This is a genomic window from Elioraea sp., from assembly GCF_022842375.1.
In the GTDB taxonomy this organism is placed as follows: domain Bacteria; phylum Pseudomonadota; class Alphaproteobacteria; order Acetobacterales; family Acetobacteraceae; genus Elioraea_A.
Map to the genome: position 1 here is coordinate 1 of NZ_JALHPR010000015.1, position 55,670 is coordinate 55,670.

The window sequence follows — 55,670 nt, forward strand, 5'->3', positions numbered from 1 at the left end:
CCGGGTCGCCGGCCGCCGCACGGCCCGGGATGCGCGTGGCGTCGCGCGCACCGGGCCCGTCGCAGTCCTGGGCGAGGCCGGTGCCGGACAGCCAGAGTTCGAGGCAGCCCATGCGCCCGCACCAGCAGCGCGGCCCCGGGTTCTCGTGCCGCGCCTGCCAGGGCAGCGGCGTGTGGCCCCATTCGCCGGCGATGCCGTGCGGCCCCTCGAGGATGCGGCCATCGACCACCACGCCGCCGCCGCAGCCGGTGCCGAGGATGACGCCGAACACCACGCGCCTGCCCGCCCCCGCGCCGTCCGACGCCTCCGACAGCGCGAAGCAGTTCGCATCGTTCGCCATGCGCACTGGCCGCCCGATCGCGGCTTCGATGTCACGGTCGAGCGTGGTGCCATTGAGGAAGGTGGTGTTGGAGCCCTTCACCAGCCCCGTTGCCGGCGAGAGGCAGCCAGGCATGCCGATGCCGACGCTGGCCCCCGCCCCTGTCGCCGCTTCTGCCGCCGCGACGAGGTCCGCGATCGCGTGCACGACGCCGCGATAGTCGCCCGGCGTTGGCGTCCGGGTGCGGAAGCGCTCGACGCCCTGGTCGTCGAGCGCGAGGATTTCGATCTTGGTGCCGCCGAGGTCGATGCCGATGCGCATGCGCCCATGGTGGCCGATGCGGCCCTCCTGCTCAACGGCGCCCTTGCCCAACCCGCAGGCCCCGCGCACTCTCCGCCCCATGACCGAGACCATGCTCGACCTCAAGGGATTGTCCTGCCCATTGCCCGTGCTGCGCGCCAACAAGGCGTTGCGCGGCATGGCGGGCGGGGAGCGGCTGCGCGTGCTCGCGACCGATCCTGCCGCGGTGAAGGATTTCCGGAACTACTGCGACCAGACCGGCCACGCTCTCGTCGCCTTCAGCGAGGATCGCGGCACCTACTCCTTCGTGATCCAGCGCAAGGCGGACGCGCCCGCCAAGGCGGAATGAGAGGCCGATGAGCACCCTCCTCCTCAGCCACCCGGCCTGCCTCGCGCATGACACCGGCCCCGGCCACCCGGAGCGGGCCGATCGCATCCGCGCGGTGCTGCACGCGCTGGAGGCGGAGGAGTTCGCCATGCTGCTGCGCGAGGATGCGCCCGAAGCAGACGCGGAGGTGCTCGCCCTCGCCCACCCCCGCGCCTATGTCGATGGCATCCTCTCCATCCGGCCGGAGCCTGATGAGCGGCTGATGCTCGACGGCGACACGGTGATGAGCCATGGCAGCCGCGGGGCTGCGCTGCGCGCGGCGGGTGCGGCCATCGCCGCGGTCGATGCGGTGATGGAAGGTTCCGTGCGCAACGCCTTCTGCGCCGTGCGCCCGCCTGGCCACCATGCCGAGGCCGCGCGGCCGATGGGGTTCTGCCTCTTCGCCAATGCCGCGATTGCGGCCCACCGCGCGCGGAGCCGGTGGGGGGCGGAGCGTGTGGCGGTGGTGGATTTCGACGTCCATCACGGCAACGGCACGCAGGCGATCCTGGAGAACGACCCGGCATTCTTCTATGCGTCGAGCCATGAGATGCCGCTGTTTCCCGGCACCGGCCATCCGCACGAGCATGGCGTGGCGCACAACGTGCTGAACGTCGCGCTCGACCCGATGTCGGGTGGGCCGGAGTTCCGCGCCGCGTGGGGTGACGAGATCATACCGGCGGTGGAAGCGTTCCGGCCCGACCTGCTGATCATCTCCGCCGGCTTCGACGCGCACCGGCGCGACCCGCTGGCCTCGCTGAATGTCTCGACGGCGGATTTCTCCTGGCTGAGCCAGGAGCTTGTCGCGCTCGCCGACCGTGCCTGTGGCGGGCGGGTGGTGAGCCTGCTCGAGGGCGGCTACGACCTCGAAGGGCTCGCGGCTAGTGCAGCGGTTCATGTACGGGCGCTGATGCGGGTTTAGCCGCTCCAGATTCACCATCGAGGGTCCCCTCTCCCCCGGCGGGGGAGAGGGACAGGGTGAGGGGCCGCGCCGCAAGGCTCCACGTTCCCCCCTCACAACCCCCTCCCCCAGCGGGGGATAGGGCTATCGGCGCAATGCGCTACTCCACCGCCTTCGCCACGAGCCGTGCGAACAGCGCCTCGGTGCCGGCGCGCGCCTCGGGCGGCTGGGCGATGCCGTGGCGGGCAAACACACGCGTCGCCACATCCTCGCCGGTGCTCCGCGTCACGAACACGCGGCCCTGGTCATCCTCCCACACCAGGATGCGCATTGGCAGGTCAAGTGCCAGCGTCGGGCGGGCGGCCATCGGCGGGGTGCCGGCACGCGGGTTGCCGAACACCACCACCGTGCGGGGGCGCAGCGTGAGGCCGGCCGACTGCGCCGCCGCGGCATGGTCGATCTCGGTGAACACCACCCAGCCCGCCTCGCGCACCGCGGCGCCGAACCGGTCGATCGTGGCGCGCACCGGATGCGGGCTCGGCACCGTCACGAGCCCGGCATCCCCCTGTGCAGCGGCGGGCGCGGCGGCGGCAAACACAAGCCCGGCGGCGATCAGCATGGCACGGCGGCTGGGCGTGGCGGGAACAGTCGAGGCGTCGGTCATGGTGCTGCTCTCCCTTGGGTCATATGACCCAATTCGCGCAGCGGGGCGCCGAGGTTACGCCGCGATCTGTTCAGCGCTTTGGCCGCCCGCGCCCACGCTTCTTCGGGTCGTACCCGCCACCACCCGGCCCCATGGGCTTGGGCTTCCACTCCTCCGCCTGGCGGCGCGGCATGCCGGGCGCGTCGAGGCCCAACTCCTTCGCCTCCAGCCGCTTGATCTCGTCGCGCAGCCGCGCGGCCGTCTCGAACTCGAGGTTCGCCGCCGCCTCGCGCATCTCCTTCTCGAGCGTGGCGATCGTCTTGCGCAGGTCCTTGCCGACGAACTCGGCGGGCCCGGCCCCGTCGACGGGCGCGATCGTCACATAGTCCTGCTCGAACACGGAGGCGACGATGTTGGCGATCTGCTTCTTCACCGAAGCCGGCGTGATGCCGTGCGCGGTGTTCCAGGCGATCTGCTTGTTCCGGCGCCGTTCCGTTTCATCCAGCGCGCGCCTGAGGCTTTGGGTGATCGTGTCGGCGTAGAGGATGACGCGGCCATCGACGTTGCGCGCGGCACGCCCGATCGTCTGGATCAGGCTCGTCGTCGAGCGGAGGAACCCCTCGCGATCGGCGTCGAGGATGGCAACGAGGCCGCATTCGGGAATGTCGAGGCCCTCGCGCAGCAGGTTGATGCCCACCAGCACGTCGAACGTGCCAAGCCGGAGGTCGCGGATGATCTCGATGCGCTCCAGCGTATCGATATCGGAATGGAGGTAGCGCACGCGCACCCCGGCATCGCCGAGATACTCGGCCAGGTGCTCGGCCATCTTCTTGGTGAGCACCGTGACGAGCGTCCGCATGCCCTTCGCGGCGACCTCGCGGATTTCGGCCAGCAGGTCATCGACCTGGAGCTCGACGGGGCGGATGATGGTGATGGGATCGACGAGCCCGGTAGGGCGGATCACCTGTTCGGCGAACACGCCGCCCGTGCGCTCCATCTCCCACGGCCCCGGGGTCGCGGACACGAAGGTGGTCTGCGGCCGCATCCCGTCCCACTCCTCGAACTTGAGCGGGCGGTTGTCGGTGCAGGAGGGCAGGCGGAAGCCGAACTCGGACAGCACCTGCTTGCGGTTGAAGTCGCCGCGGAACATGCCGCCCACCTGCGGCACCGTCACGTGGCTTTCGTCGACGAACAGCAGCGCGTTGGCGGGGAGGTATTCGAACAGGGTGGGCGGCGGCTCGCCCGGGTTCCGGCCGGAGAGGTAGCGGCTGTAGTTCTCGATGCCGCGGCAGGAGCCCGTGGTCTCCATCATCTCGAGGTCGAACTGGGTGCGCTGCTCCAGCCGCTCCGCTTCCAGGAGCTTGCCCTGCGCGCGGAGTTCCTCGAGCCGCCCCTTCAGCTCGGCGCGGATGCGCACGCCTGCCTGCTGCAAGGTGGGACGGGGCGTGACGTAGTGGCTGTTGGCGTAGACGGTGATGCTCTCGAGGCTGGAGGCCTTCTCGCCGGTCAGCGGGTCGAACTCGACGATGCTCTCCACCTCGTCACCGAACAGGGAGATGCGCCAGGCGCGGTCCTCGTAATGGGCGGGGAAGATCTCGATGCCGTCGCCGCGCACGCGGAAGCTGCCGCGCGCGAACGCGATGTCGTTGCGTCGGTATTGCAGCTCGACCAGCGCCTTGAGCAGCTTCTCGCGGGCGATCGTTTCGCCGACGGTGAGCTTCACCACCATCTGGCTGTAGGTCTCGACCGAGCCGATGCCGTAGATGCAGGAGACCGACGCGACGATGATCACGTCAGGCCGCTCGAGCAGGGCGCGCGTGGCGGCGTGGCGCATGCGGTCGATCTGCTCGTTGATCTGCGCGTCCTTCTCGATATAGGTGTCGGTGCGCGGCACGTAGGCTTCGGGCTGGTAGTAGTCGTAGTACGAAACGAAATATTCCACCGCGTTGTCGGGGAAGAAGCTCTTCATCTCGCTGTAGAGCTGGGCCGCGAGCGTCTTGTTCGGCGCGAGGATGAGCGCGGGCCGCCCGGTGTTGGCGATCACGTGCGCCATGGTGAAGGTTTTCCCCGAGCCGGTGACGCCGAGGAGAACCTGGTCCTGCTCGCCCGCCTCGACACCGGCTGTCAGCGTGGCGATCGCGGCCGGCTGGTCGCCGGCCGGGGCGAAGTCGGACGCGATCCGGAAGGTCGCGCGCTCGGCCAGCGGCTCGCGCTTCTCGGGGATGAAGAGGGCGCGGCTCTCGGCAACGGCGTACTCGGTCATCGGCGATCCTCCATTCCCTCTATCTGGGGGCGGTGCGGCGCTGCTGCACGTAGTCCCAGAACTGGAAGGCGTAGTCCTGCTGCGGCCGAGCCTGGAGGTGGCAGGAGAAGCATCCGTCGAGGCTGACGTTCCGGCGCTCGCCCGAGGGGGTGAAGGAGGCGTATTCCCACTCGCCGTTGCGCCGGTCGGGGCCATAGCCCTCGCCCCAGCCACGCTCCTTCTGCTGCACCGCCACCACCGTATAGTCGGGCTCGGTGATGAGCCGCCCGTCGAGGTCCTTCAGCAGGCTGCCGGCGGAGTCGAGCCTGGCGCGCTTGTCGGCCATCACGAGCACGCTGCCATAGGGCAACGGCTCGCCGGGCCTCGCCGCCTCGAACGCCTCGCGGTTGACATAGAGGAAGCGGACGATCTTGCGGTCAGGCTTGTCGACGGTGGCGTAGCGGATGAACTCACGCTCGAAATTGCCTGGGAAGGCGATGTTGTCGGGCCCCGGCGCGTAGGCGCGTGTTTGGGCGAAGAGGGCCGCGGGGGCAGCGACGAGCGCTGCGGCAACGGCGAGGCGAGCGGAGGCGCGCATGACACTCTCCCATCGATCAGAGGCCCGGCGCCGGATGATCCGCCTCGGCCGTCATCGGCGCAACTGGCGGCATTGGCGCAACCGAACGCTTTGCATACACTGCAACCCTCGCGTTCAGGAGTGGACATCATGGCCGATGGACGGCGCGCGGCAGCACCGGTGCATGAAGGTAGGTCGCCCACAGGCGCGGCCCCCGAGGTGGGAAAGCTAAGCTTCGAGGACGCGCTGGCGGAACTCGAGGGCATCGTGAAGCAGCTCGAGGGTGGGCAGGGCCGGCTCGAGGACGCGATCGCCGCCTATGAGCGTGGTGCTGCGCTGCGCAAGCACTGCGAGGACAAGCTCGCCGAAGCCGAGGCGAAGGTGCAGGCGATCGTCGCCCGCGGCGGGGCCGCAACAGGCGCCACCCCGTTTGACGCGGAGCAGGCCTGATGGCGCTCTCGGTGGTCGACAGCACGCTCGCCCCCGCTCTCGCCGAGGCGGCCGAGCGTGCCGAGGAGGCGCTCGACCGGCTGCTGCCGCAGGGCGACGAGGCGCAGAGCCGCCTCTACGAGGCGATGCGCTATGCCAGCCTCGGCGGCGGCAAGCGGCTGCGCGCCTTCCTGGTGATGCAGGCGGCCTCGCTGTTCCACGTCTCCCCCCGGGCGGCTGACAGGGTGGCGGCATCGGTCGAGATGCTGCACGCCTATTCCCTGGTCCATGACGACCTGCCCGCGATGGACGATGACGACCTTCGCCGCGGCCGCCCCTCCTGCCACAAGGCCTTCGACGAGGCGACCGCCATCCTCGCCGGTGACGCGCTCCAGGCCCGCGCCTTCGAGATTCTGGCCGAGCCCGACACGCACCCCGACCCTGCCGTCAGGTGCGAGCTGATCTGCACCCTCGGCCAGGCGGCCGGGGCGCGGGGCATGGCCGGCGGGCAGATGATCGACCTGATCGCCGAGGCCACGGCGCTGACCGAGGCAGAGGTGACGCGGCTGCAGTTGCTGAAGACCGCGAGGCTCATCACATGGTGCTGTGAGGCTGGTGCCATCCTCGGCAAGGCGCCCTCCTCGCTCCGCCACGCGCTGGCGGGATATGGGCGTGACCTGGGCCTTGCCTTCCAGATCGCCGACGACATCCTGGATGAAACGGGAACGTCGGAGGAGCTGGGCAAGACGCCGAAGAAGGACGCAGCGGCCGGAAAGGCCACGCTGGTCGCCCTTCTAGGGCTAGAGCGGGCACGGTCTCAGGCGCGGATGCTGGCTGACCAGGCGGTCGGCCATCTCGACCCGTTCGGGCCGCCCGCGGAGAAGTTGCGCGACCTCGTCGCCTTTGTCGTGACAAGACGGATGTAGTGGGGCACTGTAAACCTTCCATGACACATGAGCGTCAAGCCGCCATGACATATCAAGCCGCTCCCAAGCCCATGCTCGACCGGGTCCGCATCCCGGCCGACCTGCGCAACTTCTCGCAAGGCCAGCTCGAACAGCTCGCCTCCGAGCTCAGGCAGGAAACGATCGAGGCGGTCTCGATCACCGGGGGGCACCTCGGTGCCTCTCTCGGGGTGATCGAGCTCACCGTCGCGGTCCATGCCGTGTTCGACACGCCGGATGACCGTCTGATCTGGGACGTCGGCCACCAGGCCTATCCCCACAAGATCCTGACGGGACGGCGCGACCGCATCCGCACCCTCCGCCAGGGCGGGGGGCTCTCGGGCTTCACCCGGCGGTCGGAAAGCGAGTACGACCCGTTCGGCGCCGCGCACTCCTCCACCTCCATCTCCGCCGGCCTCGGCATGGCCGTCGGCCGTGACCTGAAGGGCGACGGCAACCACGTCATCGCCGTGATCGGCGACGGCGCGATGAGCGCGGGCATGGCCTATGAGGCCATGAACAACGCCGGGGCGATGAAGTCGAAGCTCATCGTCATCCTCAACGACAACGACATGTCGATCGCGCCCCCGGTGGGGGCGATGAGCGCCTATCTTTCGCGCCTCTTCTCCTCGCGCAGCTACGTGAACCTGCGCCAGCTCGCCGCGCAGGTGACCAAGCGCCTGCCCGCGCCGATGGAGCGCGCGGCGCGACGGGCGGAGGAGTACGCCCGCGGCCTGCTCACCGGCGGTACGCTGTTCGAGGAGCTCGGCTTCTACTACGTGGGCCCGATCGACGGGCACAACCTCGACCACCTGCTGCCCGTCATGCGCCACATCCGCGACAGCGACCGGACGGGCCCGTGGCTGCTCCACGTCGTGACCAAGAAGGGCAAGGGCTACACGCCGGCCGAGGAATCGGCCGACAAGTACCACGGCGTCTCGAAGTTCAACGTCGTCACCGGCGAGCAGACCAAGGCGCCCCCGGGCCCGCCGACCTACACGAAGGTGTTCGCCGAGAGCCTGATCGCGGAAGCGGAAGCTGACCCGCGCGTCGTTGCCGTCACCGCCGCCATGCCGGCCGGAACCGGGCTCGACGCCTTCGCCAAGCGCTTCCCGGACCGCTGCTTCGATGTCGGCATCGCCGAACAGCATGCGGTGACCTTCGCGGCCGGCCTCGCCACCGAGGGATTCAAGCCGTTCGTGGCGATCTACTCCACGTTCCTGCAGCGCGCCTATGACCAGGTGGTGCACGACGTCGCCATCCAGAACCTGCCGGTGCGGCTGGCGATGGACCGTGCCGGCCTCGTCGGCGCCGACGGGGCGACGCATGCCGGCAGCTTCGACATCGCCTATCTCGGCTGCCTGCCGAACATGGTGCTGATGGCGGCCGCCGACGAAGCCGAGCTCTCGCACATGGTGGCCACCGCCGCCGCGCATGACGGCGGGCCGATCGCGCTGCGCTACCCCCGCGGCGAGGGAACGGGCGTCGCCCGCGAGGCCAGGGGCAGCGTGCTGCCCATCGGGAAGGGCCGCGTGCTGCGCGAAGGCTCCTCGATCGCCATCCTCTCCTACGGCACACGGCTGGCCGAGGCGATGAAGGCAGCCGATGCGCTGGCCGCGCGCGGCTTCTCCACCACCGTGGCCGATGCCCGCTTCGCCAAGCCGCTCGACACCGACCTCGTGCGCAACCTCGCCCGCAACCACGCGGTGATGCTCACGATCGAGGAAGGCTCCATCGGCGGGTTCGGCAGCTTCGTGATGCACGACCTTGCCCATGCCGGGCTGCTCGATGGTGCGACGAAGTTCCGCCCCCTCACCTTGCCTGACCGGTACATCGACCACGACAAGCCGGAGAAGCAGCACGACCAGGCCGGCATGACCGCCCGCCACATGGTCGCTGCCGCCCTAGGCGCACTCGGGGTGGACGATACGGCCGAGGCCGCACAGCCCTCCCGCGCCTAAGGCCGCCCCGCATGCGGCGTGGGACCGCCATCAGGCGCGTCACGCCGCATGTGCTGATGGCCGCGCTCGACGAGCCCTTCGCCTACAGCCAGGCGTGGTACCGCACGCGCGGGGCCATGCTCGTCGAGATCGAGACCGAGGATGGCATCGTCGGCTGGGGCGAGGCCTTCGGCCCGGCAGCACTCACCGCCCCCATCGTCACCTGGTTCTCGCCCCTGCTCGTCGGCGCCGATGCGCTGGCGGGCGAGGTGATCTGGCAGCGCCTCTACAACGCGCTGCGTGATCACGGGCAGCGCGGGCTGGCCATCGAGGGCTTAAGCGCGGTCGACATCGCTCTCTGGGACATTCGCGGCCAGGTGGCCGGGCTGCCGATCCACCGGCTGATGGGCGGGCCGCTGCGCACCTCCGTCCGCGCCTACGCCACCGGCTTCTATCGCCGCGAGCGCGAGGACCACGAAACCTATCTCCGCGAGGAGGCAGACCTGCGACTCGGCGAGGGGTTCGGCGCGATCAAACTGAAGACCGGGTGGGGACTGGCCGAGGACATCGCACTCACCCGCGCGATGCGCCGCCACCTCGGCCCCGGCATCCTCATGCCGGTCGACTGCAACCACGCCTATGACGCGGCGGCCGCCATCCGCTACGGCAACGCGGTGGCCGACCAGGACATCCTGTGGTTCGAGGAGCCGGTGCCGCCAGAGGACATCGACGGGTATTGCGAGGTGAAGCTGCGCCAGCCCATCGCTGTGGCGGGCGGCGAGGCCTCGTTCACCCGCTGGGGCTTCCGCGAGATGATCACCCGCCGCGCGGCCGATATCCTGCAGCCTGACGTTGCTGCCTGCGGCGGGCTGTCGGAGGCCAAGAAGATCGCCGACATGGCCACCGCCTTCGGGCTTCGCACCAACCCGCATGTGTGGGGCACCGGCATCGCGCTCGCCGCCTCGTTGCACCTGATCGCGGTGATCCCCGACAATCCGCCAGGCCTGTTCCCGCAGGCCCCGATGCTGGAGCTCGACCGCTCTCCCCACCCGGTGCGCGACGCGCTCACCCCGCCCGTGGCGCTTGTGGATGGCGCGGTCACGATTCCGGAAGCCCCCGGCCTCGGTGTGGCGCCTGACCGTGCGGCGCTGGCACGCTACGTGGCGTGAAACGCCGCCTCGACCAGCTGCTCCTCGATCGCGGCCTCGTCGAAAGCCGGGCGAAGGCGCAGGCACTCGTCATGGCCGGCAAGGTGTTCTCGGGCGAGCGGCGGCTCGACAAGCCGGGCCAGCCGATGCCTGAGGACGCCGCCCTCGAGGTGCGCGGGCAGGACCACCCGTGGGTGAGCCGCGGCGGCGTGAAGCTCGCCCACGCTCTCGACCATTTCGGGCTCTCGCCGCAGGGGCTCGTCTGTCTCGACATTGGGGCGAGCACGGGCGGGTTCACCGACGTGCTGCTGACGCACGGGGCCGCGCGGGTGCATGCGGTGGATGTCGGCCACGGGCAGCTCGCGTGGAAGCTGCGGTCGGACGCGCGCGTGGTGGTGCATGAGAAGACCAATGCGCGGTTCCTGGCGGCGGAGCAGATCGGCGAACCGGCCGCCGCGCTCGTGTGCGATGCCTCGTTCATCGGGCTCGCCACCATCCTCCCCGCCCCGCTGGCGCTGCTGAGCCCCGGCGCCTGGGCCGTGGCACTGATCAAGCCGCAATTCGAGGTGGGGCCAGGGGCCGTGGGCAAGGGCGGTGTGGTGCGCGAGCCTGCACAGCACCGCGCCGTGGTAGCGCGCGTGAGCGCCTGGTTCGCCGATCAACCTGGCTGGACGGTGCTCGGCACGACGGAAAGCCCGATCACCGGCCCCGAGGGCAACCGCGAGTTCCTGATCGCCGCGCGGAAGGGGCCCTAAGCGCTACTCGGCGGGCGGCGGCACGTCGTGCGCCGTGAGGGTGGCCAGCAGGTCCCACACCCGCTCGGGGTCGAAGCTCGCCTCGGCGTCGTTCAGCAGGCGGTCAAGCTCTGCCTGGGCTGCTTCGTAGCTCTGGTCGCTGGTCGCGGCGGCATCGTCCATCGTCCGGCTCCATGACAGGTCAATGACCGAGTGTGCACCGGCAAAGATGACCGGAAAGCGACCACGCGGTGGAGGGATGGGGGCGCGCGCAAAGGCATGCAGAACTCTCGTCTTTTATATGAATGATTGCTCTGTTATATAATACGAATGTCACCTCCTCGCCGCCTCCCCGGCCGTCCGGTCGACCCGGTCGCACGCGCCGAACGCTCCCGCGCCATCCTCGCCGCCGCCCGCGCCTGCGTCGCGCGGAAGGGGTTCCACGGCGCATCGGTCGCTGACATCAGCGCCGCGGCGGGGATCAGCATCGCGAGCCTCTACCAGTCCTTCCCCTCCAAGGACGCGCTCATCCTCGCCATCGCCGAGGATGAGACGCGGGCAAGCATCGCCCTGGTCGGCCGCCTCGCTGGGCCAGGCCCCTTTGCCGAACGACTGCGCGACGTGCTCGACGCCATCGCGGAGGAGGCGCGGCGCGCCGATGCGCTGGCGCTCCACCTCGAGATCGCCGCCGAGGCGCTGCGCAGCCCACGCCTTGCCGCGATGCTGCGGCAGGCGCAGGAGGCGTTGCTCGGCGCACTCGCCGACACGCTCGCCGCCGCCCAGGCGCGGGGCGAGCTTGACCCGTCACTGGACCCGGCAGGTCTTGCCCGACTGCTCGACATCGTCGCGGATGGGCTGTTCGCACACGTGGCCCTTGGCATCGGCGACGGCGCGGCGGCGACCGCGCAACTGCTGCGACTCCTCCGCCTCTGAAGGCTCGCGGAATGATGACCGTGGCTCATCGCGCTGCCATGCCGGCCCGGCCCGGCGTCCAGCCGCAGCGGGAGAACGGCCTGGACGCGCTGCGCGGCTTCGCCCTGCTCGGCATCGTCGTCGTCAACGCGCCGTTCTTCGCATCACCGCTCGGCGGCGCCACCATCGGCCCAGGGGTTGCCGATGCGCTGGCGGAATGGATCGTGATCGCCTTCGGGGCCGGCAAGTTCTTCCTGATCTTCTCGCTGCTCTTCGGCTACGGCATCGCTGAACTTGCCGCCCGGGCGAAGGAGCAGGAGCGATCGACGGCCGCCCTCCGACGCCGCCTGGCCGCGCTTTTCATCATCGGCGTGGTGCACGGCGTGTTCCTGTTCTACGGCGACATCCTGATGCTCTACGCCGTGATCGGCGCTGCGCTGCTGCCGCTGTCACGCGCCTCGCCGCCCGCGCTCCGGACGGTCACGATCACGGCGCTGATTCTCGGCGTCGCGAGCCAGAACGTCGTGTTCACCCTTGGCGCGACCCTCGTCCCGGAAGGGGCGGACCTCGTGCCGAAAACCGGCTATCTCGGGTCTTTCCTCGATGCGGCAGCGGCGCGGGCGGCCGATCTGCCGATCGCGCAGATCGGCGTGCTGATGTTCAACGCCGTAAGTGCCCTCGCCATGGCGGTGCTTGGCCTGCTCTGGCACAGGGGCGGCGGAGTCGACACGGTGATCGGGCTGGCGTCACGGCACAGCCGGGCGATGCGCCGCGCTGCCATCGCGGCCGCGCTCGTCTCCGCGGTCGCTGGCCTCGTGATCGTTCTCGCGATGCGTGACCCGGGCAGCATCGGCCTTGGCGTGAGCATCGCTTCTGCTGCCGCGGTCAGCCTGGCCGCGCCGATCCTGTCGGCAGCGCTGGTGCTGGCCTGCCTGAGGCGTACCACGCAGGACCCCGACGCCGCGTCCGTCGCCGCCCTCGCCGCTCTCGGCCGGACCTCGCTGAGCGGCTACCTGCTCCACTCCGTCCTGCTGTCGGCGGTGTTCAACGGCTGGGGCCTGGGCCTGCTCGGGACCGTGGGGTCAGCGCGCGTCCTGCTGTTGTCGTTCGCCGTCTATGCGGCGATGCTCTGCTTCGCCGTGGCGTGGCAGCAGTGGTTCCGGCTTGGCCCGGCTGAGTGGGTGCTGCGCAGCGTCGCGGCGCTGCGCCCGATTCCGCTCATGCGCTGAGCGGGCGGGCGCCTAGCCTACCCCTCGCTGAGCACCGCCGGGGCCAGGGCCGCATCCTTCGCGCGCGGGTGGGCTGGGTTGCGGAAGCGGAGCTCGCCGCCCTCCGCCCCATCGGGCGCGGGGCTGTCGAGCAGCTCGAACCGGCTCGCACACGTCACGGCCACCACGGGGCGGGCCTCGGGGGCGGTGAGGAAGTTGCGCGTCGCACCCTCGAGCTCCAGCCGCTCGCGCAGGCCGCGCCACTCGGTACGGTCGGTGTCCTCGATGAACACGGCGAGGATGCCGGGGCGCCCGCCGGAGAGGCGGGCGGGAAGCTCCGAGAGGCGGCGGCCAAGCACGATGGCCACCTCGTTCTCGCGGCCCGCACGCGCGGCCATCACGAACACCGAGCGCTCGCCGCCCATCACCGCGAAATGCGCCTCGGGGCCGAACTGGGCCTTCAGCCGCTCCATCAACGCTGCCTGGTTGGCCTCATTCCGCGCGAGCAGAAGCGGGTCGAGCCGCAGGATGGCGGCCTCGGAATGGTCTGTCCGCCTGTCCTCGGCCAGCAGGGCGGTGATGCGCTGCTGCACCACGCACTGCCCCTCCTGGCCCGACAGCCCCTCGGGCAAGGTGAGCTTCAGGAGGTAGCGGCCAGGATGGGAGGCGAGCCAGCGCTCGAGATCAGGGTTGATGCGATCGACCAGGCCGAACCAGTCGCCACGGTGCACCCAGCGCCCCTCGTCGGCCGAGATGACGGCCGAGACGATCTCTGCCTCTGCCCCGTCGCGCGAAATCAGCAGGTCATGCGAGGCGCCATCCTCGAAACCCGAGAAGCGCACCGTGAAGCCACGGGCGCGCTGGAGTGCGGCGACGCGCAGCAGGTGGAACAGCTTCACCAGCGTTCCTTCGCCGACAAGCCCCGCGCCCAGCATCGCCTCGAACCGCAAGCGGCCCTCGGGCGAGAGGCTCGCGTGCAGCAGGGCAGCGGCATCGGCCAGCGTGGCAACGGCACGTTCAGCGCGCGTGGTGGTGGCGGCAGGCTGGGACGCCAGGCGATCGACCGCGAACTCGATGGCATGGCGCTCGGCCACCACGCGGCCGGCGATCGGCTGCGCGCCGGCCTGCTTGCGCAGCGCTACGATGCGCGCGCGCCACGCCGGCTTGCCGGCAATCGCGATGAAGCGTTGCACGGCGGCCGCTGGCACCGTCGCCTTGTGCGCCGGCATCCTGTTCGCTGGTTTTGTCATGGTTTGATCCTGGCCTGGATGCGTGTGCACGGCCAAGCACTTCCCCGGGCCCACAATGGGCGCCGCCGTGCTGCAATGCGCAATCAAACAATCGTGAGCAGACGCGCTCAGAGCCTGTTTGAGAAGGCGCTGCCATGAGCCGGATGGCGCGGTTTCCGAGAACCGGAGCGCAGCGGCTCAAGGGCCGTGGGCACCGGAAGCGCAGCACACCAAAGCCAGACGGCCCAGAAGACTCTTTGGAGCAGCAGCATTCGCAGGCGGGCTCTCAGGGCCGTGGCAGGATCGGCGCGTCGGGTGCGTCAGGCGTCAGCGCGCGGCGGCGGAGCAGCGCGTCGGCCAGCACGCAGGCCATCATCGCCTCGCCGACAGGCACCGCGCGGATGCCGACGCAAGGGTCATGCCGCCCGCGCGTCGTCACGTCGACCTCAGCGCCGGAGGCATCGACACCCTTGACCGGCGTCAAGATCGACGAGGTCGGCTTCACCGCGAAGCGGACGACGATGGGCTGCCCGGTCGAGATGCCGCCCAGGATGCCGCCGGCGTGGTTGGCGAGGAACGTCACGCGGTTACCGTCCATCCGCATCTCGTCGGCGTTCTCCTCGCCGGAGAGAGCAGCGGCGGCAAACCCTTCGCCGATCTCGACACCCTTCACCGCGTTGATGCCCATCATCGCGGCGGCGAGTTCGGCGTCGAGCTTGCCGTAGACGGGCTCGCCCAGCCCCGGCGGGGCGCCTTCGGCGACCACCTCGATCACGGCGCCGACGGAGGATCCGCGCTTGCGCACGTCGGAGAGATAGCCCTCCCAGGCCTGCGCCGCCTGGCGGTCGGGGCAGAAGAAGGGGTTGTCGTCGGTGGCCGACCAGTCCCACCGCCCGCGGTCGATGGCCTCGGTGCCCATCTGCACCAGGGCGCCGCGGATGGTGATCGTCCCGCCCAGGATTTTCCGCGCGATCGCGCCTGCCGCGACGCGGACAGCGGTCTCGCGGGCCGATGATCGCCCGCCGCCGCGATAGTCGCGGATGCCGTATTTCAGGTGATAGGTCAGGTCGGCGTGGCCCGGGCGGAACCGGTCCTTGATCTCGCCGTAGTCCTTGCTGCGCTGGTCGACGTTCTCGATCAGCAGCATCACGGGGTGGCCCGTCGTCATCCCCTCGAAGGTGCCGGAGAGGATGCGCACCTGGTCGGGTTCCTGGCGCTGGGTGGTGAATTTCGATTGCCCCGGCCGGCGGCGATCGAGCCAGGGCTGGATGTCGGCTTCGGTCAGCGGGATGCGCGGCGGGATGCCGTCGACGATGCAGCCGATCGCCGGCCCGTGGCTTTCCCCGAAGCTCGTGAACCGGAACAGCGTGCCGAAGGTGTTGCCCGCCAAGGCGCTCAGACCGTCGAGATGTCCGGCGCGTCGACTGCCTTCATGCCGACGACGTGGTAGCCGCAATCGACATGGTGCACCTCGCCCGTGACACCCGAGGCGAGGTCCGACAGCAGGTACACGCCCGCCCCGCCGACATCCTCGATCGTGACGTTCCGCTTCAGCGGCGCGTTGTACTGGTTCCACTTCAGGATGTAGCGGAAATCGCCGATTCCCGAGGCCGCCAGCGTCTTGATCGGGCCTGCCGAGATGGCGTTCACGCGGATGCCCTGGCCGCCAAGGTCAGCCGCGAGGTAGCGCACCGAGGCCTCGAGTGCTGCCTTGGCAACACCCATGACGTTGTAGTGCGGCGTCACACGCTCGGCGCCCAGATAGGTGAGCGTCAGCAGCGAGGCGCCCGGCTTCATCAGCGGCACGGCGCGCTGCGCGACGGCGGTGAAGCTGTAGCAGGAGATGTCGAGCGAGCGGAGGAAGTTGTCCCGGCTCGTGTCGAGGTAGCGGCCCTTCAGCTCGTCCTTGTCCGACCATGCGATGGCGTGGACGAGGAAGTCGAGCCCGCCCCAGCGCTCGGCGATCGCGGCGAAGGTCGCGTCCATCGAGGCTTCGTCGGTCACGTCGCACGGCACCACGAGGTCGGACCCGACCGAGGCCGCCAGCGGCTCGACACGCTTCTGCAACGCCTCGCCCTGATAGGTGAACGCGAGCGTCGCACCCTGTGCGGCGCATGACGCTGCAATGCCCCAGGCAATGGAACGGTCGTTGGCGACCCCCATGATGAGGCCGCGGCGGCCTCGCATCAGGGTTCCCGTCTGCGTCGCGGCAGTGGTTTCCGCTGCCCCGCTGTCATTCATGCCAATGTGGTCCTGTCTCGCCCTGTTCGACTCATGTGGCCTGCCTTGGTGGCATCGCCCGCGCGCGGCGGCAAGAGGCTTCGCATCCTTCCCCGGAGCCATCGCATGCGCCCACCTTGCTTCCCTCTCCTCCCGCTCTGGCGGGGGGAGAGGGTTGGGTGAGGGGGGCGGCGTTGCACAGAACACCTGCGACGGGAGGCCCGCGTCGTTGCCCCCACCCACACCCCGACCCTCTCCCGCCCAGGCGGGAGAGGGAGAAGAAGCCCCCTGGACAGCGCCGGCAACCGGGCCAAAGTGCGGCGCAGCAGGAGCAGTGACACCCGATGCCCGACACAGTCGAGACGACCGAGGACCCGATCGCGCGCTTCGAGGCCTGGATGGCCGAAGCCACCGAGAAGGAGGTGAATGATCCCAACGCGGTGTGCCTCGCCACCTGCACCGCCGATGGCCGCCCCTCGGCACGGATGGTGCTGCTCAAGGGCGTCGATCCGCGTGGCTTCGTGTTCTACACCAACCTCGAAAGCCGCAAGGGCGGCGAGCTTTCCGCCAACCCGCACGCCGCCCTCTGCTTCCACTGGAAGACACTCACACGGTCGGTCCGCGTCGAGGGCGCGGTCGAGCCGGTCTCGGCCGAGGAGGCGGATTACTACTACGCTTCGCGTGCCCGCGGCTCGCGAATCGGGGCCTGGGCCTCGAAGCAGTCACGCCCTCTCGAAAGCCGGTTCGCGCTCGAGAAGCGCGTGGCGGAGTTCGGCATGAAGTATGCGGTGGGCGAGATCCCCCGCCCGGCGTTCTGGTCGGGCTTCCGCGTGCTGCCCCAGCGCATCGAGTTCTGGCGCGACATGCCGTTCCGCCTGCACGAACGCCTCGTGTTCCTGCGCGAGACCCAGGACGCACCGTGGCGGACGGAGATGCTCTACCCGTGACCGAGCAGGGTGACGACCAGGCAGAGGTCGTCGCCTTCATGACCGGGCTTGCCGGTGCGAAGCCGGTCGAGACGCATATCAGCGCCGTGTTCCTCGGCCCCGACACGGCGTGGAAGCTCAAGAAGGCCGTCCGCCTCTCCTTCCTCGATTTCACCCGCCTCGAGGCGCGCGAACGCTTCTGCCGGCGCGAGCTCGCCTTGAACGCACCCGCCGCACCAGGCCTCTACCGTGACGTGGTGCCTGTGACGCGGCAGGGTGATGGCACGCTCGCGCTCAACGGCAGTGGTGCCGTGGTCGACTGGGTGCTGCGCATGGCCCGCGTGCCGGAGGGTGATTTCCTCGACCGCATCGCCGCGCGCGGCGGGCTCGATCCAGCCCTGTGCGACCAGCTCGGCGACGCGGTGGCCGCGTTCCACGCAGCCCTCCCGCCCATCCGTGGCGTCGATCTGCCGGCGGCGATGGCGCGCGTCGTTGCAGGCAACGCAACGTCCGCGCGCGACGCGGGACTTGACGCAGATCGTGTCGCGGCGTGGGAAGCAGCGGCGATGGCAGCGATCGCGGGGCTCTCGGCCCGCCTCGCCGCGCGGGCGGCGCAGGGTTTCGTGCGCCGCTGCCATGGCGACCTGCATCTCGGCAATCTCTGCCTCTGGCGGGGCCGCACCGTGCCGTTCGATGCGCTGGAGTTCGACGAGGCGCTGGCCACCATCGACACCGGCTACGACCTCGCCTTCCTGCTGATGGACATCGACCAGCGCGCCGGTCGCGCGGCGGCCAACCGCGTGCTGTCGCGCTACGTCGCGCGCACCGGCGACGTTGCCCTCGTGGCCGCGCTGCCGCTGCATCTCTCCATCCGCGCCATGGTGCGCGCGCATGTCACAGCCCGCATCGGCGATGCGGCGGCGGGTGCCGTGCTGCTCGACGCAGCGCACGCCTATCTCTCACCGCCCCCGCCTGTGCTGGCAGCGATCGGCGGCTTGCAGGGAACCGGCAAGACGACGCTCGCGCGCGCACTCAGCCCCCGCCTCGGCCCCGCCCCCGGCGCGCTGGTGCTCAGGAGCGACGAGACGCGCAAGCGCCTGGCGGGCATCGCACCGGAGGAAAGGCTGCCGGCGGAGGCCTATACGAAGGACGCGTCGGCGGCCGTCTATGTGGCGCTGCTCGATGCGGCAGCGACCGCGCTCGCCAATGGCCACGCCGCGATCGTCGATGGCATGTTCCTCACGCCGGTGGAACGAGACGCGATCGAACAGGTCGCGCGCACGGCGCATGTTCCGTTCGCGGGCCTCTGGCTCGAGGCGCCGCGCGCGGTGCTGGAGGCACGGCTCGCCGCGCGCCGGGGCGATGCGTCCGACGCCGATGCCGCCGTGCTGGCCGAGACGGCCCAGCGCGACACCGGCGCGATCGCCTGGGCAAGGCTGGATGCGGCAGCGGAAGGCCTTGCCGCGCGCGCAGAAGCTGTGGTGAATGCGGCCATGGCCGCGTGATAGTCTGGTGACGGATCGATCTGCACAGGCTGAACGAACACTGCAAAGGCTGAAGGAACAGGGGGCTCACCATGCCGTACCGCAAGCTGCTGCTTCCCGTCATCGGCACCGAGGCGGGCGAAGCCGCTCTCGCCACCGCCTTCATGGCCGCGCGCATCTGGCAGGCGCATGTCCACGGCCTGCATGTCCGCATCGACCCGCGTGACGTCGCCCCGCTCGCCGGCGAAGGCCTCTCGGGCGCGATGATCGAGGAAATGATGAGTGCCACAGAGCGCGAGAGCAGCGAGCGCGCCAAGGGCGTCCAGGCGATGTTCGCCCGCTTCATCGCCGAGCATGACATCCCAGCCACGTCCGACCCGGTCGCTGCCTTCAGTGCGGGCCGCGTGACGGCGTCCTTCGGCTCCGTCGTCGGGCGGGAGGAGGACATCGTCGCGCAGCAGGCGCGGCTGTCCGACATGGTCGTGATCGCCCACCCCGATTCGGGCGATGAGATCTCAACCTCCGATGCACTCCACGCCGTGCTGTTCGACAGCGGCCGCCCGGTGATGGTGACGCCCAAGAAGACGCCCGCGACGCTCGGCACGCGCATCTGCGTGGCCTGGAATGGCACGGCGGAATCGGCCGCCGCGGTTGCCGGTGCGATGCCCTGGCTCGAGCGCGCCGAGGCCGTGCGCGTTCTCTACGCCGACGAGTACCAGCGCCGTGGGCCTGAAGCCGCAGGTCTGCTCGACTATCTCGCCTGGCACGGCATCAAGGCCGACAGCACGCTGTTCAAGCCGCTGGGCAACAGCGTCGGTGCGGGGCTGCTCGCCGCGTCAGCCGAGTTCGGCGCCGACCTCCAGGTGATGGGCGCCTACAGCCATTCGCGGTTGCGCCAGCTCATCCTCGGCGGCGTGACGCGACACGTGCTCGAGCACGCGAACGTCACGCTCCTGATGAACCGCTGACGCTGGGGTCTGATCAACCGCTGACGCTGGGGTCTGATCAACCGCTGACGGCGTAGATCATCGTCCGCCGCATGTCACGGTCCTCGAGCTCGCGCGTCACCGCGACATCGTAGCTGGCGCGCGCGACCAGGCCCTCGCGCGGCAGATAGGCGCGGCCGGGATCTGCCAGCAGAACGACAGCGCCCGCCCGCGCCGCGTCGCGCAGCCACGGCATCACGCGCGCCGTCATCCGCGCCTCGTAGCAGACATCGCCGGCGAGGATCACGTCCCACGCCGCAGGCGGGGCAGCACAGAGATCCCCCGTGATCGTTTCGATATTGACATTATTCAGCGCAGCATTCGCCGCCGTCGCGGCGGAGGCGAGCGGGTCGAGCTCTGCCGCCACGACACGCGCAGCACCGGCCCGCGCCGCAGCGATTGCGGCAAGTCCGCCACCTGCGGCGAAGTCGAGCACCGCGAGCCCGCGCACGAGCGCGGGGTCATCGAGGACGTGGCGGGCAAGGGCCTGGCTACCGGGCCAGGCGAAGGCCCAGTAAGGCGGCTCAACGCCCGACTGCGCCAGCGTCACCTCCGTCGCCTGCCAGATGGGGGTGATGGCGGTGGCGAGATGCAGCCTCACCTCCGGCACGAGCGGCGGGGCTGCGATAATCGTCTCCGCGGCGATGAAACGTGCTGCCTCCTCGGGGCTCACGCCAGGCGGCCGGCGACGATGGCGGCAGCGATCACGAGGCCGACATCGCGGTTGGCGCGGAACAGCCGCCCGCAGAGCGGCGCATCGTCGATGTCGAGTGCGATCACCTGCCGCACCAGCAGGGCGGCCGCGACCGCGAGTCCGGCGAAGAAGGGCCAACCGAGCCCAGCCAGCACCCCCGCCCCGGCAGCGAGAGCGATCGTGGCGGCATAGCAGGCGACGAGGAATGGGCGCGTCGTACGCTCGAACAGCCGCGCGGTGGAGCGCACGCCGACCAGCGCGTCATCCTCGCGGTCCTGGTGCGCGTAGATCGTGTCGTAGCCGAGCGTCCAGGATACCGCCGCCGCGTAGAGCACGAGCGCGGGCAGCGCCACCTCGCCCGTCGCCGCCGCGAAGCCCATCAGCACGCCCCAGTTGAAAGTGATACCGAGGAAGGCCTGCGGCCACCACGTCACGCGCTTCATTGCAGGATAGACGGCGACGAGGACCAGCGAGGCAACACCCAGCAGGATGGCCGCGAGGCGAAGCTGCAGAAGGATCACGAGCCCCACCAGCAGCAGGGCCGCGAGGAACACGAGCGCCTGGCGCACCGACAGCGCGCCCGAGGCCAGCGGCCGCCCCGCGGTGCGGGCGACGCGGCGGTCGATGTCACGGTCCCACAGGTCGTTCACGACGCAGCCGGCACCGCGCATCACGATGGCGCCGATGCCGAACAGCACCACGAGCAGCGCATCGGGCCACGGCGCGCCGCCGAGCGCGAGGCCCCAGAGGCCCGGCAGGAACAGCAGCCACGTGCCGATCGGCCGGTCGAGCCTGGCGAGCAGCGCATAGGGGCGGAGGCGCGCGGGCAGGCGCGCGACCAGCCCGGTGTGGCTGATGTCGGAAAGGCCGGGCGGCTGGGTGGGCTGTGCGTGTGACATCGCCGCTATACTCTGGCCACCGCAGGGGGGACGCAACCAGCCACCATGAGCCTCATTCGACTCCACGTTGCAGATGCACTGGCGCAAGGTGCCACGCTCACCCTTGGCGAGGCCCAGGCGCGCTATCTCGCCGCGGTGATGCGGCGCAGCGTCGGCGATGCCGTTCTGGTGTTCAACGGCCGCGACGGCGAGTGGCAGGCCGCCATCGCCACGCTCGCCAAGGGCCGCGCAACCCTTGCCATCGGCCATCGCACGCGGGCGCAGACGTCCTCTCCCGATCTCTGGCTGCTCGCCCCCGTGCTGAAGCGCGAGACGCTGGAGTGGATGGTGGAGAAGGCAACCGAGCTTGGCGCGGCGCGCATCCTCGCCGTCACGACCGAGCGCAGCGCCGTCACCCGCACGAATCCGGAGCGTCTCACCGCGATCGCTGCCGAGGCGGCGGAACAATGCGAACGCCTTGATGTTCCCGTCGTCGACGCGCCGCAACCGCTCGCGACCGTGCTGGCAGGCTGGAATCCCGATCGTCGCCTCGTGGTGGGCGACGAGCGCGGCCGGTCACCCCCGATCGCCGATGCAATCGCTGGCGAGGCGCCAGGTCCCTGGGCCGTGCTCGTGGGGCCGGAGGGAGGTTTCACGGCCCGTGAGCTTGACGGGTTGCGCAAACTCCCGTTCTGTCGCCTGGCCAGTCTCGGCCCGCGCATCCTGCGGGCAGAGACGGCCGCCCTCTCCGCGCTGGCCGTGCTGCAGGCCCTGGCAGGGGATTGGCGCGATCACCACCTTGCCTGAGGGCGACACGCGTCACCTCACGCCACCGAAGCACCGCGACCCTCAGAGACGAGCACAGCATGTCGGGACCATCCGAAGGCGACGCGACGCCCATCACCTCGGTGCGCCAGATGGTCGAGCATATCGCCGGCGGCGCCAAGCCGCGCGCGGCGTGGCGCATCGGCACCGAGCACGAGAAGATCGTGTTCCGGAAGGCCGATCTCGAACCCCCGCCCTATGGCGGCGAGGCCGGCATCCGCGCGCTGCTCGACGGCATCGGCGCGATGGGCTGGGAGCCGATCACCGACAAGGGCAACGTCATCGGACTGAAGCGCGGGCGCGGCAACGTCTCGCTCGAGCCTGGCGGACAGTTCGAGCTCTCCGGCGCACCGATGCCCGATTTGCACGCGACGAAGGCCGAACTCGACGAGCATCTGGATGCCTGCCGCGCGGTGGGCGGGAAGCTCGGCCTCGGCTTTCTCCCGCACGGCTTCCACCCGCTGAAGCGGCGCGAGGACATGCCGTGGATGCCGAAGAGCCGCTACGCCATCATGCGCCGCTACATGCCGCTCAAGGGCAGGCTCGGCCTCGACATGATGCTGCGCACCTCGACGGTGCAGGTGAACCTCGACTTCGCCGACGAGGCGGACATGGTCGAGAAGTTCCGCATCTCGCTCGCGTTGCAGCCCGTGGCGATCGCGCTGTTCGCCAACTCGCCCTTCACCGAAGGCAAGCCCAACGGGTTCCGCAGCTTCCGCGCCAATGTCTGGACCGATACGGACCCGGATCGGTGCGGCATCCCCGACTTCGTGTTCGACAAGGGCTTCGGCTACGAGCGGTGGGTGGAGTACCTGCTCGACGTGCCGATGTACTTCGTGATGCGCGAGGGCCAGTACGTCGACGTCGCCGGCCAGTCGTTCCGCGCCTTCATGGAGGGCAAGCTCCCGGGCCTGCCCGGCGAGCACCCGACGATGGGCGACTTCGCCGATCATATCACCACCGCCTTCACCGAGGTTCGCCTCAAGCGCTATCTCGAGATGCGGGGTGCGGATTCCGGCCCGCCCGAGATGCTGATGGCGCTGCCCGCTCTCTGGACCGGCCTGCTTTACGACAAGGCCGCGCAGGCTGAGGCGCTGGCGCTGATCACCGATCATCCATGCGGCGACTGGAAGGCGCTGCACCGTGACACGCCGCGCCTGGGCCTCGCCGCACCCTGGTGCGACGGCACGGTGCAGATGCTGGCGAAGGAGACGGTGGCGATCGCCAGGAAGGGCCTCGTCGCGCGCGGGCTTGGCGAGGAGGTCTATCTCGCGCCGTTGGAGGAGATCGCCGCCACGGGCCGCACACTCGCCGACCGCTGGCTGGAGCGGAACGAGACAACCTGGGGTGGCGATGTCTCGCGCATCTTCGCCGAAGGCGCTCTCTAGCAGCACTCCGTAACGCTGCCGTATCGGGTCGACAGGTCCCGCATCGTACCGTATCGTTTGCGCAGCGGCATCTGGGAGGGTGCTGCCCGACCACCAGCATACGGCGCGGCATCGTCGGGGCTGCCGCAATTCTGTCCGGGCAATTCCATACTCTGTCCGGAATGTTCCGTGAGCCTCTCGGCGTTTCCCCGGCCGGTGCGGTCTTCCGCGCTGTGCGCCGGGCCAGACCGGGAGACTGCCCATGACACGATCGACACACCTGGCCGCCGTGCTGATCCTCGGCGCGTCGTGGCTTGCAACGCCCGCCAACGCGCAACTCACCTTGCCTGACTGCGAGGCGCTGGCGGGCTGGGCCACCGGCTACCAGCGCGGCGCGCAATGGCGCCCGAACGAGATCGGCACGCAGAGTGCCATCCCGAGCCTCTACGCCGCGCCCGCGACAGCGCAGCTCCTCGGCAAGCCTGTGATCGACTGGAGCGAGGCCGAGGTGCGGGCGCTGTTCCAGCACATGCAGGGCTGCGAGCGGCAGTTCGCCCAGGCGCGTCAGTTCGACAAGCGGAACCCGATCGATACGATGCGCGGCTGGTTGGGCACCAACGTCGCCGCGATGCTGCGCAACATCGCCGCCGCCCGCGAGGCAGTTCCCCAGGCGCTGGCGGCTCTCGAACCCGCGCCCGCCTCACCGCAACTCCTGCAGCTCTGGAGCGCGCTGTCGCGGGCGACGAGCCAGCAGGGCTTCAATGCGGCCAGCCAGGCCTCAGGCCAGCTCCAGGGCGATGTGCAGGTGCAGGCGCGTGCGCTGCTCGCCGGTGTGCGCAACCTGCCGCAGGCCGAGATCGGGCCTGCCGTCGTGGAGAAGGCCTCCGCCAGGGCCGGCGCCATGCGCGGGGCCGTGCGCGACCAGATCGTCGCCGAGATCGGCGCCGTGCCGGCCTCCGCGCAGTCGCTGCAGGCCCTGGCTGCTGCACCCCAGGCGCTGCGGCAGCGCTACGGCGCCGCTCTCGGGCCCGAGGAGTTTCGCGCCATCGACCAGGCAATCGCATCGCGGCGCACGGCCATCGGGGACGATGCGGAGAAGGAGATCGTCGCGCAGCTGGCAGCCGTCACGCCTGGCCCGCAGGCCTTCGCCGAGATCGACCGCCAGGTGCCGGAGCCGCTGTTCCGCATCCTGCCGCCGGCGAATGCCGAGAAGGTCCGCGCCGCTGCGGATGCGCAACGAAAGGCCGCGGCGGATGCGATTTTCACCACCTTCCAGCGGGAGCTGTCCGGCCTGCCGCAGACTCAGGACGGCATCGACAGGATCGACGGTGAGATCAAGCCCGCGCTGGCCGCGTGGCCGCAGAGTGCCGCGCCCTACCGCCAGCGCTTCGCCGAGGCAGCGGATTCGCGGCGCACGGCCATCCTCGCCGTGGTCGACCGTGCCGAGCGCGGCAGCCTGCGCGGCCGCACCTACGAGAGCCAGGCCGGCCTCGCGCTCGAATTCGTCGACCGCACGCGCGTGTTCTTCAAGACCGGCGGCCAGACGGCAGGGGGCACCTATACCGAGGAGCGCGACGGGCGCGTCACCGTGACCGTCAACAACCAGTCGATGGTGCTGACGCGCGAGGGCCGCGTGCTCACAGGCGGCCCAACGGATTTCCGTAGGACCAAGTAGCCCTCAGCGTACCGCCGTTCCGCCAACGGTCAGCCCACGCATCTTCAGCGTGGGCTGGCCGACGCCGACGGGAACGCCCTGGCCGTTCTTGCCGCAGGTGCCGATGCCGGGGTCGAGGCCAGGGTCGTTGCCGACCATCGTCACCTTCGTCAGCGCATCGGGGCCGTTGCCGATCAGCGTCGCACCCTTCACCGCAGCACCGATCTTTCCACCTTCGATCAGATACGCTTCGGACGCGGAAAACACGAACTTGCCCGAAGTGATGTCCACCTGCCCGCCGCCAAAATTCACGGCGTAGAGGCCACGCTCGACAGACGCGATGATCTCCTCGGGCGCATGCGCACCGCCGGTCATGATCGTGTTCGTCATCCGCGGCATCGGCGCGTGCGCGAAGCTCTGGCGACGTCCGTTGCCGGTGGGGGCAACGCCCATCAGCCGCGCGTTCTGCCGGTCCTGGATGAAGCCCTTGAGGATGCCGTCCTCGATCATCACGGTGCGGCCCGACGGCGTTCCCTCGTCATCGACGGTGAGGCTGCCGCGGCGATCGGGCAGCGTGCCGTCATCGACCACCGTCACGCCCGGGGCAGCGATGCGCTGGCCGAGCAGGCCCGAGAAGGCGGACGTCTTCTTGCGATTGAAATCACCCTCGAGGCCATGGCCGATCGCCTCGTGCAGCAGGATGCCCGGCCAGCCGGGGCCGAGCACCACCTCCATCTCGCCGGCGGGTGCGGCGACTGCGTCGAGATTGACCAGCGCCTGGCGCAGCGCCTCGTCGACAGCGCCCTGCCACGTTGTCGGGTCGAGCAGCAGCGCATAGCCGTGCCGCCCGCCGGTGCCGTGGGTGCCGCTCTCGCGCCGCCCGTTCGCACCGACGACGACGGTGATGTTGAGCCGCACGAGCGGGCGGAGATCGGCGACCCGCACACCATCGGCGCGGATCACCTGCACCGCCTGCCACTCGCCGGCCAGCGTGGCCATCACCTGCGTCACGCGCGGGTCACGCGCACGCGCATGCGCATCGATCCGCGCCAGAAGTTCCGCCTTCGCCGCGAAATCGACGGCAGCGACCGGGTTCTCGTCGGCGTAGAGCCGTGCGTTGGTCGATCGCGGGGCGAGGTCCATCGTCCCGTCCTGCCCGCTCCTGACGCCGCGCACCGTCTCGGCGGCACGCGCGAGCGCTGCCTCGCTCACCTCGCCCGCATGCGCGTAGCCGACGGCCTCGCCGGCCACCGCGCGAAGCCCGAAGCCCAGCGCCGTGTCGAAGCTCGCCGAGCGGATGCGGCCATCCTCAAGCGCGAGCGCCTCGCTCTCGCGGTATTCGAGGAAGAGCTCGCCATCATCCATGCCGGCGAGCGCGGCGGCGGTCATGCGCGCCGCACCGTCACGGTCGAGCAGGCTGTCGGGACGGCCGAAGAAGAGCCGGTCCGTCGTGTCGAGATGGCTCACTTTGTGCTGCTCCATGCGGTGCGGCCGGGCGTGCCGGCGGGAGAATCGGGAGGCGTCGGCTGCACGCCGAGCACGCGGAAGGCAGGCAGCGTCATCACCGCCGTCGTGCCCGTGCCGGGGCCGGCACTTTCGAGATGCAGCGAACCGCCATGGGCGGCGGCGAGCGCACGGGAAAGGTAGAGGCCAAGCCCGCTGCCCTGGAAGCGTCGCGACAGCGAGTTGTCGAGCTGCGTGAACGGCTGGAAGACGCGCTCGAGTTCAGGCCCGTCGATGCCGATGCCGTTGTCGGCGACCGTGATCGCAAGCCCGCCATCGGCCGCGACGCGGGCGCCGATGCGCACCTGGCCGGCGGAGCCGGAGAACTTCACCGCGTTCGACACGAGGTTCAGCAGCACCTGGCGCAGGCGCCGCTCATCGCCACGCACGCGCGGCAGGTCGGCCGGGAGCGCGAGCGTCAGCGTCGCGCCGGTCGTGCGCGCCGTCGGCTCCATCAGGCGGCGGCAGCTCTCGGCAAGGCTGCGGAGATCGACGCGGTCCTCGGCAAGGTCGATCCGCCCCGCCTCGATGCGCGCGACATCGAGGATGTCGTTGATCAGCGCAAGAAGGTGGCGGCCGGCCTCGTTGATGGAGGCCGCGTACTCGGCGATCTTGGCGGCACCCGCGCGCGCCGGGTCGTGCATGAGCGCATCGGAGAAGCCGATGATGGCGTTGAGCGGCGTGCGCAGCTCGTGGCTCATCGTCGCGAGGAACTGGCTTTTCGCACGGCTCGCGGCTTCGGCCTGCTCCTTGGCCGCGCGGAGGCCCTGCTCGGCTTCCGTCTGGTCGGTTACGTCGGTGTAGGTGACGACGAAGCCGCCATCGGGCGTGGGATCGGAGCGCACATCGAGGACGTGCCCGTCGCTGCGCGTGCGGCGGTGGATGGTGGAGATCGAGCGGTCGCGCGTGAGGTATTCGCGGGCGCGGCTTGCTGCCTCCTCGCCCTCGCCGAAATCGCCGCGGGCGAGCAGCGCGGCGACGAGCTCGGCCTGGTGCCGGCCTGGGGCGAGGAAATCCGGCGCGTGCTGCAGCAGCTGCGCCGCCATGCGGTTGGCGGACACGACCCGCCGGTCGCGGTCGAACATGCAGATGCCGTGGCGGATATGCTCGAGCATCGTGTCGAGCATCGCCGCGCGGCGCATCGCCTCGGCTTCCGCCTCGACCACCGGCGTGATGTCGGTGACCACCGAGACATGGCCGCCATCGGGCAGCGGCGCGGAGCGGACGTCGATCGCCGTGCCGTTGGGGCGCATGCGCCGCCGCCGCTGCGGCACGCCGATGTCGCGGGCGAGTTCGCGCGCGATCATCTCCTGCGCCTCGCCGGGCCCGTATTCGCCGGCCTCGGCGCGGCGCTGGACCACGTCGATGATCGTGTCGCCGAGCGCGATCGGTGCACCGTCCATGATCTCGGTATAGGCAGGGTTGAACATCGTAACGCTACGGAAACGATCATACACGGCCACGCCGTGCGGCAGGTTGGCGAGGATGGCGTCGAGCATGGCCGCGCGGCCCCGGGCTTCGTCCTCGGCGCGCGAGAGTGCCGTGATGTCGTTGGCGCTGATCATGAACCCGCCGTCCGGCAGCGGGTCGGAGGCGATGTCGAGAACGGTGCCGTTCGGCCGGACGCGACGCGTGACGTGCGGGCGCGCACGGTCCATCCTGAGCACGCGGGCGAGATAGGCCTCGGGGTCGAGCGCGTCGAACTCGCCGCGCTCGCGCAGCAGCCTCATGACGTCGCGCACCTGCATGCCTGGCTGCACGGCATCGAGCGGCAGGCCGAGCAGCTCCTCGTAGCGGCGGTTCTTGAGCTTGACGCGATGATCGGCGCCGTAGACGCACACCCCCGTGCGGAGTCGCGCAAGGACCGTGTCGATCTCGAGCGCGCGCAGCCGCGCCTGGCTCTCGGCCTCGATCAGCGGCGTCACGTCCATCGCGCAGATGACGTGGCCGCCATCGGGCAGCGGCTCGTAGCGCACGTCGATGCTGCGGCCGTCGGGCAGGCGGCGGGTCCGGCGGCTCGACCGGGTCCGGTCGATCGCCAGCGCCGAGGCGACGAAGTCCTCCGCCGCGCCGGGCCCATAGGCGCCCTGCTCGGCGAAGGCGCGGATGATCTCGGCGAGCGACCGGCCGGGCGTCAGCATCGCCTTCTCGACGCCGGCAGTCGCGGCATAGGAGGCGTTGGCCCAGATCAGCTTCTGGTCGGCGTCGTAGAGGATGATGCCGACGGGCAGCCGATCGAGCGTGTCGCGCAGCAGCGCCGATTGCCGGCGCGCCGTCTCTGCCGATTCCATCTCGGCCGAGACATCGCGGCCGATGCCGCGATAGCCCGCGAACGTGCCGTCGGCCCCGAACACCGGCACGCCGCTGATGCGCACCCAGAACGGCGCCTCGGTCGCGCGGCGCGAGCGGTAGGTGAGGTCTCGGAACGGACGGCGGGCGGCAAGTGCCGCGGCATGGGCGGCCCACATCGCCTCGTCGCCGGGCGCGCGGATGGCGTTATCGTCGCGCGTGCGACCGAGCATCGGGTCGCCGAGGCGGGGGGCGAGAACGTCGCCGCCGGGCGGGACCTCGCGCTGCGACAGCCAGGAAAAGCGGAGCGAGGCGTCCTGCTCCCAGAACCAGTCGCCGGAGGCATAGGCGAAGTCGCGCAGGCGGCGTTCGCGCGCCTCCAGCATCGCGCAGGCGATCCTCAGCGCCTCGATCTCAGCCCGGCTCCTGTCGCCGGATGCTCCGTGGTCCGCCCCTTCCATCAGGCGGCGATCATGCCACAACCCGGCGCAGCCTGTGTGCAGCGATCACGAAGGCGCCAAGCACCAGCACCGCCATGGTCTGGTGCAGCGTGCCGAGCGAGACGGGAACGACCGCCAGCAGCGTCGCGACGCCGAGCACGTATTGCAGCGCGATCGTCCCGGCGAGCATCAGGACCGGCCCGCGCCAGGGCCGCCCCGCCCGCCAGCCGAGCACGGCGGCGGCAAGGGCTGCGGCGAGCGTCACCGTCGCCAGCAGGCGGTGGTTGAACTGCACCGCGGCGATATTCTCGAAGAAATTGAGCACGAACGGCTGGAGGTCGGCATAGCCGGCCGGGACCAGGGCGCCATCCATCAGCGGGAACGTGTTGTAGGAGAACCCGGCGCGGATGCCGGCGACGAACCCGCCCGCGAGCATGGTCAGCAGCGCGAGCGCGCCTGCTGCGTGAACCGCTGCCTTCACTGGCCGCGGCGGCGCCTCGCTCGGGCGTGGCGAAAGCAGGCCGAGCGCCGTCCACAACACCGCGGCAAAGATCACGAAGGCGAGGCCGAGATGCATCGTCAACCGGTAGGGGCTGACCGTCGTGCGATGGGCGAAGAAGCCCGATGCGACCATGAACCAGCCAAGCAGTCCCTGCAGCCCGCCAAGCGCAAACAGCACGCCGACGCGCGGCCACAGCGCCCGCCTGAGCCGACCCGTGAGGGCGAGCGCGAGCGCGCCTCCGGCGAACACCACCCCGATCAGCTTGCCCCAGACGCGGTGCAGGTATTCGAGCCAGAAGATCTCCTTGAACCCGGCCAGGTCCATGCCGCGGTTCACCTCGAGATACTGCGGAATGGTGCGGTAGAGCGCGAAGAGGCGGTTCCACTCCGCTTCCGACAACGGCGGCAGCCAGCCGGTCAGCGGCCGCCACTCCATGATCGAGAGGCCTGAGCCCGTCAGCCGCGTGGCGCCGCCGAGGGCCACCATCACGACGATCATGCCGGCGACGACGAACAGCCACGCGGCGACGGCGGCATCGCCCGCGCGTTCACGCTCGGCCGTGTCGGCGTCGAGCGGCGGCCAGGTGGTGTCGAACGGCATCGTCTCCCCGTGTCATGGCAGGGCGGCATGGCAGGCGGCCGCATGGCAGGCGGCGGCAGGGACGACCTCGGCGCTGGCTCGCTTGCCCGCCCCTACGCCCTCTGGTATGGCGCGCGCCCAGGCAAAATCAAGCAACGGCGCGTGCCCCCGCCAGCATGGCGGGCCAGCGCGCGCCGGATCGGACCCGATTTCCCCATGGCGATGCCCCCTGCCACAGTCGATCCGCCGCGTCTGGAGCAGCGTCCGGAGCCGGGTCTGGCGTGGGGAGGCGGCGTGCCCCCGCTCTCGGTCGTCGTGCCGGTCCGCAACGAGGGGCCGAACATCGCGCCGCTGATCGCCGAGATCAGGGCAGCGACGGCACCGCTCGGCGGCGCTGAGATCGTCTATGTCGACGATGGCTCGACTGACGACACCGGCGCGGCGCTGTCGCGCGAGGCCATGCAGGGCGATGTCGTGCATCTCCGCCACGCCCGGTCGTGCGGGCAGAGTGCGGCGATCGTCTCGGGCGTGAAGGCGGCGCGCGGGGCCTGGATCGCGACCCTGGACGGCGACGGGCAGAACGATCCGGCCGACATCCCGGCCCTGTTCTCCCGCGCCGGCGCCGAGGCGGCGGCAGGGCCGGGGCCGGTGCTGGTCGCGGGCCACCGCGTCAACCGCAAGGACACGGCCACGAAGCGCTTCACCAGCCGCTTCGCCAACCGCTTCCGCGCCTGGCTGCTGGGCGATGCCACGCCCGATACGGGCTGCGGCCTCAAGCTGTTCCGCCGGGCCGATTTCCTCGAGCTTCCGCAGTTCGACCACATGCACCGCTACCTGCCGGCGCTGTTCCTGCGGGCTGGCGGGCGTGTCGTCTCCGTGCCGGTGAACCACCGGCCCCGGCTCCGGGGCCAATCGAACTACGGCACGCTGGACCGCCTGGCCGTGGCGGTGGCCGACCTCGTGGGCGTGATGTGGCTGCAGCGACGGTGGAAGCGGCCCCAGGTCGAGAGAATTGGGGCAGAACGAATGGCGCCGCCGTCGGCGGAAGGCTGAGGCGTTGCGCGCCGCGAAGCTCGCCAAGCCGCTGCTGCTGCTGGCGGGATTGATCGTCGCGGGCGTGGTGGTGCGCGAACTGCGCGCCGCCGGGGTGCTCGAGACCGGCTTTCTCGAGCGTATGATCGTCGGCCAGGGCGTGCGGGGGCAGCTGCTGTTCATCGCCCTCGGCGCGGCCGCCTGTTCGGTGGGCGTGCCGCGGCAGGCGGTGGCCTTCGCGGGCGGCACCGCCTTCGGCGCTCTGCTGGGGTCGGGGCTTGCGCTGGCGGCGATGGTCCTGGCCTGCGCGCTCACCTTCTTCTGGGCACGACTGGTCGGGCGCGGCTGGGCACGGCGGCGGATCGAGCGTGCCTTCTCCGGCAGGCTGGCGCGGGTGGATCGGTTCCTTGCCGCCAACCCGTTCGCGGCGACGCTGACGCTCAGGCTGCTGCCGGTCGGCAACAACCTGGCGCTGAACCTGCTCGCAGGCCTGTCCGGCATCGCGGCACTGCCCTTCATCGTTGGCTCGGCGCTCGGCTACGTGCCGCAGACGGTGGTGTTCGCCCTTCTCGGCAAGGGCGTGCGGGTGGACGGCGCGATCCAGCTTGGCGTCGGCCTCGTGCTGTTCGGGGTCTCCGCGCTGCTCGGCCTGTGGTTGCTCAGGCGGGCCCGCAACGCCCGCGAGGCGGCGGAGGCAGCCGGCCTTGACGAGGCTGGCTGAGGCGCCCAGGCCCCAAGCGCAGGCCCCAAGCGCAGGCCCCAAACCCACGCCCAGGCCCAGGCCCAGGCCCAGGCCCGATCAGTGCAGCCCGAACTCACCCTGGGCGTAGCGCAGCTCGGCTGGCTGGATCAGCCCCACGGACGCGACGCTGACGGAGTGGAGCTTGCCCTCGATCTCGCGCTCCCAGAAGGCGAGGAAGCGATTGAGTTCGGGGAAGCGCGGGGCGATGTCGAGCTGCTGCCAGACGAAGGTCTGTAGCAGCGCGGGATGATCGGGCAGGTGATACAGGATCTTCGCGGTGGTGAGCCTGTATCCGTTCAACTGTCGCGCGATCGAGCCGGTCATTGCAGTGGTTCCTCCGTTCCTTTCGTGACTGCACCCCTTCCCTGAAGGTGGAAGGATGGCAGGAACGATCGTGGAACAGGAAGAAAAAACGTTGTATTATCAGGCGATTAGCAGCCCTCACACGAGAGTGCTGCCATCCTTGACTTGACGGGCCGAAGAGCCTAGATCGTTGGCACTCCTCGGGAGCGAGTGCTAGCAGCCAGTGCGGCGGCCTGCCACGACCCGGGGAAGACGAGCCAACGCCAGGAGAGTTCCAATGAAGTTTCGTCCCCTGCACGACCGTGTGGTGGTGCGCCGCGTGACCGCCGAGGAGAAGACGGCGGGCGGCATCATCATCCCCGACACCGCCAAGGAGAAGCCCATGGAGGGCGAGATCGTGGCGGCCGGCCCGGGCGCCCGCAATGAGAAGGGCGAGCTCGTCTCGCTCGACGTCAAGGCCGGCGACCGCGTGCTGTTCGGCAAGTGGTCCGGCACCGAGGTCAAGATCAACGGGGAAGACCTGCTGATCATGAAGGAGAGCGACATCATGGGGATCGTCGAGGTCACCGCTGCCAAGAAGAAGGCGGCCTGATCTCCTCCCCTCCGCTCCAAGACCCTTTCAACAATCCAAGGATACGAGAACATGCCAGCTAAGGACGTGAGGTTCGGCTCTGACGCGCGCGAGCGGATGCTCCGCGGCGTCGACATCCTCGCCAACGCCGTGAAGGTGACGCTCGGCCCCAAGGGCCGCAACGTCGTGCTCGACAAGAGCTTCGGCGCGCCGCGCATCACCAAGGACGGTGTGACGGTGGCGAAGGAGATCGAGCTCGCCGACAAGTTCGAGAACATGGGCGCCCAGATGGTGCGCGAAGTGGCCTCGAAGACCAACGACATCGCCGGTGACGGCACCACCACCGCGACCGTGCTCGCCCAGGCGATCGTGCGCGAGGGCGCGAAGGCGGTTGCCGCCGGCATGAACCCGATGGACCTCAAGCGCGGCATCGACAAGGCCGTGAACGTGGTCGTCGAGGACCTCAAGAAGAAGTCGAAGAAGATCTCGACCTCGGCCGAGGTCGCGGCCGTCGGCACGATCTCCGCCAACGGCGAGAGCGAGATCGGCGAGATGATCGCCAAGGCGATGCAGAAGGTCGGCAACGAGGGTGTGATCACGGTCGAGGAGGCCAAGGGCATCCAGACCGAGCTCGAAGTCGTCGAGGGCATGGAGTTCGACCGCGGCTACGTCTCTCCGTACTTCGTGACCAACGCGGAGAAGATGATCGCCGACCTCGAGAACCCCTACATCCTGATCCACGAGAAGAAGCTCTCGGGCCTGCAGCCGATGCTGCCGCTGCTCGAGGCCGTGGTGCAGACGGGCAAGCCGCTGCTGATCATCGCCGAGGACGTCGAGGGCGAGGCGCTTGCCACGCTCGTCGTCAACAAGCTGCGCGGTGGGCTCAAGATCGCCGCCGTGAAGGCCCCCGGCTTCGGTGATCGCCGCAAGGCCATGCTCGAGGACATCGCGATCCTGACCGGTGGCCAGGTGATCAGCGAAGATCTCGGCATCAAGCTCGAGACGGTCACGCTCGCCATGCTCGGCAAGGCCAAGAAGGTCGTGATCGAGAAGGAGAGCACGCTCATCGTCGAGGGTGCCGGCAAGAAGGCCGACATCCAGGGCCGCTGCGGCCAGATCAAGGCGCAGATCGAGGAGACCACCTCGGACTACGACCGTGAGAAGCTGCAGGAGCGCCTGGCGAAGCTCGCCGGTGGCGTCGCCGTCATCCGCGTCGGCGGCTCGACCGAGGTCGAGGTGAAGGAGCGCAAGGACCGCGTCGATGACGCGCTGCACGCAACGCGCGCGGCCGTCGAGGAAGGCATCGTTCCGGGCGGCGGTTGCGCCCTGGCACGCGCCAGCTTGATCCTGAACAAGATCAAGTGCGACAACGACGACCAGCGCTTCGGCATCGAGATCGTGCGCAAGGCGATCACCTCGCCGCTGCGCCAGATCAGCGAGAACGCCGGCGAGGACGGTGCCGTGATCCTCGGCAAGGTCCTCGACAACGACGAGTACAATTTCGGCTTCGACGCGCAGTCGGCCGAGTTCAAGGACCTGGTGAAGGCCGGCATCATCGACCCGACCAAGGTCGTGCGCACGGCGCTCCAGGATGCCTCGTCGGTCGCATCGCTGCTGATCACCACCGAGGCGATGGTGGCCGAGCGTCCGGAGAAGAAGGCCCCCCCGTCGGGCGGCCCGGGCGGCGGCATGGGCGACATGGATTTCTGAGCCGCACCGCGGTTCGGGATTTCCTGGATGGGGGTCGCCTTCGGGCGGCCCCCTTTTTCATTGCGTCGGCAATCGGCCGGATCGGCGGCTCCGCCACCCCGTTGATCGATTGTGCTTGACGCGAGGCCACGGAACTGTCGTCTTAGTGGTTGATCGCGCGTTTTTCGTGCTTGGCCTTGTCGGCACTCCGGATCACACCGGGCGTCTCAGACCATCGCTCCTGAAAAGCCCGGTTATCCTACCGTCCTGCGATCTCCGCATGACGTGATGTGTTCGATAAAGGAGGGCCTCATGGCCACAGGCACCGTGAAGTGGTTCAACCCGACCAAGGGTTTCGGTTTCATCGTCCCCGATCAGGGTGGCGCTGATGTGTTCGTGCACATCACTGCCGTTCAGGCCGCTGGCCTGACGCAGCTGAACGAGGGCCAGAAGGTCAGCTTCGAGGTCAGCATGGAGCGTGGCAAGCCGGCAGCAGGCATGCTCCGCGCCATCTGATCCAAGCGCCTTGCTACGCCTACCAGGGCCGCCTTCGGGCGGCCCTTGCTTTTTGCCTACCAGGGCCGCCTTCGGGCGGCCCTTTCTCGTGTCAGGCCGCCGCCTCCAGGCGGCCCTTTCTCCTTCTGGGTCAACGACTTCACTGCTGCGACGCACCATGCACGGGCACCGGGATTTGGGTTGACCGAGGCGGCGCAACCTGCATGTCTAAATGGCGCAATCGCGTTTGGCTCGATGACCCGATCGGCTCTCCGGACCGTCAGGCGACCGGAATGCCAGAGGCTCGCTTCCCGAACACCCGGTTGTCTGCCCGCCGCGCGACGGTCGTGCGGCGGTACGTGGAGAAAGGAGGGCCCGATCATGGCCACCGGTATCGTCAAGTGGTTCAACCCGACCAAGGGTTTCGGCTTCATCGTTCCCGACCAGGGCGGCAAGGACGTGTTCGTGCACATCACCGCCGTCCAGGCAGCAGGGCTCACGGGCCTGAACGAAGGCCAGAAGGTCAGCTTCGAGGTGAGCATGGAGCGCGGCAAGCCAGCCGCGACGAACCTGCGCGGCGCCTGAACGACCCCGCGACCACCTGACACGAAGGGCCGCCACCGCAAGGGGGCGGCCCTTCTGGCGTTCAGGGAACTGCGGAACTACTGCGCTGCGCGCGCCAGCACCGCGTCGTCCTCGTCCCACGCCTCCGGCACGTCCACCTCGCTGGCGCGCATGGCGTCCGCCAGCGCCTCGACGCGGCGGGTGATGTCGCGCGGCACGTCGCCGGCGAGGGCGAGGCGAACCACCCGCTGCTCGGCAAGTCCCGCAATCCGCCGCAGCCCCGGCGTGAAGCGGCCGGCAGCGAAATCGCGGATCGGCTCGGCGCAGGCCCACGCGCCGTCGGCAACGGCGGAGGCAGCGAAAACAGGACCGTCCGTCGTCCAGTCGCGCACGTTGCCGATCTGGCGCAGGCCACGCGCGCGGCAGGCGGCGATCGCCCCCTCCCGCCCGCCATCGAGCATCGCGAACAGCAGATCCGCCCCGGCATCGGCAAACTCCTGCACTGCAACGAACGCCGCGGCAGGGTCATGCTGGTCGCCGGTGAAGCGGGTCAGGAATCGCGCATCCTGTGCCGCGTGGCGGAGACCGGCCACGAAGGCAGCCCGCCCTCGGAGCCCGGGCGCGACAGGCTCTCCCGAGAGATGCGCGACCGTGCCGGTCCGGCTGAACCAGCCGGCGAAGGCGCCGGCGAGGAAGGCACTCTCCTCCTGCAGCACCTCGTAGCGGGCGACGTGGTCGGGCACGGCCCGGCACTGGGTCGCGGCGATCGCCTGGGAAGGGAAGCGGGGCGCGACGGCGTTCAGCGCCGCTTCCGCCTGGCCGCCGTGGCAGACGATCAAGTCGTACCCTGCCCCGCACAGCGACGCGAGCGTCGCCTCGCGCGCCCCCCTCTCCTCGACCCAGTGGATGGTGAGAGCGGCGTCGGTCTCATCCGACGCGGCAAGGAGGCCGCGCTCGCCGGCCGCGTTGAAACCACCCAAGCCACGCGGCCCGAACAGGACGCCTGCGACACGGAAGGTCATGTCAGTTCGCCGTCAGGCCGGCGGCGCGGATGGCAGGCTGCCAGTTCGCGACCTGCTGGGTCACCATCGCGGCAAAGGCGGCGGGCGGCATCGGCGCGCGGTTCAGCCCCATCGCGTCGAGCTTCTCCACCACCTCCGGCAGGGCGGCGGCCTCCGCCACCACCGCGGCGATCCGTTCCGCTACCGCATCGGGCACGCCGGCCGGCGCCGACAGGCCGACCCAGTTCTCGCCAGTCAGCCCCGGGCGGCCGAGCTCGGCCATCGTCGGCACATCGGGGATCAGGCCGACGCGCCCGGGCGCGGTGACGGCGATCGCGCGCACCGCGCCGGAGCGCATGTGCTGCAATTGCTGCGGCAGCGCATCGATCGCCATCGGGAACACGCCGGCGAGGAAATCGGTCACCATCGGGCCGGAGCCGCGATAGGGCACGTGCTCGAACGCCGCACCGCTGTCGCGCGCGAGCATCAGCCCGACAATGTGCCCGACCGAACCTGTGCCGCCGGAGCCGTAGGAGAGGCCACCACGCGCCCTGGCGAGCGCGATCAGCTCATCGAGCGTCCTCGCCGGAACGTCGGGGCGGACAACCAGGACGAACGGGAATGCACCGACATAGGCGAGGTGGCGGAAGCTCCCGAGCGGATCATACGCGACGGAGGGGAACATCGCCGGCGAGATCACGATCGGGGCGTTGTTGGCAACGAGCAGCGTGTGCCCATCGGCCGCCTCCTTCGCCACCATGGCCGCGGCCAGCGTGCCGCCCGCCCCCGGCCGGTTGTCGACGATCACGGGCTGGCCAAGGCGTGCCTGCATGGCGGGCGCGATCAGCCTGGCGATGATGTCGCTGCCCCCGCCAGGAGGGAAAGTGACGACCAGGCGGATCGGCCGCGACGGCCAGGACGAGGCGGTGGCGGCACCCGGCAATGCCGCGGATGCTGCCAGTGCGCCGAGCAGATGACGACGAAACATGCGCGCGATGCCCCCTTATTGTGCATCGCAGCACGGCCCCCGGTGGCAATGCTGCCTCTCGGGCCCGAACAGGCAACGCCCGTGCCACGCGGGTCAGCGCGCGGCGGCGTCGAGCTTCCGGTAATGCATCCGCCGCGCGAGCAGCGTCGTGCCGACGAGAGTGAGCACGAGGGTGGAGGTCATCAGGATGAAGGCCAGCGCCGCCCCGAAGGGCCAGTTCGTGGTGCGCGCGAACTGGTCGTAGAGGGCGGGCGCCATCATCTTGAACTGCGGCCCGCCGAGCAGCACGGGCGTGGCATAGGCGTTCATGCACAGGATGAACACCAGCGTACCGCCGGCGATGATGCCGGGCAGCGACAGCGGCAGCAGCACGCGGCGGAACGTCGTCATCGGCCCCGCGCCGAGATTGGCGGCGGCCTCCTCCACATCCCGCCCGATGCTTTCGATCACGCTCTGCAGCGTCAGGATCATGTAGGGCAGCACGACCGCGACGATGCCGAGGATCACGGCAAACGGCGTGTACATCAGCCGGATCGGTTCCGACACGATGCCGAGCCAGCGCAGCGTGGCGTTGACCGCACCGTCATTGCCGAGCAGCGCCATCCACCCAGCCGCGCGCACCACGTTGCCCACCATCAGCGGGAACACGACGGCAATGACGAGCGCGCTTTTCCACCGGCTGTCGGTACGCGCGAGCAGGTAGGCCACGGGAAAGGCCGCGAGAACCGAGACCAGCGTGCACAGCGCCGCGACCTGCACGGTCGTGCCGAGAACGCCGATGAAATACGGATCGGCGAAGAAGCGGACGTAGTTCTCGAACGTCACCGCATCGATCATGAAGTCGCGCGGGCTGTAGCGGTTCAGGCTGTAGCGGAACAGCAGCACCATCGGCGCACCGAGGAAGGCGAGCACGAGAAGCGTCGCGGGAATGACGAGGGCGGGGCCGAGGCTGAACCCCGCCCCGCCCCGCCGCGCCGCCACGCCCATCGACGCTGCCGCCGCCGTCATTGCCCGCGCTCTCCCGTCGCGCCTGCGGCGCTGCCGCTCAGCCCTTGAACTCGCGCGTCCACCACTCGAGTAGCTGGTCGTTGTTGGCCGCGATGTACTCGTAGTCGATCTTGACGAACTTCTCCTGCTGCTCCGGCGTGAAGCTGATCTCGCGCGCGATCGCCTCGGGCATGGTTGCGTTGGTCACCGTCGGCACGTAGCCCATGCGGTCGGCGAAGCCGAGCTGGGCGGCGGGCTCGAGCATGGCGTTCATCCAGATCCAGCCATTGGACTTGTTCGGCGCGTTCCGCGGCACGGCCTTGTCGAAGATGATCGGCGTCGCGCCCTCCGTCGGCACGGCATGGGTGAGGTTGAGCCCACCCTTCTTCCACATGTAGCCCCGCGCGAGCCACATGATGGTCGCGTACACCTCCTCGCTCTTGAGCGCGGCGGCGAGCGCCTCGTTCGAGGGGTAGACGCGCGGCTCGAGCTTCTTGAGCTCCATGAGCTTCGCCTTGGCCGGCTCGAAATTGTTCGGGCTGCCGCCGTTGATGATCGCCGCACTCTCGATCACCTGCATGTAGAGCCCGTCGGCGAAGCCGATGCGGCCGCGCCACCGCGGGTCCCACAGGTCGTTGTAGCTGCGGGGTGCGGGGTTCATTTTGTCCGGGTTGTAGAGGATGACCTTGCCCGAATAGATGTGCGGCAGCGCGTAGGGCTTGGCGAGCGACTTGATGACGTTCTTCATGTTCGGCACCAGCGCCTCGGTCGGCGGGTCGAACAGGTTCTGCTGCGACATCGTGAACATGTCGATGTCCGACAGGCAGGCGACGTCGAACGTGCCGCGGCGGCTCAAGCGTTCGGCCGAGAGCTTTGTCCTGCGCGGTGGCGCCACCGCGACGTCATACAGCGTCTCGATGCCGCGCGGCTTGATCAGCGGATCCTCGATGTTGAGCTTGAGCAGGTCCTGGTAGTCACCGCCCCAGGTGCCGACGATGACGCGCCCGCCGGACTGGGCACGCGCGACATGCGGGGCGGCAAGCGCGGCTGCGGCACCCGCCAGCAGCGCGCGACGATTGATGCGAGAGTGGATCATCTCAGACTCCTTCGTCCGTTGCGCCGTCTCCAACGGGATCAGGCGCGAGCAGCCGGCACTGGTCGGCCGGCCAAATGAGGGTGACGGCATCGCCCGCCGCAAGCCGCCGCAGCGGATCGGAAACGGGCGGGGTGGGAAGCGTCGCGGTCAGCACGTCGTCGGCCCCGAGGGCGACACGATACTCGGTGGTCGCACCAAGATAGGTCACGAGCGTGAGGCGGCCGCCGGCGCGGTTGATGCCCGCCGGCAGCGTGGCATCGGGGGCCGCGAGCGCGAGACGCTCGGGCCTCAGCGCAAGCGCTGCCGGCCCCGGCGCACGGTCCGTCACCGGCACCTCGACGGCCAGCCCGCCGCGGCTTTCGAACCGTCCCGGCGAAACCAGCCTGCCGTGCAGCACGTTCGACCGCCCGATGAAGCCCGCGACGAAGAGGTTCGCCGGGCTCTCGTAGAGCTCCTCCGGCGTGCCGACCTGCTGCACCACGCCGTTGGCCATCACCACCAGGCGATCGGCGAGCGTCAGCGCCTCCTCCTGGTCATGGGTGACGAACACGGTGGTGAGCCCGAGCCGCCGTTGCAGCTCGCGGATCTCGACGCGCACCTCGAGGCGCAGCTTGGCATCGAGGTTCGACAGCGGCTCATCGAGCAGGAACACGCCCGGATTGACCACCAGCGCGCGGGCAAGTGCCACGCGCTGCTGCTGCCCGCCCGAGAGCTGCCGCGGCAGCCTGTCGCCCAAATGGCCGAGGCGGACGAGGGCGAGCGCATCGGCCACGCGCTGCGCCGCCTCCGCACGCCCGACCTTCCGCATCTCGAGCCCGAAGGCGACGTTCTGCGCCACCGTCATGTGCGGGAACAGGGCGTAGGACTGGAACACCATGCCCGTGTCGCGCCGATGGGGCGGAAGGTACGTCACATCACGCCCGCCGATCGTGATCGTCCCCGCCGTCGGCTCGATGAAGCCGGCGACCATGCGCAGCGTCGTCGTCTTGCCGCAGCCGGAGGGGCCGAGCAGGGCGACGAGTTCCCCCTCCCGCACCGTCAGGCTCACGTCATCGACCGCGACGGTCGGGCCGTACATCTTCCGCAGGGAGGTGAGGACGAGTTCGCTCATACGATCCGGGAGAGTTTGACGAAACGGTCGGTGATCAGCATCAGCGCGCCGATCAGGATGATCTGCATCGTCGCGACCGCGGCGATGGTGGGGTCGATGCGGAACTCGAGATAGTTCAGCATCGCGACGGGAAGCGTGATCCGCCCAGGGCCGACGAGCAGCAGCGAGAGCTCGAGGTTCTCGAAGCTCTGGATGAAGCTGAACAGGCTTGCCGCCACGAGGCCAGGGCGCATCATCGGCAGCGTCACGCGGCGGAACACCACGAGCGGCGGTGCGCCGAGATTGGCGGCTGCCTCCTCCATCGCGCGGTCAAGCCCGATCAGCGAAGCGGAGACGAGGCGCACCGTCCACGGGATGGTCAGCAGCACGTGGCCAAGCACGAGCCCGCCGAGGGTTGCGCGGATGTCGAGGTCGAACGCGTTCTCGAGCGCGACATAGTACACGTAGAGCGCCGTGCCCGCGACGATGCCGGGCACGACGAGCGGCCCGAGCAGCAGCGTGTTCAGCGCCCCTCGGCCGGGGAAACGGTAGCGCACCATCGCATAGGACGCCGCCGCGCCGAGGCTGACGCCGACCAGCGTCGCCACCGTGGCCACCTGCAGCGACGTCACGAACCCACGCGCGAATTCGGGGCGCGACAGTGCGTTGGCGTACCACGCGAAGGTGTAGCCATCGGGCGGGAAGCTGACGATCTGCTGGTCGAACAGGCTGATCCAGGCGACGAAGAACACCGGGAGGAACATGAAGCAGAACACGAGCGTGGCGATCGCACGCAACGCGTAGCGGCCAGCGCGGCGGCGTGTCCCGCGCGCAGGCGAAGCAGATCCAACCGCTGTCGCGGCAATCGTCGTCACGCGCTTGCAGCCCCCCGGTCCACTCCCCGGGCGATCCTAGGGAGGTGATCGCCCATCCACAAGGAACGATGGCGCGCCGGCCCAGGTTTCGGGCACGATGCGCAGCATGCCGGAAGGTTCAGCCCTCGCGCCCGACCCGCACCGCGCCGCGATCCGCCGGTTGCACCGTGCGCCCGACGATGCCGTGCTCGCCCCCCTCCTTGCGCTCGCGACCCTGCCGCCGGAGGCCGCGGGCAGGGTGCGCGCGCGCGCCATCGCGCTGGTGGAGGGCGCACGTCGTGCGCACAAGCCGGGCGCCGATGTCTCCGCCTTCCTCGCCGAATTCGGCCTCGGCACGCGCGAGGGTGTGGCCCTCCTCTGCCTCGCCGAAGCCCTGCTCCGCATCCCCGATGCCGCGACGGCGGATCGGCTGATCGAGGACAAGCTCGCGGGCGCCGACTGGCAACGCCATCTCGGCCAGGCCGACAGCATGCTGGTGAATGCATCCGCCTTCGCCTTCATGCTCACGGGCCGCGTTCTCGCCCCCGCGGCGGATGCGCCGATGCTCTCGCGCACCGTCAAGCGGCTGGGCGAGCCCGTCATCCGCGCAGCCCTCCGCCAGGGCATGAAGGTGCTCGCCGGCCAGTTCGTGATGGGGCGGACGATCGCCGAGGCGCTGAAGCGCGCCACGGAGAGTGCCGAGGCGCGGCGTGCCCGCTACAGCTTCGACATGCTGGGCGAGGCTGCGCGCACCATGGCCGATGCCGATCGCTACATGGCCTCCTACCGCGATGCGATCGGCGCCGTCGGCGTCGCGAGCGCAGGCCGCGGACCCGTCGCGGGACCTGGCGTATCGGTGAAGCTCTCGGCCCTGCATCCGCGCTACGAACCGACGAAGCCGGAATGCATCCCCGCCCTGATCGCCTCCCTCACAGCGCTGGCCCACGCCGCGAAGAAGGGCGGCATCGGCCTCACAGTGGATGCCGAGGAGGCGGACAGGCTCGACATCTCCCTCGACATCATCGCCGCCGTGCATGGCGATCCGGCGCTTGGCGGGTGGGACGGGCTCGGCATGGCGGTGCAGGGGTATCAGAAGCGCGCGCTGCCGCTGATCGACTGGGCCGCCGCGCTTGCCGCGCGCAACGGCCGCGCGCTTCCCGTGCGCCTCGTGAAAGGTGCCTACTGGGACAGCGAGGTGAAGCACGCGCAGATCCAGGGCCGGGCCGACTATCCCGTGTTCACCCGCAAGGCGGCGACGGATGTCTCCTGGCTCGCCTGCGCGCGGCGGATGTTCGATGCCTCGCCCCACATCCAGCCCGCCTTCGCGACCCACAACGCCACCTCGCTCGCCTTCATCATCGAGAACGCCGCGGGGCGGATGTTCGAGATGCAGCGCCTGCACGGCATGGGCGAGGCGCTCTATGCCGGCACCGACTGCCCGGTGCGCATCTACGCCCCCGTCGGCGGGCACGAGGACCTGCTCGCCTACCTGGTGCGGCGCCTGCTCGAGAACGGCGCGAACACAGGCTTCGTTCACCGGTTGACCGACCCTGACGTTCCGGCGGAAGCGCTGGCCGAGGATCCTGTTGCCGCGATCGCGCACCGCGCGCCGCGCAACGCGCGCATCCCGCTCCCGCGCGACCTCTACGGCGCCTGGGCCAACAGCAGCGGCCTCGATCTCGGCGATGCCATTGAGGGTCCGCCCGCGCTCGCGGCGATCCGCGCGGCAGCGTCGCGCAGCACCGATGCCACGCCGCTCATCGGCGGCCGACGGATCGGGGGCACGCGCGTCGATGTCCGCGACCCGGCCGATCATCGTCGAGCCATTGGCCACGTCGTCTGGGCCGATGCGACGATGGTCGACGAGGCCGCACGGCTCGCCGCAAGGTCGTGGCGATCTTGGAACGATACAGGTGCAGAGCATCGCGCCGGCGTGCTCGAGCGTGCGGCTGACCTGATCGAGGCCAACCGCGAGGCGCTGCTCGCACTCATTGCACGCGAAGCCGGGCGAACCCTGGTCGACGGCATCGCCGAGGTGCGGGAGGCAGCGGATTTCTGCCGCTACTACGCGCACCAGGCGCGGCAGTGGTTCGGCGTGCCGCGCGAGCTTCCCGGCCCGACGGGCGAGCGCAACACCTGGGTTCTCTCGGGCCGCGGCGTGATCGCGGCGATCAGCCCGTGGAATTTTCCGCTTGCCATCTTCGTCGGGCAGATCGCTGCAGCGCTTGCCGCCGGCAACGCCGTCCTCGCCAAGCCGGCCGAGCAGACGCCGCTCGTTGGCGCGCGGGCCGTCGCCTTGCTCCACGAAGCCGGCGTTCCGCTCGACATTCTCGCCTTCCTGCCGGGCGATGGACCTGGCGTGGGTGCCGCGATGGTCGCCCACCCTGCCGTGTCGGGCGTTGCCTTCACCGGCGGCACCGAAACCGCACGCGCGATCGCCGCTGCCATCGTCGCCCGCCCCGGGCTTCCCATCCCGCTGGTTGCCGAGACGGGCGGCATCAACGCGATGATCGTCGACAGCTCCGCCCTGCCCGAGCAGGTGACGGCGGATGTGCTGGAAGGCGCGTTCCGCAGCGCCGGGCAGCGCTGTTCCGCGCTCCGCCTGCTGTGCCTCCAGGAGGATACGGCCGATCGTGTCCTGGCGATGATCGAGGGGGCGGCGCGCACGCTCACGCTCGGCGATCCGCTCGATCCGGCAACGGATATCGGCCCGGTCATCGACGCCGAGGCGCAGCGAACGCTTGCCGCCTGGTCGCCGCCACAGGGCCGCACGCTGTTCTCGCTCAGCCTGCCAGACGGTTGCGCGAACGGAAGCTTCGTGACCCCCCGCGCCATCGCGCTGCCGAACGCGCGTGCGCTCGACCGCGAGGTGTTCGGGCCGGTGCTGCATGTCGTGCGGTGGCGCGAGGACGGGCTCGACGCGCTCTGCGACGACCTTGCCGCGTCCGGCTTCGCGCTGACCCTCGGCGTGCACAGCCGGGTGCAGGCGACGGCGGAGCGGATCACAGAGCGGCTCGCCGTCGGCAACACCTACATCAACCGCGCCCAGATCGGCGCGGTGCCTGGCGTGCAGCCCTTCGGCGGCCACGGGCTCTCGGGCACCGGGCCGAAGGCGGGCGGGCCGCTCACCCTCATCCGCTTCGCGACCGAGCATGTGGTGTCGGTCAACACCGCCGCTGCCGGTGGCAATGCTGCCCTGCTTGCGACCGATGAGGCGTGACCTTGCCGCAGTGATGCGCCAAGCCTAGCGTTTCTGTCCCGATGCGGAAACGAGCCCGTTCGTGACATCTCCCACACTGGCTGCCGAGGCACCGCGCGCGCGGACGAATCTCGGCATCATCCTGTCGCTCAGCTTCTGCCACATGCTGAACGACACGATGCAATCCCTCCTCCCGGCGCTGTACCCCATCCTGAAGGACGAGTTCGCGCTCGACTTCGCGCAGATCGGGCTGCTCACCCTCGCATTCCAGTGCACGGCCTCGCTGCTGCAGCCCGCCGTCGGCCTCTACACCGACCGCAACCCGATGCCCTACTCGATGGCGGCCGGCATGGGGGCGACGCTGACCGGGCTGCTGCTGCTCGCTACCGCCGACACCTATCCGCTGCTGGTGCTCGCCGCGATGCTGGTCGGCTGCGGGTCGGCGGTGTTCCACCCGGAAGCCTCGCGCGTGGCGCGGGCGGCAGCGGGCGGGCGCTATGGCTTCGCGCAGTCGGTGTTCCAGGTGGGCGGCAACACGGGCTCTGCAATCGGCCCGCTGCTGGCGGCCTTCGTGGTGGTGCCAGCCGGCGCGGGCATGGCGCAGGGGCGCGTGATCTGGTTCTCGGGCGCGGCGCTGCTCGCCTCGCTCGTGCTCGCCCGCGTCGGCGCCTGGTATGCCCGCGTGCGTCGCGCGCCGGGGAAGGTGGCGGCGGCCGGCCCCCCGCCACTGTCGCGCGGCAAGGTGCTGCTCGGCATCTCGGTGCTGATCGTGCTGCTGTTCTCCAAGAACTTCTACAGCGCCGCACTCACCAGCTATTTCACCTTCTACCTGATCGGCAAGTTCGGCGTGTCGGTGCAGACGGCCCAACTTTTTCTTTTCGCCTATCTGGCGGGCCTCGCGGCGGGCATCCTCGCGGGCGGCTGGGTGGGGGACAGGATCGGCCGCATCCCCGTCATCTGGGTGTCGATCCTCGGCGTGCTGCCGTTCACCCTCGTCCTGCCCTACGCCAACCTGTTCTGGACCGGCGTTCTCGCGGTGCTGATCGGGCTCGTTATGTCATCGGCCTTCTCGGCCATCATCGTCTATGCGCAGGACCTGATGCCGGGGCGCATCGGCTTCGTCTCCGGCCTGTTCTTCGGCCTGTCCTTCGGCCTCGGCGGCCTTGGGGCGGCAGCGCTCGGGTGGCTGGCGGATGCGACGAGCATCGAGGCGGTATACCGCATCGTGTCGTTCCTGCCGATGCTTGGGCTGGCGACCGCGTTGCTCCCGCGGACGGGTGGAGCAGCCAGATAACTGGCGCGCGGCCGCCCCACCACCCCCGCGCGCCGATCTCCGGCGGCCATGGCCGCCTCCGATCAGCCAAGCTCCCGATAGACGTAGCGATACACCTCGCGGAAGCCGAGGCGGCGATAGAGGCTCAACGCCGCATCGTTGTCCGCCTCCACCTGGAGCGCGCCCCACTGCGCCCCCTCCGACCGCGCCCAGCCGAGGGCAGCCACGCACACGCGCCGCCCGAAGCCCTGGCCACGGAAGGCCTGCATCGTCGTGACATCGCCCAGGATCGCGATCGGCCCGACCGCGGCGGCGAAGGCAACGGCCGCCACCCGCCCCTCGGCCGAGGCGCTGATCCACGCACCCGGCACGAGCAGCAGCGACGCCGTGTCACGCTTCTCGATCATCCGCGCGGGGCTGGCGGTGCCCCCCTCCTCGCGCACCGTGAGCCACTCCTCTGACGGCCCCTCCTCCATCAGCGTGTCGCCGTCCGGCAAGGGCAGGCTGTCGAGCGGGGCTGCCATCACCACCGTCTCAACGCTTCTCGCCCAGGCGCGATGGGCGAGCAGCCGCTCGAGCGCCGGCGGGGTGAGCGGCGTCACCCTGATGCGCGGCACACGCCCGAGGCGCATGTACCAGTCCTCGATCCGCGCGAGCCTCGCCCCCAGATCGGCGTCGTCCCCGGGGTCGAGCCAGCAGGCACTGTTGGCGCGGCCCGATCCGCCGGGGCCGGCGCCGGCGCGGATGATGGCGGAACCGTCGAGCGCCACGCGGTGGGCGGGAACGGCGGTGAGGCAGGCGCGTTCGATGTCGGGGATCGTGGGGATGTCCATGTGGTGGAGGGAAGCACGGGCAAAAATTCGGCGAAAGTGATGTAACCGCCGGGCCGCGTCGTGCGAAACAGCCGCACCGGGACAGTCGGAGGCGTGCGGGTGGAATCGATCTACTGGGTGATGGCCTGGGCCTGCCACCGCAAGTGCAAGCACTGCTACGAGGACCGGTTCCGCCCCTATGTCCGCGGCGCGCTCGAGGCGGTGCTGGCTGAGGCCGAGCGCAACGCCCCGCGCATCATCGCCAACCTGCCCGAGACCATGACCTATCTCGACATGACCGACCCGCGCGCGGACGGCACACTGCCGCGCAAGGTCGGCCGCGTCATCCTCTCGGGTGGCGAGAGCCTGATGGACCCGGTGCGCGAGCGCGTGACCTACCCCGTGATCGAACAGCTCATGGCAAAGTACCGCGATGCCGGCGGCGTGAAGATCGTGGTGCAGACGACGGGCGACCTGCTGACGCCGGAGATCGTCGATGACCTGCTGGCGCGCGGCGTCTGGATGATCTCCGTCGCCTCGATCGACGATTATCACGTGGGGCTCGAGGGTGAGGCGAAGCAGAAGGCCTTCATCGCGAAGCTCACCGCGATGTTCGAGGCAGCCGGCATGAGCGAGAGCGGCATCGCCTCGCACACGCGCAAATGGCTCGACGAGCCCGGGCCGCTGTTCTCCTTCTTCGGCGCGAGCCCGGATGCGTGGATCGGCAAGATCTGGCCACGCGGCCGCGGCTGGGCGAACGGGCTTTCGACCGCGACGATCGCGGACAATTTCTGCGCCCGCTGGTCGGGTGCCGCGAACTTCCTCAACCACGGCTATTCGGGGTCCGAGGTGAGCATCGAGCCTGATGGCGCGGTCTATCCCTGCTGCCTCAAAACGAAACTGCCGATCGGCAACCTGACCGAGGAAGGGCTGATCGAGATCCTCGACAGCCTGGCGGGTGATGCGGTGTACGAGGCGCTGAACGCTGGCCAGCCGCAGCGCATGGGGCTTGCCGATGGATGGTCCATCGAGACCTTCCTCGAGAAGTCCCGCACCACCGATCCGAAGGGCAAGCCGTATGCGAACCTTTGCATCGGCTGCGACCGCTTCCACGAGGAGGTTCTCGCGCCCCGCATCGAGGCTGCCGCCGCGCGGCGCCGCAAGCTGAAGGTTGCCGCGGAATGATCGCGCGCCGCACGCTGCTCGCCTCCGCCGCCGCGCTGCCATTCGCGGCGAAGGCAGCGACCCCCGATCATCCGCTGCTCCGCCGGCCCTGGGCCGACGTGGTCGCCGCCGCGCGCGGGCAGACCGTGTTCTGGAACGCCTGGGGTGGGGATGACCGCACCAACGGCTTCATCGCCTGGGCGAATGATCGCGTGACGGAACGTTACGGATTCCGCATCCAGCACGTGCGCCTGCGCGACACGGCGGAGGCCGTCGCCCGCGTCGTCGCGGAGAAGGCGGCGGGGCGGACCGAGGGCGGGTCGGTCGACCTCATCTGGATCAACGGGCCGAACTTCCTGGCGATGAAGGATGCCGGCCTGCTGTTCGGCCCGTTCGTCGACCGCCTGCCGAACGCGCGGCTGATCGACCGCGAGGGCAAGCCCGCGACCGTGACCGACTTCACCGTGCCGGTCGATGGCCTCGCCTCTCCGTGGCGGATGGCGCAGATCGTCTATGTGTACGACAGCGCAACGGTGAAGGATCCGCCGCGCACCATCCCCGCCATGCTCGCCTGGGCGCGCGCCAACCCGGGCCGCCTTGCCCACCCGACGGTGCGAAACTTCCTGGGCGCGACCTTCCTCAAGCAGGCCCTCTACGAGCTCACGCCCGACCCGTCGCTGCTGGCCAGGCCCGTCACCGATGACGGGTTCGGCCCCGCCACCGCGCCGCTCTGGGCCTGGTATGACGCGCTCCGCCCGCATCTCTGGCGCCAGGGGCGGCAGTTCCCCGAGAACGGGCCAGCGCAGCGCACGCTGATGAACGATGGCGAGATCGACATCATGATCTCGTTCAACCCGTCGGAAGCCTCGACCGCGATCGCCAACGGCCAGCTGCCGCCCAGCGTGCGCACCTACGTTCTCGCGGGCGGAACGATCGGCAATGCGAGTTTCGTTGCCATCCCGTTCAACGCCGCGCACCAGGCAGCCGCGATGGTGCTGGCCGATTTCCTGCTGAGCCCGGAGGCGCAGGCGCATGGGCAGGACCCGCGCGTGATGGGCAATTTCACCGTCCTCGCGCTCGATCGGCTGGCACCGGAGGATCGCGCGCGGTTCGAGCGCCTGCCGCGCGGGGCAGCAACGCTCACCAACGCCGAGCTCGGCCGCCCGCTGCCGGAGCCGCACCCCTCCTGGATGACGCGGATCACGGCGGAATGGGAACGCAGGGTCTCGCGCTGAGCCAGCCAGCGCGGCACGCAGCGCCGGTGCTGCGTGCCGTGCCGGCCGTGACGCTCGCCCTTTTCCTGGGGCCGATCGCGGCCGGGCTCGGGGGAACACTGGCACCGGCCTTCGGCTGGCTTCCCGCGATCGGCGGCGAGGCGATCACACTGGCCCCCTGGCACGCGCTGTTCTCCACACCTGGCTTCACCGCGACCCTGCGCGTGACCATCACCACCGGCTTCACGGCGACCTTGCTCTCGCTCGGCATCGTGGTGCTGTTCTGTGCGTCCTGCCACGGCACCGCGCTGTTCCGCCGCACCCAGGCGATGCTGGCACCGATGCTGGCGACGCCGCACGCGGCCCTTGCCATCGGCTTCGCGTTCCTCGCCGCCCCCTCCGGCATGGTGGCGCGCCTGCTCTCGCCCTGGGCCACGGGCTGGATGCGCCCGCCCGATATCGGCACGGTGAATGATGCGGCGGGTTTCGCGCTCATCGCCGGGCTGATGCTGAAGGAAGTACCGTATCTCCTGCTCGTCACCTTCGCCGCGCTGAACCAGGTGAAGGCAGCACCGTTGATGCGCGCGGCCCGCACCCTCGGCTACGGCCCCGTCACGGGCTGGCTGAAGGTGGTGTATCCGCTCGTCCATCCGCAGATCAGGCTGCCGGTCTACGCGGTTCTCGCCTTCAGCCTCTCGGTCGTCGATGTCGCGATGATCCTCGGCCCCGGCAATCCACCGACGCTCGCGGTCCTCGTCGTCCGTTGGTTCTCCGACCGTGACCTCGCGATGTGGTTTCCGGCGAGCGCCGGTGCGCTGCTGCTTGCGGCGATCGTCCTGGGATCGATCCTGCTCTGGCGCCTGGGCGAGGGAGCGGTCGCGCGCACGCTGCGGCCGTGGCTCACCGGTGGGGCACGCGGCGGCAGCGGCGCGGCGCTCGCCGGCGCGATGACCGGTGCGCTGTCCATCACCCTCGCCCTGTCGCTCGCCGCCGTCCTCGTCCTCGCCCTCTGGTCCTTCGCCGGCCCCTGGCGCTTCCCCGATGCGCTGCCGCGAACATTCACGCTCGCGACCTGGGCGGGACAGGTGCAGGAGCTTGCACATCCGGCCCGCACCACGCTCATGGTCGGTGCGGCAGCGACCGTGATCGCACTTGCGCTCGCGCTGCTCTGCCTCGAGGCGGAGCAACGTTTCGGCCTCGCACCGGGGCGGACGGCGCTGTGGCTTCTCTACCTGCCGCTGCTGCTGCCGCAGGTGGCGTTCCTGTTCGGGCTCCAGGTGCTGCTGGTGCGCGCCGGCATCGATGGCACGCATGGCGCCGTCATCTGGGCGCATCTGCTGTTCGTGCTGCCCTACGTGTTCCTCACGCTCGCCGATCCGTGGCGGGCGATCGACCCGCGGCTCGCGCGAAACGCGGCCTCCCTGGGTGCGGGGCCGTGGCGCGTGTTCCTCGCGGTGAAGCTGCCGGTGATGCTGCGCCCGATCCTGATCGCTGCCGGGATCGGCTTCGCCGTCAGCGCGGGCCAGTACCTGCCGACGCTGTTCGCAGGCGCTGGCAGGATCACCACGTTGACGACCGAGGCCGTGACGCTCGCCGGCGGCTCCGATCGCCGCATCGTCGGCGCCTATGCGCTCGTGCAGGCATTGCTGCCGCTCGCGGTCTACGCCGCCGCCATAGCAACGCCAGCAATCGCCTGGCGCAACCGCCGGGGGCTTGCGGTCGCATGAGGGGGCTTTCACTTCGCGGCGCTGCCGTGACGCTGGGTGAGCGTGCGCTCGTCGGCCCGCTCGACCTCACCGTTGCCCCCGGAGCGGTCGTGACGCTGATGGGTCCTTCCGGGTCCGGAAAGTCGAGCCTGCTGGCGTGGATCTGCGGCACGCTCGACCCGGCCTTTCGCGCGGAGGGCCAGGTCACTGTGAACGGGGCGGACGTCACCGCCCTTCCCGCGCACCGGCGGCGCATCGGCATCCTGTTTCAGGATGACATGCTGTTTCCGCACCTCTCCGTCGGCGGCAACCTCGCCTTCGGCCTGCCGCCAGGGCTTTCGCGTGGCGAGCGGCGTGCGCGCATCGCCGCGGCCCTCGCAGATGCCGAACTTGCCGGCTTCGAGGGGCGTGACCCGGCAACGCTCTCGGGCGGGCAGCGCGCGCGCATCGCGCTCATGCGCACCCTGCTCGCGGGCCCCCAGGCGCTGCTGCTCGACGAGCCGTTCGGCAGGCTCGACGTCGCTCTGCGCGATCGGATGCGTCGTTTCGTCTTCGAACGCACGCGGCAACTCAGCCTGCCGGTGCTGATGGTCACGCACGACCCTGACGATGCCGCAGCCGCATCAGGCCCGGTGCTGCACCTGCTCGCTGGCGGCGCGGTACGGCGCGAGATCCCGGATGAAGGAGTCCCCGATGCGCTTCCTGCCTGAGCGCCCTCGCACCACCCTGCCCGATCCGCGCGACCCTGGCGTGACGCTGGCCGATGTGGAGCGTGCGATCCGCGTGCTGCACCCCGTGCCGCACCTGACGCCGGAGCAGGCGGAGGGGCTGATCGCCGAGGGCAGTGCCGCGCTGTTCGACGTGCGCGCACACGCCGAGTTCGCCGAGGGCCACCTGCCGGGGGCTGTGCGCGTCGACCCAGCGGTACCGCCCGCACGCTTCGCCGCCGCGCACGGGCCTGACTGTACCGGCCGCGTCGTGCTGTTCGCCTGCTCGGTGGGCTTGCGCAGTGCGCGGTTGGCAGAGGCCGTCGCCGGCGCCATCGTGCCCTACCGGCCACTCGGTGTGGCGAACCTCTCCGGCGGGCTGTTCCGCTGGGTCGCCGAGCGTCGGCGCCCTGCCCTTCCCGCACTCCATCCGTTCGATGCTGCGTGGGCGACGCTGCTTGGGCGTACAATCGCCGCCGCGGCGGAGTAGCAGCGGAAGGCGGCGCTCGAGATCGAACTGCTGCACCAGAAGATCGACCTGCCGCGCGAGCGTGAGCTGATCGCCCTCACCGCCCTGCTGCGCGACGTGCTCGCGCGGCTGGAGGCGCGGGAAGGACCGGAAGCTCAGTCCAGCGTCTGATCCTCGAGCGCGGTGCGGGCGAGCGCGAGTGCGGTGTCGAACGCCTCCTCCAGGCTCGGGTTCACGCCGCGGCAGCCGGCCGCGACCGCATCCGCCCAGTCGAGATAGTCGCGCTTGCGGGCAAGGTCCCACGAGGGCGGCGGGCTCACCGTGATGGCGCGCAGGTTCGCCGCCTTGTCGGCGAGCTTCACCATCCGCGCCGCCTCGCTCTTCTTCGTCGCCGTCTCGACCTGCCGCCGCTTCCGCTCCGCCTTCGGCAGCGTCTTGTCGTCGGTCACCTCGACGACGATGGCAGCGACCTCGGCGCCGAACCGCTCGGCGAGCTCACGCTCCGTCACCGGGCGGCCGACCGTGTCGCCATCCTCGATCGTATCGTGCAGCAGGCCGGCGAGGATGGCCGGGACCGGCGCGCCGGCGGCGGCGAGCGCGGCGGCAACCTCGATCACGTGGTTCACGTAGGGTTCCTGCGCAGCGCCCTTGCGGCGCTGGTGGGTGTGCACCTCGGCCGCGAACGCGGTCGCGCGGAGCACCAGGGCTTCGTTGCTTTCTGTCATGCGCACACTCTATGCGGCGGACGCGCGACGCGACAGGATGGATGGTGATGACCACGACCGTTCTTGTCGCAGGCGCCGGCCCCGTCGGGCTCACCGCCGCACTCGCCCTCCACCGCGCCGGCATCGGCGTACGCGTGCTCGAGAAGCGCCCCGCGCTGACCGCCGCGAGCCGCGCGAGCACCTTCCACCCCTCCACGCTTGGCATCCTCGCCAGGCTCGGCGTTGCCGACGCGCTGCTGCCGCGTGGCCGTCGTGTCGATGCGCTCGCCTGGCTCAGCCCCGGGCGCGGGGCGGATGCGGTGATGCCGATGCACCACCTCGCCGCCCGCACGGCGTTTCCCTTCCGCCTCCACGCCGAGCAGGCGGAGCTGACGCCGCTCCTGCTCGCCGCCCTTCCTCCCGGAACGGTGTCGTTCGGCGCCGAGGCGATCGCCGCGACACAGGACGGCAACGGCGTGACGCTGGTGACGGCCGATGGCAACGAACATCGCGGCAGCCTCGCGATCGCCGCCGATGGTGCGCACAGCGCGCTGCGCACAGCGGCGGGCATCGCCGTCGAGACGGCACCCTATGGCCACCGCGTGCTCAGGCTGATGACGACGCTGCCGCTCGACGCCCTCGTCCCCGGGCTTGCGGGCGCGGGCATCGCCTATGTGCATGATGGGCCCGACAGCATCAGCCTTCTGGCCATGCCCGGGCTCTGGCGCATCATCATCCGCGTGCCAGCGAGCGTCGCCGATGAGGCGGCATTGAGCCCGGCATTCTTCGCTCCCATCCTGCGCCGCTTCCTGCCCTCGCTGCCCGCCGAGCTTCCGCTCGCGTCCGCCGATGTCTACGGCGTTGCCCGCGGCATCGCGGCGCGGATGCGGGCCGGCAGGATCCTCGTCATCGGCGATGCGGCGCATGTCACGAACACGCGCGGCGGCATGAACATGAATGCCGGCATCCATGACGCGGCGACGCTCGCGGCAACGATCGCCTCCGGCAACGATGCGCTGCTCGATGCGTGGGAAGCCGCGCGGCTGCGCGTGACGGCCGAGGTGCTGCTCGCCCGCACCGACCGTGCCGTCGCCTCCGCCACCGCATGGCGTGACGAGGCGGTCGCGGCCACGGCCGACCCGGCGCGCGCCGATGCCTGGCTGGTCGCTGCCGCGATGCTCGACACCTGCGATGCGGGAGCGCCGCCGTGACGCCGCGCTTCGTGCCCGCCCATCGCGCGGGGCTTCTCGTCCCCTCCGCCAACCCGGCGGTGGAACCAGAGTTCCGCGCCCTGATGCCCGACGCGGTCGCGCTGCACGCGACGCGGCTGCCGGTCATGCCCGGCACCACGCTGGCGGAGCGCAACGCCGCCTATCTCGAGAGCTTCGCGCCAGGGCTCGCGAGCTTCGGCGAACTGCCGATCGAAGCAGCCGCCGTCGCGCTCACGGGCGCGAGCTATGCGATGACGCCGGATGAGGACGAGGCCTTCGCCACGCGGCTCGGCGGCATCCGCGGCATCCCCGTCGTGCTGGCGAGCCGGGCCATCGCCGCTGCCATCACGGCCCTGGGCGCGCGCGAGATCGTGCTGTTCTCGCCCTATCCCGACTGGCTCTCGGCCCGCGCCGCTGCCTACTGGCGCGCCGCTGGACTGACGGTGACCGAAATCAGCGTCAGCGACGGAACGTTCCGTGCCTATGAGATGACGGCCGAGGAGGTTACGGACGGACTAGCACGCGTTCCCGATCGCGCGGGCGTTCCCGTCATCCTCAGCGGTACCGGCATGCCCACGCTCGATGCCATCGCAGGCTCGCTCGCGCGCAAGGGCCCGGTGATCTCCTCGAACGTGGCCACCGCCTGGGCGTTCACCCGCGCCCTCGGCCTGCCGCCCTCGCCCGTGCTCGCGTCTCTCGCGCCGGCGCTCGTCACCCGACCTTGACGAGCAGCTTGCCGAAATTCTTCCCCGCCAGAAGGCCGATGAACGCCGCCGGTGCGTTCTCGATGCCGCTCACCACGTCCTCGCGGTAGCGCAGCTTCCCGGCCCGGATGAGCGGCACCGCCACCGCCCGCCATTCCGGCAGGCGCTGCCAGCTGTCGGAGACGATGAAGCCCTGGATGCGCAGGCGCTTGCGCACCGCCGACATGAGGTTGGGCCCTGGTTGCGGTACCGGATCGTTGTATTCGGCGATCATCCCGCACATCACCATGCGCGCGAAATCGCGGAGCCGCGGGAACACAGCGCGCTGCACGGCGCCACCAACATTCTCCCAGTAGACGTCGATGCCATCGGGGCAGGCAGCGTCGAGCGCCTGGGGGAAATCGCCGTCGCGATGGTCGAGGCAGGCATCGAAGCCGAGCTCGCCCGTGACGTAGGCGCATTTCTCAGCCCCGCCCGCGATGCCGATGACGCGCGCCCCCGCCGCCTTGGCGATCTGCCCCGCGACCGCCCCCACCGCCCCGGACGCAGCCGAGATCACCACCGTCTCGCCCCGCTTCGGCTGGCCGATGTCGCTCATCCCCACATGCGCGGTCAGCCCGGGCATGCCGAGGATGCCGAGGGCCGTCTGCACCGGCGCCTCGGCCGCGTCGAGCTTCATCAGCCCCTTCGCCGGCGCGACGGACCATTCCTGCCAGCCATACGCGCCGAGCACGACATCGCCAGGCGAAAGGGCCGGATCATTGCTCGCCTCGACGCGGGCAACGGCACGGCATTCCATCACCGCCCCGATCGCCACGGGGGCGGCGTAGCTTTTCGCGGCACTCATCCGCCCGC

53 protein-coding genes (1 of these 53 running past the window's edge) are annotated in these 55,670 nt (G+C 70.2%); 30 read left to right on the top strand and 23 right to left on the bottom strand.

Annotation, left to right across the window (positions count from 1 at the left end; translation table 11 throughout):
• On the bottom strand, nt 1-640 hold a 640-nt coding region (locus Q0C38_RS13505; RefSeq protein ID WP_291297627.1), incomplete at its 3' end, for an ROK family protein.
• Between the two features lie 79 nt (nt 641-719).
• Between Q0C38_RS13505 and Q0C38_RS13510 the strand changes: the two genes are divergently transcribed.
• Together Q0C38_RS13510 and Q0C38_RS13515 are read left to right on the top strand one after the other, a co-directional pair.
• Nucleotides 720-968 carry a sulfurtransferase TusA family protein gene (locus Q0C38_RS13510; RefSeq protein ID WP_291297628.1) on the top strand — a complete coding sequence of 83 codons (249 nt, stop codon included), beginning with the start codon at nt 720-722 and terminating at the stop codon, nt 966-968.
• Between the two features lie 7 nt (nt 969-975).
• Complete coding sequence (locus tag Q0C38_RS13515) at nt 976-1,908, top strand: histone deacetylase family protein (protein ID WP_291297629.1); 933 nt, start codon at nt 976-978, stop codon at nt 1,906-1,908.
• Between the two features lie 139 nt (nt 1,909-2,047).
• On the opposite strand, the gene Q0C38_RS13520 is transcribed toward Q0C38_RS13515, so the two are convergent.
• The 3 genes from Q0C38_RS13520 to Q0C38_RS13530 all read right to left on the bottom strand — a co-directional run bounded on the left by Q0C38_RS13520 (nt 2,048) and on the right by Q0C38_RS13530 (nt 5,370).
• Entirely contained in the window at nt 2,048-2,551 is a 504-nt protein-coding gene (locus Q0C38_RS13520; RefSeq protein WP_291297630.1) for a DUF302 domain-containing protein, read from the bottom strand.
• 70 nt (nt 2,552-2,621) lie between these two features.
• A complete protein-coding gene (gene uvrB, locus Q0C38_RS13525; RefSeq protein ID WP_291297631.1) occupies nt 2,622-4,793 on the bottom strand; it encodes an excinuclease ABC subunit UvrB in 2,172 nt (723 codons plus the stop codon).
• Between the two features lie 19 nt (nt 4,794-4,812).
• Nucleotides 4,813-5,370 (bottom strand): cytochrome P460 family protein, encoded by a 558-nt coding sequence (locus tag Q0C38_RS13530; RefSeq protein ID WP_291297632.1) that lies wholly within the window; start codon nt 5,368-5,370, stop codon nt 4,813-4,815.
• Nucleotides 5,371-5,499: 129 nt separating this feature from the next.
• On the opposite strand from Q0C38_RS13530, the gene Q0C38_RS13535 reads away from it, so the two are divergent.
• From Q0C38_RS13535 to Q0C38_RS13555, 5 genes are read left to right on the top strand one after another with little or no spacing between them, the layout of a single operon-like run.
• A complete protein-coding gene (locus tag Q0C38_RS13535) occupies nt 5,500-5,799 on the top strand; it encodes an exodeoxyribonuclease VII small subunit (protein WP_291297633.1) in 300 nt (99 codons plus the stop codon).
• Entirely contained in the window at nt 5,799-6,704 is a 906-nt protein-coding gene (locus Q0C38_RS13540) for a polyprenyl synthetase family protein (protein ID WP_291297634.1), read from the top strand. Before Q0C38_RS13535 ends, Q0C38_RS13540 begins: the two co-directional genes overlap by 1 nt.
• A 44-nt stretch (nt 6,705-6,748) precedes the next feature.
• The gene (gene dxs, locus Q0C38_RS13545; protein WP_408870028.1) at nt 6,749-8,683 is read left to right on the top strand and encodes a 1-deoxy-D-xylulose-5-phosphate synthase; all 1,935 of its coding nucleotides are present in this window, start codon (nt 6,749-6,751) and stop codon (nt 8,681-8,683) included.
• Nucleotides 8,684-8,694: 11 nt separating this feature from the next.
• Entirely contained in the window at nt 8,695-9,831 is a 1,137-nt protein-coding gene (locus tag Q0C38_RS13550; RefSeq protein ID WP_291297636.1) for a mandelate racemase/muconate lactonizing enzyme family protein, read from the top strand.
• Complete coding sequence (locus Q0C38_RS13555; protein WP_291297637.1) at nt 9,828-10,565, top strand: TlyA family RNA methyltransferase; 738 nt, start codon at nt 9,828-9,830, stop codon at nt 10,563-10,565. Before Q0C38_RS13550 ends, Q0C38_RS13555 begins: the two co-directional genes overlap by 4 nt.
• A 3-nt stretch (nt 10,566-10,568) precedes the next feature.
• Here Q0C38_RS13555 and Q0C38_RS13560 read toward each other — a convergent pair whose 3' ends face one another.
• Nucleotides 10,569-10,727: a hypothetical protein gene (locus Q0C38_RS13560; RefSeq protein WP_291297638.1), complete on the bottom strand. Its 159-nt coding sequence runs from the start codon at nt 10,725-10,727 to the stop codon at nt 10,569-10,571.
• Nucleotides 10,728-10,874: 147 nt separating this feature from the next.
• Between Q0C38_RS13560 and Q0C38_RS13565 the strand changes: the two genes are divergently transcribed.
• Together Q0C38_RS13565 and Q0C38_RS13570 are read left to right on the top strand one after the other, a co-directional pair.
• Nucleotides 10,875-11,477 carry a TetR/AcrR family transcriptional regulator gene (locus tag Q0C38_RS13565; protein ID WP_291297639.1) on the top strand — a complete coding sequence of 201 codons (603 nt, stop codon included), beginning with the start codon at nt 10,875-10,877 and terminating at the stop codon, nt 11,475-11,477.
• 14 nt (nt 11,478-11,491) lie between these two features.
• Complete coding sequence (locus Q0C38_RS13570; RefSeq protein WP_291297640.1) at nt 11,492-12,685, top strand: DUF418 domain-containing protein; 1,194 nt, start codon at nt 11,492-11,494, stop codon at nt 12,683-12,685.
• A gap of 17 nt (nt 12,686-12,702) precedes the next feature.
• On the opposite strand, the gene Q0C38_RS13575 is transcribed toward Q0C38_RS13570, so the two are convergent.
• The 3 genes from Q0C38_RS13575 to fabI form a co-directional block, all read right to left on the bottom strand.
• Nucleotides 12,703-13,914 carry a hypothetical protein gene (locus tag Q0C38_RS13575; protein ID WP_291297641.1) on the bottom strand — a complete coding sequence of 404 codons (1,212 nt, stop codon included), beginning with the start codon at nt 13,912-13,914 and terminating at the stop codon, nt 12,703-12,705.
• Between the two features lie 265 nt (nt 13,915-14,179).
• Complete coding sequence (aroC, locus tag Q0C38_RS13580; RefSeq protein ID WP_291297642.1) at nt 14,180-15,283, bottom strand: chorismate synthase; 1,104 nt, start codon at nt 15,281-15,283, stop codon at nt 14,180-14,182.
• 5 nt (nt 15,284-15,288) lie between these two features.
• Nucleotides 15,289-16,134 (bottom strand): enoyl-ACP reductase FabI, encoded by an 846-nt coding sequence (gene fabI / locus Q0C38_RS13585; RefSeq protein WP_291297643.1) that lies wholly within the window; start codon nt 16,132-16,134, stop codon nt 15,289-15,291.
• 323 nt (nt 16,135-16,457) lie between these two features.
• On the opposite strand from fabI, the gene pdxH reads away from it, so the two are divergent.
• The 3 genes from pdxH (at nt 16,458) to Q0C38_RS13600 (ending at nt 19,491) form a co-directional block, all read left to right on the top strand.
• On the top strand, nt 16,458-17,060 hold the full coding sequence (pdxH, locus tag Q0C38_RS13590) for a pyridoxamine 5'-phosphate oxidase (protein ID WP_291297644.1): 603 nt from the start codon (nt 16,458-16,460) through the stop codon (nt 17,058-17,060).
• Nucleotides 17,057-18,544, top strand: coding sequence for a bifunctional aminoglycoside phosphotransferase/ATP-binding protein (locus Q0C38_RS13595; protein WP_291297645.1), 1,488 nt, complete (start codon nt 17,057-17,059; stop codon nt 18,542-18,544). Before pdxH ends, Q0C38_RS13595 begins: the two co-directional genes overlap by 4 nt.
• Nucleotides 18,545-18,615: 71 nt before the next feature.
• Nucleotides 18,616-19,491 carry a universal stress protein gene (locus Q0C38_RS13600; protein ID WP_291297646.1) on the top strand — a complete coding sequence of 292 codons (876 nt, stop codon included), beginning with the start codon at nt 18,616-18,618 and terminating at the stop codon, nt 19,489-19,491.
• Nucleotides 19,492-19,528: 37 nt separating this feature from the next.
• Here the strand turns inward: Q0C38_RS13600 and Q0C38_RS13605 are convergent, their stop codons facing one another.
• Nucleotides 19,529-20,182 carry a methyltransferase gene (locus Q0C38_RS13605; protein ID WP_291297647.1) on the bottom strand — a complete coding sequence of 218 codons (654 nt, stop codon included), beginning with the start codon at nt 20,180-20,182 and terminating at the stop codon, nt 19,529-19,531.
• Entirely contained in the window at nt 20,179-21,102 is a 924-nt protein-coding gene (ubiA, locus tag Q0C38_RS13610) for a 4-hydroxybenzoate octaprenyltransferase (RefSeq protein ID WP_291297648.1), read from the bottom strand. Before ubiA ends, Q0C38_RS13605 begins: the two co-directional genes overlap by 4 nt.
• 45 nt (nt 21,103-21,147) lie before the next feature.
• Here ubiA and Q0C38_RS13615 point away from each other — a divergent pair, with 45 nt between their 5' ends.
• The 3 genes from Q0C38_RS13615 (at nt 21,148) to Q0C38_RS13625 (ending at nt 24,948) form a co-directional block, all read left to right on the top strand.
• Nucleotides 21,148-21,888, top strand: a complete 741-nt coding sequence (locus Q0C38_RS13615) for a 16S rRNA (uracil(1498)-N(3))-methyltransferase (protein ID WP_291297649.1) — start codon at nt 21,148-21,150, stop codon at nt 21,886-21,888.
• A 59-nt stretch (nt 21,889-21,947) separates the two neighbouring features.
• The gene (locus Q0C38_RS13620) at nt 21,948-23,294 is read left to right on the top strand and encodes a glutamate--cysteine ligase (protein WP_291297650.1); all 1,347 of its coding nucleotides are present in this window, start codon (nt 21,948-21,950) and stop codon (nt 23,292-23,294) included.
• Between the two features lie 241 nt (nt 23,295-23,535).
• On the top strand, nt 23,536-24,948 hold the full coding sequence (locus tag Q0C38_RS13625; RefSeq protein ID WP_291297651.1) for a hypothetical protein: 1,413 nt from the start codon (nt 23,536-23,538) through the stop codon (nt 24,946-24,948).
• Between the two features lie 3 nt (nt 24,949-24,951).
• On the opposite strand, the gene tldD is transcribed toward Q0C38_RS13625, so the two are convergent.
• Genes tldD through Q0C38_RS13640 form a run of 3 tightly spaced genes read right to left on the bottom strand, consistent with a single transcriptional unit; the run spans nt 24,952 to nt 30,261 of the window.
• Nucleotides 24,952-26,409: a metalloprotease TldD gene (tldD, locus tag Q0C38_RS13630; RefSeq protein ID WP_408870029.1), complete on the bottom strand. Its 1,458-nt coding sequence runs from the start codon at nt 26,407-26,409 to the stop codon at nt 24,952-24,954.
• On the bottom strand, nt 26,391-29,180 hold the full coding sequence (locus Q0C38_RS13635) for a PAS-domain containing protein (RefSeq protein WP_291297653.1): 2,790 nt from the start codon (nt 29,178-29,180) through the stop codon (nt 26,391-26,393). The genes tldD and Q0C38_RS13635 overlap by 19 nt, the downstream gene beginning before the upstream one ends.
• A gap of 10 nt (nt 29,181-29,190) precedes the next feature.
• On the bottom strand, nt 29,191-30,261 hold the full coding sequence (locus tag Q0C38_RS13640; protein WP_291297654.1) for a COX15/CtaA family protein: 1,071 nt from the start codon (nt 30,259-30,261) through the stop codon (nt 29,191-29,193).
• Nucleotides 30,262-30,534: 273 nt separating this feature from the next.
• Here Q0C38_RS13640 and Q0C38_RS13645 point away from each other — a divergent pair, with 273 nt between their 5' ends.
• Both Q0C38_RS13645 and Q0C38_RS13650 read left to right on the top strand, forming a co-directional pair.
• On the top strand, nt 30,535-31,293 hold the full coding sequence (locus Q0C38_RS13645; protein ID WP_366937267.1) for a glycosyltransferase family 2 protein: 759 nt from the start codon (nt 30,535-30,537) through the stop codon (nt 31,291-31,293).
• Between the two features lie 4 nt (nt 31,294-31,297).
• Nucleotides 31,298-31,993: a TVP38/TMEM64 family protein gene (locus tag Q0C38_RS13650; RefSeq protein WP_291297655.1), complete on the top strand. Its 696-nt coding sequence runs from the start codon at nt 31,298-31,300 to the stop codon at nt 31,991-31,993.
• A 78-nt stretch (nt 31,994-32,071) separates the two neighbouring features.
• On the opposite strand, the gene Q0C38_RS13655 is transcribed toward Q0C38_RS13650, so the two are convergent.
• Nucleotides 32,072-32,338: an usg protein gene (locus Q0C38_RS13655; RefSeq protein WP_291297656.1), complete on the bottom strand. Its 267-nt coding sequence runs from the start codon at nt 32,336-32,338 to the stop codon at nt 32,072-32,074.
• A gap of 256 nt (nt 32,339-32,594) precedes the next feature.
• Between Q0C38_RS13655 and groES the strand changes: the two genes are divergently transcribed.
• The 4 genes from groES to Q0C38_RS13675 all read left to right on the top strand — a co-directional run bounded on the left by groES (nt 32,595) and on the right by Q0C38_RS13675 (nt 35,657).
• Complete coding sequence (groES, locus tag Q0C38_RS13660) at nt 32,595-32,909, top strand: co-chaperone GroES (RefSeq protein WP_291297657.1); 315 nt, start codon at nt 32,595-32,597, stop codon at nt 32,907-32,909.
• A gap of 51 nt (nt 32,910-32,960) precedes the next feature.
• Nucleotides 32,961-34,598 (top strand): chaperonin GroEL, encoded by a 1,638-nt coding sequence (groL, locus tag Q0C38_RS13665; RefSeq protein WP_291297658.1) that lies wholly within the window; start codon nt 32,961-32,963, stop codon nt 34,596-34,598.
• Nucleotides 34,599-34,889: 291 nt separating this feature from the next.
• On the top strand, nt 34,890-35,093 hold the full coding sequence (locus Q0C38_RS13670; protein WP_291297659.1) for a cold-shock protein: 204 nt from the start codon (nt 34,890-34,892) through the stop codon (nt 35,091-35,093).
• A 360-nt stretch (nt 35,094-35,453) separates the two neighbouring features.
• The gene (locus tag Q0C38_RS13675; protein WP_291297660.1) at nt 35,454-35,657 is read left to right on the top strand and encodes a cold-shock protein; all 204 of its coding nucleotides are present in this window, start codon (nt 35,454-35,456) and stop codon (nt 35,655-35,657) included.
• Between the two features lie 77 nt (nt 35,658-35,734).
• Here the strand turns inward: Q0C38_RS13675 and Q0C38_RS13680 are convergent, their stop codons facing one another.
• The 6 genes from Q0C38_RS13680 to Q0C38_RS13705 all read right to left on the bottom strand — a co-directional run bounded on the left by Q0C38_RS13680 (nt 35,735) and on the right by Q0C38_RS13705 (nt 41,673).
• Nucleotides 35,735-36,658 (bottom strand): BMP family ABC transporter substrate-binding protein, encoded by a 924-nt coding sequence (locus tag Q0C38_RS13680; RefSeq protein ID WP_291297661.1) that lies wholly within the window; start codon nt 36,656-36,658, stop codon nt 35,735-35,737.
• Nucleotide 36,659: 1 nt separating this feature from the next.
• A complete protein-coding gene (locus tag Q0C38_RS13685) occupies nt 36,660-37,625 on the bottom strand; it encodes a tripartite tricarboxylate transporter substrate binding protein (RefSeq protein WP_291297662.1) in 966 nt (321 codons plus the stop codon).
• 93 nt (nt 37,626-37,718) lie between these two features.
• The gene (locus tag Q0C38_RS13690) at nt 37,719-38,633 is read right to left on the bottom strand and encodes an ABC transporter permease (protein WP_291297663.1); all 915 of its coding nucleotides are present in this window, start codon (nt 38,631-38,633) and stop codon (nt 37,719-37,721) included.
• 37 nt (nt 38,634-38,670) lie between these two features.
• Nucleotides 38,671-39,708 carry an extracellular solute-binding protein gene (locus Q0C38_RS13695; protein ID WP_291297664.1) on the bottom strand — a complete coding sequence of 346 codons (1,038 nt, stop codon included), beginning with the start codon at nt 39,706-39,708 and terminating at the stop codon, nt 38,671-38,673.
• Nucleotide 39,709: 1 nt separating this feature from the next.
• Nucleotides 39,710-40,819: an ABC transporter ATP-binding protein gene (locus Q0C38_RS13700; RefSeq protein WP_291297665.1), complete on the bottom strand. Its 1,110-nt coding sequence runs from the start codon at nt 40,817-40,819 to the stop codon at nt 39,710-39,712.
• Nucleotides 40,816-41,673, bottom strand: a complete 858-nt coding sequence (locus Q0C38_RS13705) for an ABC transporter permease (RefSeq protein ID WP_291297666.1) — start codon at nt 41,671-41,673, stop codon at nt 40,816-40,818. Before Q0C38_RS13705 ends, Q0C38_RS13700 begins: the two co-directional genes overlap by 4 nt.
• A gap of 106 nt (nt 41,674-41,779) precedes the next feature.
• Between Q0C38_RS13705 and putA the strand changes: the two genes are divergently transcribed.
• On the top strand, nt 41,780-44,872 hold the full coding sequence (gene putA, locus Q0C38_RS13710; RefSeq protein ID WP_291297667.1) for a bifunctional proline dehydrogenase/L-glutamate gamma-semialdehyde dehydrogenase PutA: 3,093 nt from the start codon (nt 41,780-41,782) through the stop codon (nt 44,870-44,872).
• Between the two features lie 61 nt (nt 44,873-44,933).
• Complete coding sequence (locus Q0C38_RS13715; RefSeq protein ID WP_291297668.1) at nt 44,934-46,145, top strand: MFS transporter; 1,212 nt, start codon at nt 44,934-44,936, stop codon at nt 46,143-46,145.
• Nucleotides 46,146-46,207: 62 nt separating this feature from the next.
• On the opposite strand, the gene Q0C38_RS13720 is transcribed toward Q0C38_RS13715, so the two are convergent.
• On the bottom strand, nt 46,208-46,957 hold the full coding sequence (locus Q0C38_RS13720) for a GNAT family N-acetyltransferase (protein WP_291297669.1): 750 nt from the start codon (nt 46,955-46,957) through the stop codon (nt 46,208-46,210).
• Between the two features lie 99 nt (nt 46,958-47,056).
• On the opposite strand from Q0C38_RS13720, the gene Q0C38_RS13725 reads away from it, so the two are divergent.
• From Q0C38_RS13725 to Q0C38_RS13745, 5 genes are read left to right on the top strand one after another with little or no spacing between them, the layout of a single operon-like run.
• Nucleotides 47,057-48,121, top strand: coding sequence for a radical SAM/SPASM domain-containing protein (locus Q0C38_RS13725; RefSeq protein WP_291297670.1), 1,065 nt, complete (start codon nt 47,057-47,059; stop codon nt 48,119-48,121).
• On the top strand, nt 48,118-49,335 hold the full coding sequence (locus Q0C38_RS13730; protein ID WP_291297671.1) for an ABC transporter substrate-binding protein: 1,218 nt from the start codon (nt 48,118-48,120) through the stop codon (nt 49,333-49,335). The genes Q0C38_RS13725 and Q0C38_RS13730 overlap by 4 nt, the downstream gene beginning before the upstream one ends.
• Nucleotides 49,311-51,041: an ABC transporter permease gene (locus Q0C38_RS13735; protein ID WP_291297672.1), complete on the top strand. Its 1,731-nt coding sequence runs from the start codon at nt 49,311-49,313 to the stop codon at nt 51,039-51,041. Before Q0C38_RS13730 ends, Q0C38_RS13735 begins: the two co-directional genes overlap by 25 nt.
• On the top strand, nt 51,038-51,730 hold the full coding sequence (locus Q0C38_RS13740) for an ATP-binding cassette domain-containing protein (protein ID WP_291297673.1): 693 nt from the start codon (nt 51,038-51,040) through the stop codon (nt 51,728-51,730). Before Q0C38_RS13735 ends, Q0C38_RS13740 begins: the two co-directional genes overlap by 4 nt.
• Nucleotides 51,714-52,217: a rhodanese-like domain-containing protein gene (locus tag Q0C38_RS13745; protein WP_291297674.1), complete on the top strand. Its 504-nt coding sequence runs from the start codon at nt 51,714-51,716 to the stop codon at nt 52,215-52,217. The genes Q0C38_RS13740 and Q0C38_RS13745 overlap by 17 nt, the downstream gene beginning before the upstream one ends.
• Nucleotides 52,218-52,351: 134 nt before the next feature.
• On the opposite strand, the gene Q0C38_RS13750 is transcribed toward Q0C38_RS13745, so the two are convergent.
• Nucleotides 52,352-52,921, bottom strand: coding sequence for an HD domain-containing protein (locus Q0C38_RS13750; RefSeq protein ID WP_291297675.1), 570 nt, complete (start codon nt 52,919-52,921; stop codon nt 52,352-52,354).
• A gap of 47 nt (nt 52,922-52,968) precedes the next feature.
• On the opposite strand from Q0C38_RS13750, the gene Q0C38_RS13755 reads away from it, so the two are divergent.
• Together Q0C38_RS13755 and Q0C38_RS13760 are read left to right on the top strand one after the other, a co-directional pair.
• Complete coding sequence (locus tag Q0C38_RS13755; RefSeq protein WP_291297676.1) at nt 52,969-54,111, top strand: NAD(P)/FAD-dependent oxidoreductase; 1,143 nt, start codon at nt 52,969-52,971, stop codon at nt 54,109-54,111.
• A complete protein-coding gene (locus tag Q0C38_RS13760) occupies nt 54,108-54,836 on the top strand; it encodes a hypothetical protein (protein ID WP_291297677.1) in 729 nt (242 codons plus the stop codon). Before Q0C38_RS13755 ends, Q0C38_RS13760 begins: the two co-directional genes overlap by 4 nt.
• Here Q0C38_RS13760 and Q0C38_RS13765 read toward each other — a convergent pair.
• A protein-coding gene (locus tag Q0C38_RS13765) for an NADP-dependent oxidoreductase (protein ID WP_291297678.1) crosses the window boundary here: on the bottom strand, nt 54,823-55,670 show its 3' portion. The gene runs 157 nt beyond the window's last position; only the last 848 of its 1,005 coding nucleotides appear in the window; its start codon lies off the right edge, out of view — the gene reads right to left on this strand; its stop codon occupies nt 54,823-54,825. The genes Q0C38_RS13760 and Q0C38_RS13765 overlap by 14 nt on opposite strands.

Coding starts and splice junctions, on each gene's coding strand:
- Q0C38_RS13510 (WP_291297628.1), top strand. CDS start 720: ATGACCGAGACCATGCTCGACCTCAAGGGATTGTCCTGCCCATTGCCC.
- Q0C38_RS13515 (WP_291297629.1), top strand. CDS start 976: ATGAGCACCCTCCTCCTCAGCCACCCGGCCTGCCTCGCGCATGACACC.
- Q0C38_RS13520 (WP_291297630.1), bottom strand. CDS start 2,551: ATGACCGACGCCTCGACTGTTCCCGCCACGCCCAGCCGCCGTGCCATG.
- uvrB (WP_291297631.1), bottom strand. CDS start 4,793: ATGACCGAGTACGCCGTTGCCGAGAGCCGCGCCCTCTTCATCCCCGAG.
- Q0C38_RS13530 (WP_291297632.1), bottom strand. CDS start 5,370: ATGCGCGCCTCCGCTCGCCTCGCCGTTGCCGCAGCGCTCGTCGCTGCC.
- Q0C38_RS13535 (WP_291297633.1), top strand. CDS start 5,500: ATGGCCGATGGACGGCGCGCGGCAGCACCGGTGCATGAAGGTAGGTCG.
- Q0C38_RS13540 (WP_291297634.1), top strand. CDS start 5,799: ATGGCGCTCTCGGTGGTCGACAGCACGCTCGCCCCCGCTCTCGCCGAG.
- dxs (WP_408870028.1), top strand. CDS start 6,749: ATGACATATCAAGCCGCTCCCAAGCCCATGCTCGACCGGGTCCGCATC.
- Q0C38_RS13550 (WP_291297636.1), top strand. CDS start 8,695: ATGCGGCGTGGGACCGCCATCAGGCGCGTCACGCCGCATGTGCTGATG.
- Q0C38_RS13560 (WP_291297638.1), bottom strand. CDS start 10,727: ATGGACGATGCCGCCGCGACCAGCGACCAGAGCTACGAAGCAGCCCAG.
- Q0C38_RS13565 (WP_291297639.1), top strand. CDS start 10,875: ATGTCACCTCCTCGCCGCCTCCCCGGCCGTCCGGTCGACCCGGTCGCA.
- Q0C38_RS13570 (WP_291297640.1), top strand. CDS start 11,492: ATGACCGTGGCTCATCGCGCTGCCATGCCGGCCCGGCCCGGCGTCCAG.
- Q0C38_RS13575 (WP_291297641.1), bottom strand. CDS start 13,914: ATGACAAAACCAGCGAACAGGATGCCGGCGCACAAGGCGACGGTGCCA.
- fabI (WP_291297643.1), bottom strand. CDS start 16,134: ATGAATGACAGCGGGGCAGCGGAAACCACTGCCGCGACGCAGACGGGA.
- pdxH (WP_291297644.1), top strand. CDS start 16,458: ATGCCCGACACAGTCGAGACGACCGAGGACCCGATCGCGCGCTTCGAG.
- Q0C38_RS13600 (WP_291297646.1), top strand. CDS start 18,616: ATGCCGTACCGCAAGCTGCTGCTTCCCGTCATCGGCACCGAGGCGGGC.
- ubiA (WP_291297648.1), bottom strand. CDS start 21,102: ATGTCACACGCACAGCCCACCCAGCCGCCCGGCCTTTCCGACATCAGC.
- Q0C38_RS13615 (WP_291297649.1), top strand. CDS start 21,148: ATGAGCCTCATTCGACTCCACGTTGCAGATGCACTGGCGCAAGGTGCC.
- Q0C38_RS13620 (WP_291297650.1), top strand. CDS start 21,948: ATGTCGGGACCATCCGAAGGCGACGCGACGCCCATCACCTCGGTGCGC.
- Q0C38_RS13625 (WP_291297651.1), top strand. CDS start 23,536: ATGACACGATCGACACACCTGGCCGCCGTGCTGATCCTCGGCGCGTCG.
- tldD (WP_408870029.1), bottom strand. CDS start 26,409: ATGGAGCAGCACAAAGTGAGCCATCTCGACACGACGGACCGGCTCTTC.
- Q0C38_RS13635 (WP_291297653.1), bottom strand. CDS start 29,180: ATGGAAGGGGCGGACCACGGAGCATCCGGCGACAGGAGCCGGGCTGAG.
- Q0C38_RS13640 (WP_291297654.1), bottom strand. CDS start 30,261: ATGCCGTTCGACACCACCTGGCCGCCGCTCGACGCCGACACGGCCGAG.
- Q0C38_RS13655 (WP_291297656.1), bottom strand. CDS start 32,338: ATGACCGGCTCGATCGCGCGACAGTTGAACGGATACAGGCTCACCACC.
- groES (WP_291297657.1), top strand. CDS start 32,595: ATGAAGTTTCGTCCCCTGCACGACCGTGTGGTGGTGCGCCGCGTGACC.
- groL (WP_291297658.1), top strand. CDS start 32,961: ATGCCAGCTAAGGACGTGAGGTTCGGCTCTGACGCGCGCGAGCGGATG.
- Q0C38_RS13670 (WP_291297659.1), top strand. CDS start 34,890: ATGGCCACAGGCACCGTGAAGTGGTTCAACCCGACCAAGGGTTTCGGT.
- Q0C38_RS13675 (WP_291297660.1), top strand. CDS start 35,454: ATGGCCACCGGTATCGTCAAGTGGTTCAACCCGACCAAGGGTTTCGGC.
- Q0C38_RS13680 (WP_291297661.1), bottom strand. CDS start 36,658: ATGACCTTCCGTGTCGCAGGCGTCCTGTTCGGGCCGCGTGGCTTGGGT.
- Q0C38_RS13685 (WP_291297662.1), bottom strand. CDS start 37,625: ATGTTTCGTCGTCATCTGCTCGGCGCACTGGCAGCATCCGCGGCATTG.
- Q0C38_RS13690 (WP_291297663.1), bottom strand. CDS start 38,633: ATGACGGCGGCGGCAGCGTCGATGGGCGTGGCGGCGCGGCGGGGCGGG.
- Q0C38_RS13695 (WP_291297664.1), bottom strand. CDS start 39,708: ATGATCCACTCTCGCATCAATCGTCGCGCGCTGCTGGCGGGTGCCGCA.
- Q0C38_RS13700 (WP_291297665.1), bottom strand. CDS start 40,819: ATGAGCGAACTCGTCCTCACCTCCCTGCGGAAGATGTACGGCCCGACC.
- putA (WP_291297667.1), top strand. CDS start 41,780: ATGCCGGAAGGTTCAGCCCTCGCGCCCGACCCGCACCGCGCCGCGATC.
- Q0C38_RS13720 (WP_291297669.1), bottom strand. CDS start 46,957: ATGGACATCCCCACGATCCCCGACATCGAACGCGCCTGCCTCACCGCC.
- Q0C38_RS13730 (WP_291297671.1), top strand. CDS start 48,118: ATGATCGCGCGCCGCACGCTGCTCGCCTCCGCCGCCGCGCTGCCATTC.
- Q0C38_RS13735 (WP_291297672.1), top strand. CDS start 49,311: ATGGGAACGCAGGGTCTCGCGCTGAGCCAGCCAGCGCGGCACGCAGCG.
- Q0C38_RS13740 (WP_291297673.1), top strand. CDS start 51,038: ATGAGGGGGCTTTCACTTCGCGGCGCTGCCGTGACGCTGGGTGAGCGT.
- Q0C38_RS13745 (WP_291297674.1), top strand. CDS start 51,714: ATGCGCTTCCTGCCTGAGCGCCCTCGCACCACCCTGCCCGATCCGCGC.
- Q0C38_RS13750 (WP_291297675.1), bottom strand. CDS start 52,921: ATGACAGAAAGCAACGAAGCCCTGGTGCTCCGCGCGACCGCGTTCGCG.
- Q0C38_RS13755 (WP_291297676.1), top strand. CDS start 52,969: ATGACCACGACCGTTCTTGTCGCAGGCGCCGGCCCCGTCGGGCTCACC.